This is a genomic window from Pseudomonas sp. NPDC088368 (genome assembly GCF_044753445.1).
In the GTDB taxonomy this organism is placed as follows: Bacteria; Pseudomonadota; Gammaproteobacteria; order Pseudomonadales; family Pseudomonadaceae; genus Aquipseudomonas; species Aquipseudomonas bambusae.
On record NZ_JBIVNG010000006.1, the window covers coordinates 437,011 to 484,342 of the forward strand.

Sequence of the window (47,332 nt, forward strand, 5' to 3'; positions counted from 1 at the left end):
GATTCCGCGTCTGGCGCTCGTTTCGTGACGCCGATGAACCCTCTGTGGGAGCGAATTTATTCGCGAAGATCGTTCAGGTGATGAAGATGTGTCGCCTGCACTGGCCTGTCGCGCATGAATTGACCGCCACAGGGGCTCGGTATCAACCCTCGACCTTTACTGCCCGCCCGGTCTTGATCGATTCCAGCGCGCAGTTCGCCAAATGCAGTGCCTTCAACCCGTCCCTTGCGTTGGTCGGCAGCGGTTCGTTGGCGCGGACGGCAGCGATGAACTGGTTCAGTTCGATGCGGTAGGAATCGGCGTAGCGTTCGAGGAAGAAGTTTTCCAGCGGTTCGCGTACTTCGGTCTGGCTGGCGCTGTAGGTGCGCACGGTGGTGGGGCGGTGGTTGTCGTTGAGGACCATGCCTTTCGAGCCAAACACTTCCAGCCGTTGATCGTACCCGTAGACCGCTTCGCGGCAGCAGTTGATGTGGCATTGTTTGCCGGACGCGGTGCGCAGCAGGACCATCACGCTGTCGTAGTCGTCCAGTTGGGCGAGGGCGGGTTCGACCAGGCGGCTGGCGATGGCAAACACCTCGACCGGTTCTTCACCGAGCAACGTGCGCGCAGTGTCGAAGTCGTGGATGGTCATGTCGCGGAAAATGCCGCCGGAGTGCTTGAGATTGTCCAGCGACGCCAGGCCTGGGTCGCGGCTGGTGATCACCACCTGACGCACCTCACCGATGTCGCCCTGGGCAATGGCTTTGCGCATCTGCAGGGTGTCGGGGTCGAAGCGGCGGTTGAAGCCGAGCATGACCTTGCCGTTCTGGCGCTCGACGTCTTCCACGGCTTTGGCGGCCTTGGCGTAGTCCAGGTCGATGGGCTTCTCGCACAGTACCGGTTTGCCTGCTTTCACCGCCCGCAGCATGTAGTCAATGTGGGTGTCAGTGTGGGTGCCGATCACCACGGCATCGACGTCGTCCCGCTCGATGGCCTCGGCGCAATCGTAGGCCGCCGCGCAGCCCAGTTTGGCCGCCAGCTTGTCGACGCCTTCGCGCCAGGGGTCGGCGATCACCGACAGTTGCACATCGGGGTTGGCCGCGACATTGGCGGCGTGGATGTTGGCGATGCGGCCTGCGCCGAGGACTGCGATGCGTAGCATGGGGTGGATCTCCTTGGATTGTTGTTGTCGGGACGATCGGGTGAATTCAGTGGGTCAGGTTGAACGGCGTGACGATCTGCACCGGCGAGGCGGGGATCGGGTCGACCTTCCACAACCGGTGAAATTGCAGGATGTGCTGGAACGCGTGGCGGGCGTCGATTTGCAGGTTGTGGTCGATGATCGCTGCGATTTTTTCTTCGGCGAGCAACTGTCGGTTTTCCTGATCGAGGTCGTGGCCGATGAACACGGTCAAGGGCCGGTTCTGCTCGGCGAACGCATCGACAATGGCGCGGTTCCCGCCGCCGACGCTGTACACGGCCTTGATCGACGGGTTCGCCTGCAACGCCTGGCTGACCCGCGCCAGCGTGGGTTCATAGACCCCGAAACCGCCGGTGATGTCGACCACCCGCAAGTGCGGCGCGCGGCTGCGCAGCCAGGTGCGGAAGCCCATCTCACGCTCTTCTTCTCCTCGGAACAGCTCGCTGCTGATGACCACCGCGACGTCCTGCGCCGCATCGTCCAGCCAGCGCGACATCAGGTACGCCGCGGTTTGCCCGGCGGTGCGGTTGTCCATGCCGATGTAGCCGATGCGCTCGCTTTGCGGCAGGTCGGACACCAGCGTCACCACGGGAATGCCAGCCGCCGTCACCTGGTTCACGGCGTCGTTGATCTGGGGTTCGTCGGCGGCCTTGAGAATCACGCCCTGACTGCCTTTGCTGATGCAGCGCAGGATCACGTCGGTCATCAACGCCGTGTCGATCTCTTGGTACAGGTGAAAACGGGGAAAGATGCGAAAGGGCGCGAGGCTGCCCAATTGCGCATGAATGGCCTCTTGCACCGCGTCGCTGAAGCGCTTGGGGGTGTGCAAGATAATGTCGATGTGAAAGGTGCGGCCAACGGCGGGGCCTGACTTTTCCTGGGCTTCGAGTTCTTCGAGGGCCTGCTGGATGCGGCGATTGGTCTGGTAATGCACGCTGCCGCGCTCATGCAACACGCGGTCGACCGTGGCTTTGCTGACCCCCGCCTGAGCGGCGATCTGCTTGATGGAGAAACGTCTGGCGCGGTCGAGCATGGAATCTCCTGAGCCTCTGCTGAGGTCTTGTTGAGGTCGATTCGGGCCTGTGTGAGGTGAACGCAATGCTAGTCTCAGTTCCATTCGTTGTACAGATGGAATTTAAATTCTATTATGGCAACGATTCATCCGCAGCCAAAAACAACAAATGCAGGAGAGAAGCGCATGTCAGCATTGGATCTGTCCACATCGTTCACGGGCCGCTATTTCGTCGTCACCGGCAGCACGCAAGGGCTAGGCGCCGCCGTGGCCCGCACCCTGGCGGACCGGGGCGCCGCCGGCCTGATCATCTGTGGGCGCAGCCGGGACAAAGGCGAGCAGCAGGTTCGTCAATTGGCTGAGCTGGATTGCCAGGCGTTCTTCGTCGAAGCCGACATGGAGAACGTCGAGGATTGCCGTCGGGTGGTGGCCGCCGCCAAAGAACACTTCGGCACCGTGCACGGGCTGGTCAATTGCGCGGGCATGTCGGACCGGGGCAGCATCATCGACACCTCGCCCGAGCTGTTCGACCGCATCTTCGCGGTCAACGTCAAGGCGCCGTTTTTTCTCATGCAGGAATGCATCAAGCTGATGATCGCCAATCAGGTTGAAGGCTCGATTGTCAGCATTCTCAGCGTCTCCGGCCACGGCGGGCAGTCGTTCCTCACCGCGTATGCCGCGTCCAAAGGCGCCTTGGCGATCCTCACCAAGAACGTCGCGTTCAGCACCTTGCGCAACCGCATTCGGGTCAACGGCCTGAACATCGGCTGGATGGACACCCCTCACGAAGACCAGATTCAGCGGCAGTACCACGGCGCTGAAGACGGCTGGCTGGAGCGCGCTGAAGCGCAGTCGCCGTTTGGCCGGTTGCTGAAACCGCAGGAGGTGGCGAACAGCGTGGCGTACCTACTTTCCGATCAGTCCGGCATGACCACCGGCTCGGTGATTGACATGGAGCAGGGCATCATCGGCTGTGGCGACGGCTCGACCCCGCGCCCCGATGCGCCACTGACCCTGGACGGGGTCAGCGGAGCCGGGCAATGAACCTCTTCGCCCAGCCAACGGACATCGACGTTCGCGCGTTTGCCGTGCTGTGCGAGCAGTCGGTGCGTGTCGCCGATTACCCCCATGCCCAAGAGGTCGTGAGCCGAGTGGTGATCTACCGGGCCGACACCCTGCGCGACGCCGAGCAGCGGGACCGTCGGGCCTTGATGAGTGAGTTGCATCATCTGTTTCGCGACGGGCCGGGGGTGATGGTGGTGCGGGGTGCTTACACGGACATGGCGGTCATTGATCGGCACAGCGAAGTGTTTCGGCAGATCATCGCTGACGAGTCCGCCAGCGTGGTGCGCGCCGACCACTTCGCCAAAGCCGGGGCCAATCAGCGGATCTGGAATTCCCTGCAAAAGGCCGCCGAGCATTCGGCGGATTCGTTCATCGACTATTACGCCAACCCGCTGCTGGGGCTGATATCGGAGGCGTGGCTGGGGCCGTATTTTCAGGCGACGGCGCAGGTCAATGTGGTGACGCCCGGCGGTCAGGCGCAACAGCCCCATCGCGATTACCACCTGGGTTTCCAGAGTGACGAGGTGGTGTCGCGCTTCCCGCTGCCGCTGCACCGGTTGTCGCAGAACCTCACGCTGCAAGGGGCAGTGGCCCACACCGACATGCCCCTGGAATCCGGGCCGACGCTGTTGCTGCCGTTCTCGCAGCAGTACGAATTGGGTTACCTGGCGTGGCGCGATCAGGGCTTCATCGATTACTTCGCGCAACACGCCATTCAGTTGCCGTTGAACAAGGGCGACCTGCTGTTCTTCAACCCGGCGCTGTTCCACTCGGCGGGGACCAACCGCACGACGGACCAGTACCGCATGGCGAACCTGCTGCAAATTTCGTCGGCGTTTGGCAAACCGATGGAAACCGTCAACCGCGACAAGATGATCCTGGCGCTGTACCCGTCGCTGTTGAAGCGGGTGGAGCAGGGGGAACTGGACGAGGCGGGCATGCAGGCGGTGATCGCGATGAGCGCGGACGGGTATTCCTTCCCCACCAACCTCGACACCGACCCACCGCTGGATGGCATGGCGCCGCAGACCGGGCAGCAGTTGCTGGAACTGGCGTTGCGGGAGCGGTGGGAGGTGGCGCGGTTTGTGGAGGCGGTGGGGGTGATGCGGGAGAAGCGGTTGGCGTGATGTGCCATTTCCCGATTGATTCTGGCTGAAGATCGTCCTTGAAACCGGGGACGATTCAGGTATGTCGCGTTTACCGGTTTTGCTGCCAGTGCCTGGCAGATCGCAGGCAAGGTGGAACGCCACCCCGGCACTCCCACGCCTGCGGCAGAAGCGGATACGCGGTGGGTTTAACGCGTTTGATTCTGGCCGTAGGCCGTAGGAGTTGGCTTGCCTACGATCGGCTGCGAATCAGTCGCAAAATCAGACGCGCCGGTCGTATCTGACCCACCGCGTCCTGTCACCCACTAAATATTCTCCGGCGTCACGATCTGCAACGGCACCAGCACCCGATGGCGTTGCGGGTCGATGGTGTCGGCCTTGGGTAATTGCACCATCACCTCGATCAGCGCTTGGGCGATGAGCCTGGGTTGGGAATCGATCACCAGCGTCACCAGCCCCTTGCGCATCGCCGGGCGCGATTCGACCGTGGGTTCTTGCAGAATCACGCACAGCTCGGGCCGATCAGGCGTCGCCGCCAAGGCACTGATCACGCCCTCAACGCCACCGCCCGCCACGTACAGCCCTCGCAAATCCGGATGGCGCGCCAACAGTTCCAGCGTGGCCTCTTCCGTGATCGCGCCGTTGTCGAGGGTGATGATCGACGGCAACACGCGAAACTGCGGGGCTTTTTCTTCGAAGAAACTGCGCACCCCGGCTTCCCGCTGTTCATGCCCGAGAAACCGGTGCCCGCCGACCATCACCGCCACCGAACCGCCTTCTTTCGGTGAACCATGGGCGATCAACCAGCCCGCGGTGCGGCCAACTTCAAGGTTGTCGGTGCCGACGTAGGCGCCGGGTGTGATCGTCGGCAGATCGGTGAGCAGCGACACCACGTGCACGCCTTGCTGACGGACCTGTTCGATGGCGTCGATGATCAATGGGTGGTCGAAACTGACCAACGCCAGGCAGTCACACAGCGCCGCCAATCGATGAATCTGCCCGACGATGGATAACGGCGCGCGGTCATGGATCAGCTCGATGTGGCAAACGATATTGGCGACTTGAGAGTCCCGCGCCTGTTCGACGATGGCATCGCTCAAGGTCTTGTAGAAAGTCTGCGAGGTGCCCAGCAGCAGAATGCCGAAGTGATACGCCGGCTTCTTTTCGTTGATCCGCTGGCCGATCAATCGCGCTGCAAAATAGCCCACGGCTTCGGCGGCCTCCTGGACCTTTTGCGCGGTCTCCGGGTTCACCGGTGCGCGGGCATTCAACACGCGGTCAACCGTCGCGACACTCAAGTTGGCGTAGTGGGCAACAGTGGCAATGGTCGGGCGTTTTTTATTATTCATACAGCCTCGAAAAGAAGGCTTGATAGAAAACTATCAAGCGCTAACAGGGCTGGATGATAGCTTGAGAGAGAATACTTTCAAGCGCTTGTCGCGGCCTTTTGGATCTCTATAGTTTGAATCAGCCACGTCACTGAACGGCACGCTATTTCACACTTCGGAGAACAATAACAATGTCGCAGATTCCCTTCGATCCTGAACGCGGGAAGGATTACAGCATCACCGGCGAACAGGCGCGGCGGGCGGAAGAAGCCGGTCTGGTTTCGGCCGTCTGGTACCAATGCCCGGTGCCGCGCAAACGCATGAAAGAACTGATGCAGCGCCATGATCATCGCGCCCTCCGCGACACGGCGATCTGGCTCGGGGCGCTGGTCCTCAGCGGCTGGGGCGGGTATGTGTTCTGGGGCAGCGCGGCCTGCGTGCCGTTCTTCCTGGTCTACGGGCTGCTCTACGGCACCGCTGCTAACTCCCGCTGGCATGAGGCTGGCCATGGCACAGCGTTCAAGACCCGCTGGATGAACGACGTGGTCTATCAGATCGCCTGCTTCATGGTCATGTACGAGCCACAAGTCTGGCGCTGGAGCCACGCCCGCCACCACACCGACACCATCATCGTCGGTCGCGACCCCGAGATCGTCGAGCCCCGTCCGCCGCGCCTGAACATGATCGTGCTCAAGCTGCTCTCGCTGCCCCACGTCTACAGCGCGTTCAAGTCGCTGTTCCTCCATGCGAGCGGGCAGATGAGCGCGGAAGAAAAAGTGTTCGTGCCCGAGTCCGAATTTCCCAAGGTCTACCGCACGGCGCGCGTCTGGCTGGTGTTGCACGGGATCGTCATCGCCTCGGCGCTGTACCTCAACTCCTGGCTGCCGCTGATGTTTGTGCTGTTGCCAACGATGTACGGCGGCTGGCTGAGTTATGTGTTCGGCCTGACCCAGCACGTGGGCCTGGCGGAAGATGAACTCGACCACCGCAAGAATTGCCGCACCATTTATATGAACCCTGTGTTCCGGTTCTTTTATTCGGACATGAATTACCACCTGGAACACCACATGTTTCCGATGGTACCTTATCACGCCCTGGCGCAACTTCATGAAGAAATAAAAGACGATTGCCCGCCGCCGTATAACAGCCTGTTCGAGGCGTACCGGGAAATCATTCCGACGTTGCTGAAACAGCGCAAAGACCCTTCCTTTTATATAAGACGCCCGGTTCGCGAGCCTGCGCCCGAGACGGCAACGACGTCGCAAAACCCGGAATCGGCGTTCAGCTGACCATCACCCCCTTTTCACAAGAACAAGAGAGGACTGCCATGAGCAATCAATGGGTAGAGGTTTGTCACGTCGATGACATCGATGAAGAGGACGTGATCCGTTTCGATCATCAGCAGAAAACCTACGCGGTGTACCGCTCCCACAACAGCCAATACTTCGCCACCGACGGGCTGTGCACCCACGAGAAGATTCACCTGGCCGACGGTCTGGTCATGGACTTCATCATCGAATGCCCCAAGCACAACGGGCGTTTCGATTACCGCAACGGCAAGGCACTGAACGCCCCGGCCTGCGTCAATCTCAAAACCTACCCGGTCAAGGTCGAAGCCGGGAAAGTCTTGCTCGACCTCTTGGAGCAGGGCGAAGCATGAAGGCGTCCGAGACGCTGGTGATCGTCGGCGCCGGTCACGCGGGTGGGCGGGCGGCGCTGACCCTTCGGGAAGCGGGATTTACGGGGCGTATCGTGCTGATCGGCGATGAGCCGCATTTGCCCTACGAGCGTCCGCCGCTGTCGAAAGCGCTGCTCAAGGGTGAGTCGGACCTGGCCGCGTGCAGCCTGTTCAGTGAGGCGAGTTTCATCGCGTCGGGGATCGAGCATCTGAGTGGGGTGAAAGCGACGCACATCGACCCGGCTCGGCATGAGGTGGTGTTGGCCAGTGGGGTGTCGGTGGGTTACAGCAAGCTGCTGCTGGCCATCGGCGGCACGTCCCGCAGCCTCGACCTGGGCGGTCGCGCGTTCGATAACCTGCATTACCTGCGCACGTACGACGAAGCGGTCGAACTGGAAAAACGCCTCGCGCCCGGCACCCGGCTGGTCGTGGTGGGCGGCGGGTTCATCGGCCTTGAAGTGGCGGCCAGCGCTCGCGAGCGCGGCTGTGACGTGACGGTGCTGGAGGCCGGGACACGACTGGCGGCTCGCGCACTGCCGGAACGGACCTCCGACGCGTTGTTGGCGTTGCACCGACACAAGGGCGTGACCGTGCACCTCGGCGCGCGGATCGCACGCTTCATCGGAGAACACCACGTGGAAGCGGTGCACCTCGCCGATGGGACGCGTGTCCCGTGCGACCGATTGTTGGTGGGCATAGGACTGCAACCCAATCTTGAACTGGCGCGTCAGTCCGGTCTGGAAACAGGAAGCGGCATTCGGGTAGATCGCTATCTGCGCACCAGCGCCCCGGATGTGTACGCGGCGGGGGATGCCTGTGAGTTTCCCGGCATCGACGGCGGGTTTCAGCGTCAGGAAACCTGGCGCAATGCCGAGGCCCAAGGCCGCATCGCCGCGTTGAACATGCTGGGTCAGGAGCATCCGTTCACTGGCGTGCCGGGGTTCTGGTCCGATCACTATGCGTTTGGCTTGCAGACCGTGGGCGTGCTGGCCTCAGACGCACGGATCGTCGAACGAGAGGGGGGCGATGGCGGGTTTTTGCTGCTGTATCTGGATTCCCAATCCAGGCTGACGGGCGCCAGTGGTTGGGGGCTCGGCAACAGCATCGCCAAGGACATCAAACTGTGTGAGCGGCTGATCGAAAGCGGCGCCGTGTTACCCGTCGACGCACTGGCGGATGCCGGGGTGTCACTGAAAGGATTGCTGCGGGGTGCCCATGCCTGAGCTGTCATTGACGCGTGAGTTCGTGGTCTTCCAGTCAATGTGGGCCATGCAGAACGAACAGGGCGTGCTGCCGTCGCCCCTTGAGCAGCAACTGACGAAGATCGCCGAAGCAGGTTTCGACGGCATCACCGATCACTTCTACGAACCGGGGGCGGCGCGGGAACTGGCAACGTTGGCGCGTAGCCTCGGGCTGCAGATCGAGGGCCAGTTGTTTCCGCAAACCGTCGACGGGTTGCAGCCTGCGTTGGACATCGCCAGCCAGTACGGTTGTCATCACCTGACGATTCAGGCCGACGTTCGCCCGCGCACGCTGAAGGAGGCGGTCACGCTGATCGAAGGCTGGCAGCGTCTGGCGGAACAGGTGGATTTTCCCGTGCTGATCGAAACCCACCGCTACCGCGTGACCAACGACCTGCATTTCACCCTCGACCTGCTTCGGGAATTGCCGGAGATGAAGCTGTTGGCCGACTTGTCCCATTACGTGGTGGGGCGCGAGATTCCGCTGCCACCGAGTGACGAGGATCAGCGTCAGATCGAGGCCATCCTGCGGCGCAGCTGGGGCTTTCATGACCGGGTCGCCAGTTGTGAGCAGGTGCAGGTGCCGATCAGTTTTCCCCAGCACCGGGCTTGGGTGGCGCTGTTCAGCGAATGGTGGCGGTTCGGGATTCAAGCGTGGCTTGCACGGCCGGGAGCGCAGGGAAGCCTGTCGTTTACCTGCGAACTGGGCCCGCCGCCCTATGGGATCACCGACCGGTTGGACGGGATATCACGGACCGGTGGCAAGAGTCGTTGCAGATGAAGGATCTGGCTCGGCGCCTCTGGCAGGATTGCACACCAATCTGACGTTCTGGCACGCCCTGTGCTGTCCTGATCGATACCGGGTTGTTGAACAATCCCGCTCGCTCAGGAATGCACGCTGTGTCCATCGCCAAAGAAAACGGGTTGTCCCTCGCCGATCAGGTCGCGCACGAACTGCGTGAGGACATCATCAACGGTCGTTTGCTGTCCGGCATGCCGCTGGTGGAGACCGAACTGGTCCGCCATTACAGCGCCTCGCGCAATACCGTGCGCGAAGCCTTGCACCTGCTGGGGCGGGAAGGGTTGACCACCTACATACGGCACAAGGGCGTGATCGTCCGTCGCCTGACCGTGGACGACGTGCGCGACCTCTTCAGCGTGCGCCGCACCCTGGAATCCCGCGCCATTCTGGCCGGCCGCCCGCTGGCCCATCCCCAGGCCGATCACATGGCCAACGCCATCGACGCCGCCGAGCTGGCCTGCGGGCGCGAAGACTGGCGGGCGTTCGGCACCCACAGCCTGCGTTTTCATCAGCAGGTCGTCTGCCTGCTGGGCAGCCCGTCGTTCAACGAATTCTTCACCAACATCGTCGCCCAGATGCGCCTGGTGTTTTCCGCCGCGCTCGACGAAGCGAGCTTTCAGGCGCCTTGGCTGGCGCGCGACCGCCACCTCTATCAGCTGCTGCTCGACGACCGACGCCTTGAAGCCAACGAGGCGATGGACAGCTACCTCAACGATTCCGAACACCAGGCGCTGACGCTGCTGGCCAGCGCTGCACACCCTTGAATCAAGCCACCTTTAAACCAGGAGAGCCTCATGTATAAAGACTACCCAGCCGCGTATCAGGTCAGCAAAGGCTCGGCCTTGCAGGTCGACACGGCGTTTTACGAGCGCATTCCACAAGCGCAGGACCAGCGCACCCTGGTCGAGCAGTTTGAGGTGCCCATCCGCACCGGGCGGGCGTGGAAAGTGAAAGCGGGGCAGGTGTTCCGCGTCACCGCACCGGTCGGCCCGCAGGTGGGCGATTTCAACGTGTGGAACGCCAACGACCCCCGCGAACGCCTCTGGGCCGCCCGCACCCGCCAACTGCAAGGCGCCCACGTCACCACCCATGATCGCCTGTGGTCGAACCTGCCATTCCTGCGCCCGCTGGTGACCATCACTGACGACAGCCTGGCGGCTTACGGCATCGACGAACACGGCGGCCGCCTGCACGATTTGCTCGGCACCCGCTGCGACCCCTACGTCAACAAGATGCTCACCGGCGAAGATTTTCACCACCACTGCCATTCCAACCTGACCCGCGCCGTGCTGCCTCACGGCCTGACCGAATTCGACGTCCACGATGTGCTGAACATCTTCCAATGCACGGGCCTGAACCACGACGACATGTACTTCATGAAAGCCTGCCCGGCGCAGAAGGGGGACTACCTGGAATTCTTCGCCGAAATCGACCTGCTCTGCGCCTTGTCCACCTGCCCCGGCGGCGACCTGTCCTTGCCGATGTGGGGGCCAGACGCTCAAGACCCGCTCAGCGTCTGCCGTCCGTTGGGCGTGGAGATCTACGACCTGACGCCCGAGCTGCTGCACGGTTGGGAACAACCCAAACGCGCCGAGTACAACGGGTTGCACGGGTTGGCGATTGCCAAGGCAGCGTGGGAAAAATAGCTACGGCTGAGTGCTCTGGATGGGGTCTTCGGACAGCAGACGCTGAGCCTGCTGTTCGATGAATTCAAGTCCGTGAAAAGCGGGGCCAGCGACATCACTTTGTCGTGCCCGCAGATTATTTTTCATCCGCCCATTTTTTTACAAAACGCCCAATAGCCTCAGAAAATTTTACAGGCCGCCGGGGCGGATCGAACGGGATGACCTCAAGCATCCCGCAACAAGTCGTGGGCGTTGAGCAGGCTCCAGGCGATTTCAGGGCGTTTTTCCAGGCCGCGGCGGATGGCGGCGGGGATGGCGGCTCGGGTCTTGCGGCAAAGGCCGGGGAGCTCGGCGATGTCGATGACGATGCCACGCATGCTGCGCACTTCGTTGAAACCGGGGGCGACGTCGAGGCGGATGCCGAGTTGCTCGAACAGGCGCTGCTGCATGTGCTCCAGGTCGGTGAGGCTGGCGATGTTTTCCAGCCGTTCGAGCAGGCGCTTTTCCTCGGGCTTGGTCAGGCGGAGGATGCGTTGGTCTGCCCCGGCTGTCTCCAGCAGGCGTTCGCGGTCGCAGATGCAGGCGCCAGGCGGGCAGGGTGAGCGAATCGGCAGTGTGGGGGTCATGGGTGCCGATCATAGCGAGGGGGATCGGGGATTTATAGGGCTTCGATGGACGGCCTGGTGATCGAGTCGCCGGACGGTCTTGCTGTGTGATCGGCGTCTCGTTACGCAGCCGTTGGTGCAGAAAAAACGAACGCTGGCGTGTCTCGGTCCTCGAACGTTCACACCCCTCGCGGTCATTCTGGAGAGACGACGATGATCAGTTCGCGCAAGACCTTGATGCCTTTGTTGTTTGTCGCGGCCGCCGTTGCCTCGGGCGGTGTGGTGGCGCAGTCCGTCGTTTCATCACCGGTCATGCTCGCGGCGTCCGGTATTGGCGGTGGGGGCGCGGGTGGCGGTTCGGCAGGGGGCGGGGCCGCAGGAGGTGGCGCTGCGGGTGCCGCAACCGGTGGCGCGACCGGAACGGGAGCGGCAGGCACCAATGGCAGTAACAGCGGGAATACCAACGCCACCGGGACAAACGGCACCAACAGCAGTAACACCAATGCGACGGGCACCAACGGCAGTAACAGCGGTAATACCAACGCCACCGGAACAAACGGCACCACCAGCGGAAATACCAATGCCACCGGTACCAATGGCACTAACGTAAACGGAACGGACGCCGCCCACACCAATGGCAGTAACAGCAGCAACACCAACGCCACCGGCACCAACGGCAGCACAAGCAATAACACCACCGCGCCGAACACCTCGACCTCGACCTCGACCACCAACGGCGTCAATAACGGGACCGGGCAAACTGGCGTGAACAACGGTGGCGTCAACAACGGCAACGTGGGCACGACCAATCCGGCATTGAGACCGGGCAACGGCGTGGGTGGCTCGTCGTCGGCGCCGTCCTCCAGCGGCAACAGTGATTCCCTGCAACAGGAACGTCAAAAGAGCGGCGAGCGGATGATCATGGAGCGCAAGGGGCAGATTCAGGAAGCCAATTGAGGCAGCGTGTCAGGCGATTCAGCGTTCCTTGATTGATCGCCTTCGCTGCCGTCGTAACCTCCGGCGACTCCCACAGGACTTGTTGCGAGTCCGAGACCTGCGATCGACGCCTCTACTGTTGATCGTGCCCACCGGGATCAAGGATGGCGCGAAATCCCGTGGGAGACGCCGGAGGTTACGACGGCAGCGAAAGCGGCCCACCGGATTCACCCACCCCTCGGCCACGCACAAACCGTCCATTCACAGCACGTCCGTTCAATACCCGCACATCCCCCCACGACACTATGGCTTCAAGACCTGCCATCCCTCATAGAGGACATGGCGGTATTCATGAATCCGTTGGTGTGCGATGAGCTATTCGACTTTCAACGACCGCGCGCTGGACTTGGGGCTGTTGTTCCTGCGGGGCAGCGGTGCGCTGTTTTTATTGTTTGTCCACGGTCTGCCCAAGCTGCTGGATTACAAGGCGCAACTCACGCTGATCGAAGACCCTTTCCACTTGGGCGGCGTCTTGACCCTGAGCCTGGCGATTTTCGCCGAAGTGCTGTGCCCGCTGCTGATCCTCGCCGGCGTGTTGACCCGGCTGGCCTGCCTGCCGATTCTGTTTCTGCTGCTGGTGGCGCTGGTCGTGGTGCACAGCGACTGGAGCGTCGAGCAAGGCCAGTTCGGCTGGCTGCTGATTATCATTTTCACCAGCGTATTGATTGCCGGTCCCGGTCGTCTGGCGCTCAATCTTCGCCTGCCGGGAGCGCTTCGCTATGCCTGAAACCGTTCTGTCCGCCGATATCCCCGCGCCGTCGACGTTGTCACCCGACGAAATTGTCACCCTGGTGGTCAAGCACCGCGTCAAGCACGGGATGGAAACGCAATACGAAGCCTGGCTGCGCCGCACGGTCACCATTGCCAGCACCTACCCGGGGCACCTCGGGGTGGACGTCGTTCGCGGCAAGTCCGACGGTTTGCACACCTTCACCTGCGTGCTGCGCTTCTCCTGCACCGAGGTCATGCAGAGCTGGCTCAGCTCCACCCAGCGCCGCGACCTGGTCGCTGAGGTGGCGCACATGCTGGCCGACGGCGACACCACCGAGGTCAATCGCCACAGCGAATTCTGGTTCGTCCCGGCCAGCGAGTTGCCACCGCCGCCACGCTGGAAACAGGCAGTGGTGACCTTCTGCGTGATTTGCCCGCTGACCCTGCTGATCCCGCTGCTGTGGGGCCCGGTCTTCCGCGCGTTCCCGTTGCTCGCCAACTACGTGATCAGCACGGCGCTGGTGACGATCACCATCGTGTTGCTGGTGGTGTACCTGCTGATGCCTCAAGCGACAAAGCTGGCCGCGCCATGGCTGAACGCCAAACCCGAGCCACTGCCCGGTGCCGACCATGAAGGATGAAACTACCAACAGCGACCGCCGCCGCTTCGTCGCCACCGGCTCGCTGCTCAGTGCGGCGGCGGCCGTTTTCTCCTCATTTCCCGTCACTGGCCTTGCGGTCGGTGCATCCCACTCTTCTGCCCCCGGAGGCGCGATGAACGTCGATCTGATTCTCTATAACGGCAACTTTCACACGGTGGATCAGGAAAAACCCAAGGCCAGCGCCGTGGCCATTGGCGGCGGGAAATTCGTCGCCGTGGGCACCGATGCCGAGATCATGTCCCTGCGCAACAGCGGAACGCAGGTCATCGACATGCACCAGCGCACGGTGATTCCGGGCCTCAACGACTCGCACTTGCACCTGATCCGTGGCGGCCTGAACTACAACCTCGAACTGCGCTGGGAGGGCGTGCCTTCGCTGGCCGACGCGCTGCGCATGCTGAAGGACCAGGCCGACCGCACGCCGACCCCGCAATGGGTGCGCGTGGTGGGCGGCTGGAACGAATTCCAGTTCGCCGAGAAACGCATGCCGACGCTGGAAGAACTCAATCAGGCCGCGCCGGACACCCCGGTGTTTGTCCTGCACCTCTACGACCGCGCGCTGCTCAACCGCGCCGCCCTGCGAGTGGCCGGTTACACCCGCGACACGCCGAACCCGCCGGGCGGCGAAATCGTGCGGGACAGCAAGGGCGACCCGACCGGCATGCTGGTGGCCAGGCCCAACGCGATGATTCTGTATTCCACCCTCGCCAAAGGGCCGAAACTGCCGTTGGAATACCAGGTCAACTCGACCCGTCAGTTCATGCGCGAGCTGAACCGTCTGGGCCTGACCAGCGCCATCGACGCCGGGGGCGGTTTCCAGAATTACCCGGACGATTACGCCGTCATCACCCAGCTCGCAGAAGCGAAACAGCTGACCGTGCGCATCGCCTACAACCTGTTCACCCAGAAGCCGAAAGAAGAGCTCAACGACTTCAAGCACTGGACCAGCACCGTCACGCTGCACCAGGGTGACGACTTCCTGCGCCACAACGGCGCCGGGGAAATGCTGACGTTCTCCGCCGCCGACTTCGAAGACTTCCTCGAACCACGCCCGGATTTGCCGCCCGGCATGGAGCAAGACCTTGAGCCAGTGGTGCGCCATCTGGTCGAGCACCGCTGGCCGTTCCGCCTGCACGCCACCTATGACGAATCGATCTCGCGGATGCTCGACGTGTTCGAGAAGGTCAACCGCGAGATCCCGTTCAACGGCATTCCGTGGTTCTTCGACCACTGCGAAACCATCACGCCGCAGAACATCGAGCGGGTGAAGGCGCTGGGCGGTGGCATCGCGATTCAGGACCGCATGGCGTTCCAGGGTGAATACTTCGTCGACCGTTACGGCAAGCAGGCCGCCGAGGCCACGCCGCCGATCAAACGCATGCTGGCCGAAGGCGTGCCGGTAGGGGCGGGCACCGACGCCACCCGCGTGTCGAGCTACAACCCCTGGACCTCGCTGTACTGGATGGTCAGCGGGCGCACCGTTGGCGGTCTGGAACTGTACCCGGAAGGCCTGTCCCGCGAGACCGCGCTGGAGCTGTTCACCCGTGGCAGCGCCTGGTTCTCGTCCGAGCAAGGCAAGAAGGGCCAGATCAAGGTGGGCCAGCTCGCGGACGTGGTGGCCTTGTCGCAGAACTTCTTCAGCGTGCCGGAAGAGTCGATCAAGTGGATCGAATCGGTGCTGACCATCGTCGACGGCAAGGTGGTGTACGCCACCGAAGAATTCGACGACCTGGCCCCGCCGAGCGTGCCGGTGCTGCCGGACTGGTCTCCCGTGGCCAAGGTGCCAGGCCACTGGCGTCAGGGCGCGCCGATGGCCGCTGCTGTTCACCAGTGCAGCGGGCCGTGCGGGGTGCATGCCCACAGCCACGACAAGGCGCGAATGTCGAAAGTCCCGGTCAGTGACTTCCAGGGCTTCTGGGGCGCGTTCGGCTGTTCGTGCTTTGCGTTCTGACCGTCGATTGAAAAGAGCCTGAAACCCCTCGCCGTGCTGGATGGGCGAGGGCTGGGGTCAGCGCCGTTCGCTGACCCCCAATAAACGAAACGCCACACCTCAGTCACTCACTCAATGGAGTCAATCATGACCGCTCCCTACAAACGTCTGGACATCAACGATGCCGTGGTCCTGCTGGTCGATCACCAAACGGGCCTGATCTCGCTGGTGCAGGACTTCTCGCCGAACGAGTTCAAGAACAACGTGCTGGCCCTGGCCGACTGCGCCAAGTTCTTCAAACTGCCGACCATCCTGACCACCAGCTTCGAATCCGGCCCGAACGGTCCGTTGGTGCCCGAGCTGAAGGAAATGTTCCCGGACGCGCCGTACATCGCACGCCCTGGTCAGATCAACGCCTGGGACAACGAAGATTTCGTCAAAGCGATCAAGGCGACCGGCCGCAAGCAACTGATCATCGCCGGTGTCGTGACCGACGTCTGCGTGGCGTTCCCGACCCTGTGCGCGCTGGAAGAAGGTTTTGACGTGTTCGTGGTGACCGACGCTTCCGGCACGTTTAACGAAGTGGTTCAGCAAGCCGCCTGGGCGCGTATGTCCGCTGCCGGTGCGCAACTGGTCAACTGGTTCGCCGTGGCCTGCGAGCTGCAACGCGACTGGCGCAACGACATGGAAGGCCTGGCCAACCTGCTGTCCCAGCGCATTCCGAATTACCGCAACCTGATCAACAGCTACACGACGTTCAACAAGTAAGCGGAGGTCCCTGTCGCTGGCGGTGGTGACCTCACGAGGGCCACCGCCTGTAGCAGCGCCACCCCTCCGGTGGGAGTTGGCTTGCCTACGATCTGCCGCGCAGCGGCAGCAAACCCTGGCACCTCCATCAACCTGACACAATCGCGGTGTCTGATTTCACTGCCGCTTCGGTCGGGCGCGACCCCGGGCCGATCGCGAGCAAGCAACGCTCCCACGGCCTCCGGCCAGAATCAAAAGCGCTCGCCCTGCACCTAGGTCCTCATTGTGACGCTCGCCTCCATTGCGGCTCGACTCACGTTCCCGAACGCACGATCATCGTGCGGTATCTACCCATTCTTGGTGCATTAAGTAGCAGTCCCATACTGCCCCTTTGACACTCAGTTCCGCGCGTTTCCCATAACGTTCATACAGTTAGCGTCGCTCTGCACCCGCTGGCACCGCTTTTGCTTTTATGCATCCGTGGATCATTGGATACAATAATTCAAAGAGGTCACTTCATGCGCCCCGTGCCGCGTTACACCGAACGTCAACCCGTGACCGCCGAAGAGGAGGCGTACGCCTTTCTGCTCGACGCCATCTGCAAGGGCACTTACCGCATGGGTGAACGGCTGATCGCCGAAGACATTGCGGGGGAGATCGGCATGAGCCGGATGCCGGTGCGCGAAGCGTTCAGGCGTCTGGCGGCCGAGGGACTGGTCACGTTGCGGCCCAACCGCGGTGCCGTCGTCAGCGGCCTGAACATCGACGAAATGCGCGAAGTCTTCGAAATGCGCAGCGCGCTGGAGGGCCTGGCGATCCGCGTGGCGGTGCCCAAAATCACCGAGCGCCACCTCACCCATCTGGAGCGCCTGCTCGACGACATGGACGACTACCGCGACGACAGTTCGGAGTGGGTCAGCCGTCACCGCGCATTTCACGAATACCTGTGCAGCCTCAGCGAGCGCTCGCGGCTGATGCGGCAGATTTCCGCGCTGTACACGGTCATCGAGCCGCACATGCGGGTCTGGCTGGAGCACGGCGAAAAGCCCCTCAGCGCGCGCGATGAACACGCAGTGATTCTCGATGCCGTGCGCGCTGGCGACGCCAATCACGCCGAGCGGGTCCTGCGCGACCACATCGAAGGCACGGTGCCTAGCCTGATTGCCTTTCTGGAGCAACAAAAACACCCCTAGTTTTCCCCAAAGAACCAGAGCGGGCAGTCAGCCCGCCGCTGTAACGCCGTACCGCTGTGACGTTCAGAACTGCCCTTACTTTCTTACCGAAACCGGAGCTTCCGTCATGCACACACCCGCCACATTGGCCGCCGCCATTTCCCTGAGTCTCTGCGCATCGCAGGTGTTCGCCGCGCCGACCGTGCCCGACCGTTTGCAGAAGGTCGACAAGGTCACCTATTGCTCGGGCATGGACTCACCGCCGCTGGTGTCGTTCGACGCCGCGCAGAAGCCGGTGGGCCTGACCATCGACCTCGGTGTCGAGATCGCCAAGCGGCTGGGAGGCAAGAAGGTGGAGTGGCGGGTGATTCCGTTCTCCGGGCTGGTGCCCGCGTTGCTGGCGCAGCAGTGCGACATGATCGTCGATCAGTTGTTCGACAAACCCGAACGTCGCGAAGTGATCAACATCGTCAACTACATGTATTCCAGCCAGTCGGTGGTGGTGCCCAAAGGCAACCCCAAGGGCATCAAGTCGCTGGATGACTTGTCCGGGCACAAGGTCGCGGTGCTCAACGGCTCGACGATCAAGATCCTGCTCGACGCACAGAACGAAACCCTGACCAGAGCCGGCAAGCCGCCGCTGAAACTGGTGGTCTACAACACCGACACCGACGCGTTCCAGGCGCTGCGCATCAACCAGGTCGACGCGTACGGCACCACCGTGGAAACCGCCGGCTACTACGCCAACATGGCGCCGGACCTGTTCCAGGAAGGCGTGCCCGCGTTCAGCCGCATCCTCACCGGGTTGGGCATCCGCAAGGACGACGCGCAACTGACCACCGCTGTGCAGCAGGTGATCAGCGACATGCGCAGCGACGGCAGCTACACCCAGTTGCTCGCCAAATGGCATGTCGAAAGCGACAAGCTCGACTGAGTCAGCGCCGAACGGGATAGACCGATGAATTTCAATTGGGATGTGTTCTGGCAATACCTCCTGCAACCCAGTGGTGTCTACGTCACCGGGTTGTGGCTGACCTGCCTGATCAGTGTGCTGGCGATGCTGCTGGGTTGCACGCTGGGCCTGATCGCAGCGTTGATGCGCCTGTCGAAGAACCCGCTGTTGAACCTGCCGGTGCGTTTTTACGTGTGGCTGATGCGCGGCACGCCGCTGTTGGTGCAAATCGTCTTTCTCTACACCGCGCTGGCGGCGGGCGGGATTTTCCGCTTCGAAGACATCGACCTTGGCTGGTTCATCGTGCCGGGCAACATTCAGGCGGCGATCATCGCGCTGGGGCTGAACGAAGGCGCGTACATGGCCGAGATCATTCGTGCCGGGATCGGCGCGGTGGACAGAGGTCAGTACGAAGCCGGGCGTTCGCTGGGCATGACGTTCGGCAAGCTGATGCGCCGCATCGTATTGCCCCAGGCGTTTCGGGTCATCGTTCCGCCGCTCGGCAACGAGTTCAACGTGATGCTGAAAAACACCACGCTGGTCAGCGTCATCGGTGTGCAGGAACTGCTGCTGAGCACGCAAATGGTGACCTCCGCGACGTTCCGCGTGTTCGAGCTGTACCTGGTGGTGGCGATCTACTTCCTGATGCTGACCACACTGTGGGGCTTCTTCCAGCGCTGGCTGGAACAGCGCTTCGGCCAGTCGGACCAACAGCCACCTGCGGCGAAACGCATGTTCGGTCGCAGCGCAATGAAATTGCTGAGGGGGCGTTGAGATGGCGCATCAAAGTGACGAACTGATCATCGAGGCGCTGGACATTCACAAGTCCTTCGGCGACCTGGAAATTCTCAAGGGCATCTCACTGCAAGTGCGGCGAGGCGAAGTGGTGGTGCTGATTGGCGCTTCGGGGTCAGGCAAGACCACCTTCATTCGCTGCATCAATTTGCTGGAAGACATTCAGTCCGGACGCATCCGGGTCAACGGCCAGGCCATGGGCTATCGCGAGCGGGCCGACGGCAGTCTGGTGCGTGAGTCCGAGCGGCACATCGCCCGCCAGCGTCGCGACATCGGCATGGTGTTCCAGCGCTTCAACCTGTTCGCCCACATGACCGCGTTGGAGAACATCATCGAGGCGCCGATCCACGTGCTCGGCGTCCCAAAAGCGGCTGCGTTGAATCAGGGAAGAGAGCTGCTGGCACGGGTCGGTCTGGCGGACAAGGCCGCCCACTATCCCTCAATGCTGTCCGGCGGGCAGCAACAGCGGGTGGCGATCGCCCGCGCGCTGGCGATGAAACCCAAAGCCATGCTGTTCGACGAGCCCACCAGCGCCCTTGACCCGGAAACCGTCGGCGAGGTGCTTCAGGTGATGAAAGAGCTCGCCGAAGACGGCATGACCATGGTCGTGGTGACTCATGAAATGGGCTTTGCCCGAGAGGTCGCCGACCGCGTGGTGGTGCTGGACCAGGGCGAACTGATCGAACAGGGCCCCCCGGAACAGATTTTCAGCCGTCCGAATCACCCCCGTACCCAGGCGTTTCTCAGCCGCGTCCTCTGAGGCCCAGCCGGTCTGGTCCACGAATCCCGCATTGACAGAGCCTTCGACATGTTGAATTTTTCTGCCCACGACTATCCGTATCCGTCTCAACGCCAGAGCGTTTTTGCCCGCCGAGGCATGATCGCCGCGTCGCAACCGCTGGCCGCTCAGGCGGGGATGGAAATGCTGCAAAAAGGCGGCAACGCCATCGATGCCGCGATTGCCACGGCCGCGGCCCTGACCGTCGTCGAACCCACCGGCTGCGGCATCGGCGGTGACGCGTTTGCGTTGGTCTGGACCCAAGGCCAGCTGCACGGTCTGAACGCCAACGGTCACGCCCCGGCGGCATTGAGCATCGAGGCCGTGAAAGCGGCCGGCCACACCGAGATGCCCTTGTACGGCTGGACGCCCGTCACCGTGCCCGGCTGCCCCTCGGCCTGGGCTGAACTGTCTCGACGGTTTGGCAAATTGCCGTTCGTTGATCTGCTGCAACCGGCCATCAGCCTGGCCCGGGACGGTTTTCCGCTGTCACCCGTGGTCGCCCATCAATGGCAAAAAGCGTTCGACGAATTCAGTCCCCATCGGGACGCGGTGCTGGAAAACTGGTTCGACACCTTTCTGATCGACGGCCGGGTGCCGAACGCCGGAGAACTGTTTCGCAACCCGGCTCAGGCGCGCACCCTCGAAGAACTGGCCAACACCCAATGCGAGAGCCTGTATCGCGGCGCGCTGGCGCAGCGCATCGACGCTCATTCCCGGGCAACGGGCGGCTATTTGCGCGCTGAAGACCTTGCCGCGTTTCGCCCGCAGTGGGTCGATCCGATCAGCGTCAATTATCGGGGCTACGACGTCTGGGAAATCCCGCCTAGCGGCCAGGGCCTCGTGGCGCTGATGACGCTGAAGATCCTCGAAGGCTTCAATTTCGACCATCGCGACAGCCAGCAGACCTGGCACCGTCAGCTGGAAGCCATGAAGCTGGCCTACAGCGACGGCCTGCACCACATCACCGACCCGCTGCACATGCGCGTCGCGGTCGAGGATCTGCTCAGCGACCGTTACAGCGATGCACGCCGGGCGTTGATCGCCGAACACGCCCAGGCGCCCACACCGGGCGATCCCCACGCCAGCGGCACGGTCTACCTGGCCACCGCCGACGCCGAGGGCAACATGGTGTCGTTCATCCAGAGCAACTACCACGGCTTCGGCTCCGGCGTGGTGCTGCCCGACAGCGGGCTGGCGTTGCAGAACCGGGGGCAAGAATTCAGCCTCGATCCCGCGCACGCCAATTGTCTGGTCCCTGGCAAGAAAACCTTTCACACGATCATTCCGGGGTTTATCACCAAGGGCGGCCAGGCGGTGGGGCCGTTTGGCGTGATGGGCGGCTACATGCAGCCTCAAGGGCATGTGCAGATGGTCATGAACCTGGTGGATTTCGGCCTCAACCCCCAAGCGGCCCTCGACGCACCGCGCTGGCAGTGGCTGGGCGGGATGAAAGTCGGCATCGAACAAGGCGCGTCAAAAGCGTTGGCAGCGGGACTGGCGCGACAGGGCCACGACATCAGCATCGCCTACGACTCCACGGAATTCGGTCGCGGGCAGATCATCGTGCGTGATCCGGACACAGGCGTGTTATGCGGCGGCACCGAGCCCAGGGCCGACTCCACCATCGTGGCGTGGTAAACCAGACGATCTGCTGATTTTAATTTTCCGAAAAGTCCTGTAATACAATACGATTGCTTTCAAGGGGCCGGATCATGAGGATCGGCCCCGGATTCAATCGTGGTCTTCCCGCAAACGGAAGGCCGCCACCGTGGCATTCACAGGTCTTCAGGAATACAGCATGAAAGTACTACGTCAGGCGTCGTCCTTGCGGCATCAAGTGCAGGATGCACTGCGCAATGAAATCATCTCGGGGCGGTTCAAGCCTGGGGATCGTCTGGTGGAACAACAGCTGTACACCGCGCTGGACGTCAGCCGCACCTCGTTGCGTGAAGCATTGCGGCAACTGGAGGCGGAAGGGCTGGTGGAACAAGTGCCCCATCGCGGCGCCTACGTGGCGTCGGTGGATGCCAAGGACGCCGTACAGATCTACGACGTACGTGGCGCGCTGGAAGTCCTCGCCGTGCGCAACTTCGTGCGTTACGCCACCGACGAAGACGTCGGCGAACTGAGCGAAGTCTTCGACGAATTCGCTGAACAGTCCCGCACCACCAGCGTCGACGGCACGGCGTTGCTGGACATCAAACGCCGCTTCTACCACGTCCTCCTCGAAATCGAACAAAGTCGCGTCGTCGGCGGCATGCTCGAACAACTCAACAACCGCGTCAGCCTCCTGCGCGCACTGTCTTTGGGCCGCGAAGGCCGCATGCCCCACACCCTCGCCGAACTCAAGGAAATCGTCCGCAACATCCAACTGCGCGACGAAGAAGGCGCCTGCGCCGCCGCACTGCTCCACGTCGAAAACGCCTCCAAAAACGTGCTTGAACTGCTGGCGGCGACAGGGGTGCACGCGGTGCAATAACTTGCCAACACCCGGACCTCCGGGCTGCCCTTTTCTCACGAACCCTGCGGCGTGCGCGGTTTAGGTGTTCACTGAAAATCTACTGTGGGAGCGAATTTATTCGCGAAAGAGGGTTCTGGCGATGGAGATGTGTCGCCTGTACCGCCTTCGCGAATGAATTCGCTCCCACAGTTTAAGACCCGTGCACAGAATGAAGCCTTGCACATGCCCTCACATCGCGAAGAGCTTTAGCTCCAGCCAGATGCCGTTGCTCTTCAAGCACGATGGATCAGACGCCGCAGAACGCGACTTGGGTGCAGGCCGAACGCAGGCGGCGCGGAGTGGGTCGAGCGGCATGGATGCCGCGAGAGCCGCGCTGGGCCATGGATGGCCCTTCGCGGCGGGCCCACGGAGCGTCGCCGGAGTGAGGGAACCTGAGGAACGAGGGCCAAACCAGGAGCAAAGCGTTTTTGGTTACTTTTGGGGCGCTCTTGCCAAAAGTGACCCGCCGTAAGGGCGGAACCCTAAGCAGCCGTTACCGCAGCAATGAATATTCCCGCAACCGGCAGGCCGAAGCATCTCTGCCCCTAGCAGCAAACCTACCGCAACGCCGAATACGCAGTAGGCGTCATAAACTGCACCTCAACCCGCTCCACAATAATCTTATGCGCTTCCGTCGCATTGCGCTTCTCCACCCACTCCGGATCCGCCTGAAACGCATTCCACTTCGTCTCACGCTCCGCCAGGCTCTCCCACTGCAACAAATACGTCAGCGACTGATTCGTCGGCCCCGACAGATTCGTCCAGAACCCGACCTGCTTGATCCCGTACTTATCGAAAAAACCCAACGTAATGCTGGTAAACCGGTCATGCAACGCAGGCAAACGGCCGGGAGCACAGTGATAAGTGCGCAATTCAACGATCATTCTTCTTCTCCTGTTAAGTGCTGCTGACAAAGATTGAAAGCAGGTGCCGCTGGTAAGAAACTGTAAATTAGCCTATTGACCGATTGTATGACAGTCCTATAGTTTTATCTCACCTGCTGGCCAATGTCATGCAGAACATTGCAGACACCGCCGCGACCCGAATTGACAAGAACATAAAAATCAAAGGGCACGAACATGACGCAACCCCAACGTATCGGCTTTATCGGACTGGGCATGATGGGCACGCCCATGACCGCCTGCCTGGCCAAAGCCGGCTTTCAACTGTTCCTCGCAGACGCCGATGCCGGTCGCCTGCGTGACGTGCAGGCGACCCTCAGCGCCAGCGCGCTGACCCCCGAAAACGCCAAGTCCCTCGACATCCTCATCACCATGCTGCCGAACTCGACCATTGTCGAGAACGTGTTGCTCGGCGAAGGCGGGTGGGCGGCGTCGCTGGCGCCACAGGCCGTGGTGATCGACATGAGCTCTTCGGAGCCTGCCCGTTCCCGTGATCTTGGCCAGACACTCAAGACCCTCAACCTTCAATACCTCGATGCCCCCGTTTCGGGCGGCGTGAAACGTGCCGTGGACGGCAGCCTGGCGATTCTGGTTGGCGGTGATGCCGAGGTGATGCAGCAGTGCCGCCCGGTGCTTGACGCCATGGGCAAGAACATTCTGCACATCGGCGACGCCGGATCGGGACACGCTGCCAAGGCACTCAACAATTTCGTCTCGGCTGCGGGCCTGATGGCAACGGTCGAGGCGCTGCACGTTGCCAAACGCTTCGGCATCGACCCCGGCGTCATGGTCGATGTGCTCAATGCGTCCAGCGGCGGCAGCAACACCTCGCTGAACAAGGCCAAGCAATTCATGCTCAGCGGCACCTTCGGTTCGGGCTTCTCCATGCAGTTGATGAACAAGGACCTGAAGATCGCCAAGGGCCTGTCGGATGCGCTGGAGTATCCGATGATTTTCGGCCAGAGCGCGATCAAGGTCTGGAACGATGTGGCGCAGGATGCCACGCCGACCACCGACCACACCGAGATGTACCGCATGTTGGCCAAAGAAGGCGAGTGAAGGAGTCCGATTCCATGTCACATGCCGCCAAGTTTTACATCGATGGGCACTGGGTCGAACCCGCGTCGCCCTCATGGTTCGACGTCATCGACCCGGCCACCGAAACCGTGGTCGAGCGGCTGGCGCTGGGCGATGCCTCCGACGTTGACCGGGCCGTGGTTGCTGCTCGCAAGGCATTGCCTGCCTACGCCCAGACCTCCGTCGCCGAGCGCATCGCGTTGCTGAAACGCATCGTGTCGATCTATGAGCGTCGTCAGGAAGAATTCGCCCAGGCCATGCGCATCGAGATGGGTTCGCCCATCACGTTTTCCCGCAAGTTCCAGGTGCCACGCGGTTGGCTGCACCTGAATCAACTTATCGAGGTGCTGCAACGCTTTCAGTTCGAAGAGGCTCAGGGCAGCACGCTGATCCGTCACGAACCGGTGGGCGTGTGTGGTCTGATCACGCCGTGGAACTGGCCGATCAACCAGATCGTGGTCAAGGTCGGTCCGGCCCTCGCGGCAGGCTGCACCATGGTGCTCAAGCCCAGTGAATACTCGCCGTTGAGCAGCCTGCTGTTCGCCGAAGTGCTGGACGAGGCGGGCGTGCCACCGGGGGTGTTCAACCTGGTCAACGGTGACGGGCCGGGTGTCGGCGCGGCGCTGTCGGCCCACCCGGACATCGACATGCTGTCGTTCACTGGTTCGACCCGTGCCGGGGTGCTGGTGGCCAAATCCGCTGCTGACACCGTGAAGCGTGTAGCGCAGGAATTGGGCGGTAAATCGGCCAATATTCTGCTCGACGACGTCAATCTGCAGGATGCCGTGACTCGCGGTGTCGCCGCGTGTTTCACCAACAGCGGCCAGTCCTGTTCGATCCCGACGCGCATGCTGATTCCGCGCAGCCTGATGGACGACGCGATCCAGATCGCCAAAACCGCCGCTGAAAGCTACAACGTCGGCGCCACGACGGACGAAAGCACGCAACTCGGCCCGCTGGTCAATCGCGCGCAATTCCGTCGGGTGCAGACGTTGATTCAAAGCGGCATCGACGAGGGCGCGCAGCTGGTGACCGGCGGCGTTGGCCTGCCGAGCGGTATCGAAAAAGGCTACTACGCCAGGCCCACGGTGTTCGCCCACGTGGCATCGGACATGACCATCGCCCAGGAAGAAATCTTCGGGCCGGTGCTGTCGATGATCCCTTACGACAGCGAGGCCGAAGCGATTGCCATCGCCAACGGCACGCACTATGGGTTGGCAGCGTACGTGCAATCCGGCGATCAGGACCGCGCCCGCCGCGTTGCCCGTCAATTGCAGGCCGGCAGCGTGCACCTGAATTACCCGCCTGCCGATTTCGCCGCGGCGTTTGGCGGGGTGAAGCGCTCCGGCAATGGCCGCGAGTGGGGCGAGTACGGCTTGCGCGAGTACCTGGAAGTCAAATCATTGGTGGGCTACGGCAGCTGAGTCGCTTCGGCGATTCAGGCCCAAGGCTCAAAAAAATTTGCCCGTTGCAACTGTATGACAATCAGTCGATCGTACGAATAAGGTGATCACAACATGAGTGACAACGAACGCTTCAACCAAGGTTTCAACAATCGCAAAGAAGTGCTGGGCGACCGCCACGTCGAAAAGTCGTGGGCCGCCGCCGACGACTTCAACCGGCCGATGCAGAAGATGGTCACGGAAGTCTGCTGGGGCGAGATCTGGGGCGACCCGACGCTCTCGTTCAAGACCCGCAGCATCATCAACATCGCCATGCTCACCGCCATGAGCCAGCACCATGAACTGGGCATTCACGTACGCGGCGCGCTGCGCAATGGCGTGACCCAGGACGAGATTCGCGCCGTGCTGATGCAGGCGGCGGTGTACTGCGGCGCGCCGTTAGGCCTGGCGGCCTTCCGCGTGGCGTCCGAAGCGATCAAGGCCTACGAGGCTGAAACCGCTGCCAGCTGAATGCTCCAACCTCCACCTCAATGCATGCGTCTCACAATAACTATAAGGAAACGCCATGAGCACATACGCCCCAGCCAGCTCGGCGGCTGAAACCGAACAGTCGATCGAGAAGAAGAGAAGGAACGCCATCAAGGGCGCGTTTTTCTCCGAATACATCGACATGTTCGACATTTACTTGCCGGTGGTGGTGTTGTCCCCGGTGCTGTTCTTCTTCCAACCCGCGCAACTGTCGCCCGGCATGGCCGCGATTCTGGCCTCGCTGGTGTTCATCACCACGTTGCTGGGCCGTCCGATTGGCGCCTTGCTGTTCGGCATGATCGCCGACAAGACCGGTCGCCGCATGGCCTCGATCTACTCGGTGTCCGGCTTCGGCGTGGTCACGTTGCTGATCGCCCTGCTGCCCGGCTACGAGACCATCGGCATCGCCTCGTATTGGCTGCTGGTGCTGTTGCGTTTCGTCGACGGGATTTTCCTCGGTGGCGGCTACACCGGTGCGATGCCCTTGGCCATCGAATATTCGAAGAAGCACCAGCGTGGCTTCGTCGGCGGCTTGATCATCGCCGGTTTCCCGCTGGCCTACGTCAGCATCAACCTGGTGGCGATGCTGATGTTCATGTTGTTCCCCCTCGACGGCCCCGGTTCTCCGTACGTGGTATGGGGCTGGCGGATTCCGTTCGTGATTGGCGCGGTACTGGCCGGTGTGCTGGCGCTGTACTACGTGTATGCCGTGTCGGAATCGGAAATCTGGGAAAGCGAAACCGGCAACAAACCCCGCGAGAAGCTGCCGCTCACTGACCTGATCCGAGGAAAAAGCGGCCGCAACCTGTTGCAAGTGCTGCTGATGATGACCGGCTTCTGGCTGACCCAAAACATCATCACCATCTTCCTGCCGACCGGGTTGCTGCGGAACACCTTGCACCTCTCGGGGCTTGAGGTGACCGGTACGCTGCTGATCGCCTATTCGATCCTGTTTTTCAGCTACATCGCCTCGGGGATGATCGGTCAGAAAATCGGCCGCCGGCGCTTCTTCGTCGTGCTGGGCCCGATCATCGCCACCGTCGGCGCCGCGATCATGTACGTGCTGGCCAACGTCCCGGGCCTGAGCCTGCCGGTGATCATCACCCTGGTCTGCGTGTTGTCGGTGCTGGTGACCGCGCCGTGGGGCGTGATCGTGACCTACATCAACGAGCGTTTCGTGACCGACGTGCGCGCTACCGGCTTCGGTGTCGGCTTCAGCCTGTCGGTGATCATCCCGTCGTTCTACGCCTTTTACATGGCGTGGCTGGGCGAATTCATGCCGTTCACCGTGACCCCGGCCGTGTTGCTGGTGATCGGCGGCGTGATCGCCACTATCGGTGCCTACATGGGGCCGGAAACCAAAGACGTGGATTTCTAGGATTCACAGCCCCCGTGGCTGAGGAGAGCAGTCGTGAAGAGCAAAACTGTGGGTTTCATTGGCTTGGGCAACATGGGCGGGCGCATGACGCGCTGCCTGGTGAACGCCGGGTTGAACGTGCTCGGCTACGACACTGACGCCGAGCGGGTCAAGGCAGCCGGAGCGCAGGTGGCGAAGTCCATCGCCGACGTGGCGTCCGAAGCAGGCGTGGTGCTGCTGTCGTTGCCTGACAGCAAAGTGGTGGAGGCGGTCGTCGAAGGGCCAAACGGTCTGTTGGCGCACTGCCGCGAAGGGCAGGTTGTCGTTGATCTGAGCACGGCGGCTGCGAGTTCGACCATTCGCCTGCATGGCCTGTTTGCCGAGCGCGGCGTGCAGTACGTCGATGCCGGGATTTCCGGCGGCGCGGCGGCGGCGGAAAAGGGCGCGCTGACCCTGATGGTCGGGGGCGATGCCGCGACGGTGGACGCCCTGGCCTGGGTGTTCGAACCCATCGCCAGCAAGGTGTTTCTGATGGGCGAGAGCGGCGCCGGGCACACCACCAAACTGCTGAACAACTTCCTCAACGCGGTCAGCCTTGCGGCCACCGCCGAGGTGATGGTGGCGGGCAAGAAAGCGGGCCTCGATCTGCATCGTCTGCTGGACGTGTTGAACAGCAGCAGCGGGGTGAACTTCGCCACGCAGAACCGTTTCCCGCACATCGTCGACGGCAATTATCTGGAAGGCGGCCTGACCGGCAAATTGATGAGCAAGGACGTGGTGCTGTACCTCGACCGCGTTCGTGAACTGGGCGTCGCGTCCCTCAATGCGTCGGGGCCGCTGGCCAGTTTCGGCCTGCAAACGGCGCTGGGTTACGGCGACCTGATCAGCAACCGAGTGGTGGACGCCATCGGCGACATGTCCGGTGGGGTACGTCTGCACGAATCGGCCAAAGGCAAGAGAGGAGAGAAGGCATGAAGGTTTTTCACGGCGCCGTCGAAGGCGCGATTTCAGAACAACGTGGCGCGACGTTCACTGGCGTGGTCTGGGCCGACCCGGTGATGCCGACCACCGATGGCGTGACCATCAACAACGTGTCGTTCAACCCCGGTGCCCGCACGTTCTGGCATCACCATGAGGTCGGACAGGTGCTGTACGTGACGTCGGGCAGTGGCTGGATTTGTCTGGAAGGCAGCGACCCACAGCCGATCCGTCAGGGCGACACGGTGTGGATCGGCCCGAACGAACGGCATTGGCACGGCGCCAATACCAAGAACTTCATGGTCCACACCGCCACCTCCATCGGCAAGACCGTGTGGCAGGAAGCGGTGGCAGATGAGGATTATTTGCGGTCTGCGGATTGATCCCAAAGGGCGGTAATTCCCTGTGGGAGCGAATTCATTCGCGATGCAATGTTTCAGGCGCCGCATGTGTATCGATCATGCGGCCCCATCGCGAATGAATTCGCTCCTACAGGTCCTGTAACGCTCCCCACTGTTCACGAGGAACACCATGAGCCTCACCGAAAAACAACAACAGGCCAAAACCGCATTTACGCGACATGGCGCATGGAATGAAGGCTGGGACAGTCTGTTGCGTCTGGACCCCGGTTTTGTCGAGGCGTATGCGAATTTTGCGTCGGTGCCGTGGCAGAACAATCACCTGCCGAACAAGGTCAAGTGCTTCATCGCGCTGGTCGCCAGTGCCAACGCCACGCACCTGTTTCAGCCCGGCATTCAGGAACACATTCACGCGGCGCTCCAGCACGGCGCCACCCGCGAGGAACTGACCGAAGTGTTGGAGCTGATCAGCACCGTCGGCATTCACGCGTCCAACGTCGGCGTTCCGGTGTTGCTGGAAGTGCTGGAAGAAGAGGGCATGCGCAATGGTCCTGAACCCCTCGACGCCCGGCGCGAGGCGCTCAAGGCCAGCTTCATCAAGAACCGAGGCTACTGGCACCCGTCCTGGGAAGGGCTGCTGGAGCTGGACCCCGAGATGTTCGAGACCTACGTCGAATTTTCGTCGGTGCCGTGGCGCACCGGCGTGCTGGAACCCAAGGTCAAGGAATTGATGTATTGCGCGTTCGACGCTGCGGCCACGCACCTCTATGTGCCGGGCCTCAAGCTGCACATGCGCAATGCCCTGCGTTACGGCGCGACCAAGGAAGAGATCATGGAAATGCTGGAGATCGTCAGCGTGATCGGCATCCACGGCGCGCAAATGGCCGCGCCGATCCTGGAACAGGCACTCAACGCGAGGGCTCGCGACGCCCGATGACGCCGCTACGCCCAAGATTCCTATAACAATAACGATGAGGAACACACATGAACGCAGCAGCCAGCATTGGCGCGCGCCTGGACCGGTTATCGCTGTCGGGTTTTCACTACCGTCTGCTCGGCCTGATCGCCGCCGGGATGTTTTTCGACTCCTTTGACATTTACATCGCCGGGTCGGTACTCGCCGCGTTGATCAACAGCCATGAATCCACACTGGCACTGAACGCGACATTCGTCTCGGTGACCTTCATCGGCATGATGTCTGGCGCGTGGCTGTCCGGCGTGTTGGGCGACCGCTACGGACGACGCTTCACCTACCAGTTCAACCTCGGGATCTACGGCTTCGCGTCGATTGCCGCCGCGCTGTCCCCCAACATGTACTGGCTGATCTTCTTCCGCTTGGTGATGGGCGTCGGCATGGGCGCCGAGATCGTGGTCGGCTATGGCACGTTGAGCGAATTCATCCCCGCCGCCTGGCGCGGGCGCTTCGGCACCATCCTCAACCTGATCATCAACACCTCGCTGTTTCTCGCGGCCTTCCTCGGCTGGCTGATCATCCCGCGCTTCGGCTGGCGCTGGATGTTTGCCATTGCGGGCGTGGGCGCGCTGATCGTCTGGTTCCTTCGGAAGAACATGCCGGAATCGCCACGCTGGTTGGCGTCCCAAGGGCGTCAGGAAGAGGCCGAGAAGATCGTGGCGAACATCGAAAGCCGCTGCGGCGTCGAGCCTGGCAGTGCCGTGCCGGTGACGATCACGGCGCGCGACGACACACCGCCTGCCCGGATTCGCGACCTGTTTTCCCGCCGCCTGCTGACCCGCACCATCACCGGCATCACCGTGCTGGTGGCGTTGTTCACCGTTAACTACGCTTTCGTCAGCTGGATTCCGACCTTTCTGGTGCAGCAGGGCCATAGCGTCTCCAACTCCCTGGGGCTGACCACCCTGATGTTCGCTGGAGGACCGTTGGGGTCGTTGATTGCCTTCGCCTTGGCGGAACGATTAGGACGCAAATGGGGCATCGTGCTGTTCTCGCTGGTGGGCATCGGTTTTGGCGTGAGCTACCCCTTCGCCGAGACCGAAACCGCGATCATCGCCGCCGGCTTCGCGATCACCGCGTGCATCTACGTGCTGTCGTCGTTGAGCGTGGCGAGTTATGTGCCTGAGCTGTTCCCGACCGAATTGCGCCTGCGCGGTGCCGGGTTGTGCAACGCCATCGGGCGCGGCGTGAACATCCTCGTGCCCTATGCCATCGCGTCGGTGTTCGCGGGTTTCGGCATCGTCGGCGTGATCTCGCTGATCGTCGGCACGCTGCTGTTGCAAGCCATCATCGTCGGCTCGATCGGCCCGGAAACCAAGAACCGATCGCTGGAAGACATCGCCGTGGCGCCGCTATCGGTGGTGGCGGCGGGGCAAGAAAAGCCTCACGAAATCAAGACCTGAAGACCGACCCTATCTGGAGTTTTTCCCATGAACACACCCTCGACCGTCAGACCGAACTGGACCGACCCCGAAGTGATCGTGGTGCGTTATGGCACCCGGCAGACCACCAAAAGCGAGTGCTATTACAATTTCCGCGCCTACCGGGAACCGGACGCGGAAATCACCATGGATTATTTTTTCTGGATCTTTCGCAACGCCGAGCAAACCATCGTCATCGACACCGGTTTCAGCCCGGAGGCCGCAACCGCACGCAAACGCCAACCGGTGGTGGCGCCTGCCGATGCGCTGGCCCGCCTGGGCATCGACCCTAAAGAGGTCAAGTTGCTGGTGTTGACCCACGCCCACTACGACCACGCCGGGAACTTGGGTCTGTACCCTAACGCGAAGATCGTCATGTCGCGCAAGGAGTTCGACTTCTGGGGCACCGACATGGGCAAGCGCCCGCAATACGGTCACCACATCGACCCGTTGGATATCGAACGCATTCAGGCGCTGCACCGTGAAGGCCGCATTACTTTGCTCGACGAAAAACAGAACACGCTCATCCCCGGCATCGAGCTGTACGAACTCGGCGGCCACACGCCAGGGCAGATGGCGGTGGTGGTGGAAATGCCCGAAGGCCCGGTGATCCTCGCATCGGATGCCATTCACTATTACGACGAACTGGAGCAGGACCGGCCCTTCGCCGTGCTCGACAGCCTGGCCGACATGTATCAGGGCTACGAGCGCATTCGCGAATGGCTGCAACGCCCCGGCGCGGTGGTGATTCCCGGCCATGACCCGGACGTGATGAACCGCTTCGCGCCGGTCGATCCGAGCGATCCGTCGTTCGCGGTGCGCATCGACGCCCACGGAGCCGGGGTATGAAAGGGCGCACGGCACTGGTGACCGGGTCGTCCGATGGCCTGGGGCTGGCGATGGGCACCGGGCTGGCCGCAGCGGGTTACCACGTTGTGCTGCACGGTTTGGCCATGCCCGATGAGGTACGCGGCACCTGCGAAGAACTGATACGCACTCACGATGTGCAAGTGCGTTACGTGCGCGCTGACCTGTCCACACCTGAAGGCGTCGAAGCGCTGATCGCAGCGGCGGGGCCGATCGATGTGCTGGTCAACAACGCGGTGATCCGGCATTTCGCGCCGCTCGAAGACTTCCCGCTGGCGAGGTGGGATCAGGCAATGGCGGTAAACGTCACGGCGGCCTTTCTGGCGATTCAGCGGGTGTTGCCGGGCATGCGTGAACGGCAATGGGGGCGCATCTTTAACCTGTCGTCCGCCTATGGCTCGCGGGCCATCGCCAACCGCATCGATTACGTGACCACCAAGACCGCGCTGCTGGGCCTGACCCGCGCCGTGGCGGTGGAAACCCTGGGGCAGGGCATCACGTGCAACGCCGTGTGCCCCGGCTCGGTGATGACGCCGAACATCGACAGCCGACTGACCGCGCTGATGGCCGAAAAACAGCTCGACCGCCAGACCGCTACCGTAGAGTTTCTGCAGGGCAAACAGGCCACAGGGCGCTTTGTCGAGGCCAGCCACGTGGCGGATTTGATCGTCTACCTGTGCAGCGAATCGGCAGGGTCGATCACCGGCGCGACATTGCCGGTGGATGACGGGTGGATGGCGGGGTGAGCGATGCTGAACATGACCCTTGGAAAACGGAACTGCCCATGACTCAAAGCCTCAGCCTAGAACTCGCTCATTTCATCGAACGCACCACCTGGTCGGACATTCCCGCCCACGTGCGTCACGAAGCCCATCGCGCATTGGTGAATTATTTCGCGGTGTCGCTGGCCGGTTGCAGCGACCCGGACGTGGCGAAAGCGGCGACGCTGTTCGCGCGCTTCAACGCAGGCGGCGCGGCCCACATCATCGGTCGTGCGGAAGTCATGGACATGCTCAACGCGGCGTCGCTGAATGCCATGAGCGCCAATGTCTTCGACTACGACGACACGCACATTCCGACGATCCTGCACCCGACGGCACCGGTGGCCGCCGCGTTGTTCGCGCTGGCGGAAACGCAGCCTGTGAGCGGCGAACAGCTATTGCTGGCGTTCGTGTTGGGCGTGGAAGTCGAGTGCCGGATCGCCATGGCGATTTCCCCCGAACACTACCGGCGCGGCTGGCACATCACTTCGACCTGCGGGGTGTTCGGTGCGGCGGCGGCCATCGGCAAGGTGCTCGGCCTCGACGCCGGGCAATTGGTCGGCGCATTTGGCAATGCCAGCGCACAAGCCAGCGGGCTGGTGGAAACCCTCGGCAGCGCGGCGAAGAGCATGGGCGTCGGCAATGCCGCGCGCAATGGCCTGCTCTCGGCATTGCTGGCACAGGACGGGTTCGTCGGGCCAGACCAGCCACTGGAAGGTGAGCGCGGTTTCTTGAAGGTGTTCGGTGAACAGCCGCGTTTCGACGAAGTCAGCGTTGGGCTGGGCGAGCGCTGGGCCTTGATGGCGAACACTTACAAACCCTATCCCTGCGGGGTGGTGCTTAACCCGGTGATTCAGGCGTGCCTCGAACTGGCGCGGGATCGCACGTGGGGGCTGGACGACATTCAGCGCATCGAACTCACCGGGCATCCGTTATTGCGTCAACGCACCGATCGGCCTGACATTCGCTTCGGCCGGCAATCCCAAGTCAGCGCGCAACACGCCGTGGCGGTCAGCCTCGCGACGGGCATGGCCGGCCTGGCGGAATTCAGTGACGCAGCGGTGAGTGATCAACGGCTGCGGGGGTTGTATGAACGTGTGCATTTCGTCGATGACGCTGACTACTCGGTGGAATCTGCGCAAGTGCGGATCACGTTCAATTCTGGTTCGGTCCTCACGCGAACCGTCGACGTTTCCCTCGGCAGCCTCGACGCGCCCCTCAGCGATCATTTTCTCGAAGACAAACTCCGCGACCTCTCCGATTACGGCCGGTCCGGATGCGAACCGCAACCGCTGATCGATGCGCTCTGGGCGCTGGAACAGGCAACCGACGCTGGCGCGCTGATGCGCCTGGCCAGTCTCTGACAGACAGGAAAACACTTATGAGCAATCAATTGCTGGGCTTCATCGGCGTAGGCGTCATGGGACGGCCCATGGCGCGGCGGCTGCTGGAACAGGGCCGTTCGCTGGTGATTTACGACAAGGATCAGGGCGCGCTGGATGAACTGGGGGCCTTGGGCGCGAAGGTCGCGGGCAGTGTGCGGGAGGTGGCGGACAGCGCCGAAATCATTTTCACCAGCCTGCCAAGCCCGGTGATTTTCAAGGCCGTGGCTTTGGGCGCTGACGGGATTATCGAAGGGACTTCCGTGCGCATTCTGGTGGACCTGTCTACCGTCGGTTCCCGTGCGGAACAGGAAGTCGCCGAAGGGCTCGCCGCGAAGGGCATCGATACCGTGGACGCGCCCGTGAGTGGCGGCGCTGCCGGGGCGAAGAAAGGCACACTGGCGCTGATGGTCGCGGGCAAACCGGCAGCGGTGGAGCGCGTGCGCCCGCTGTTCGATGCCTTCGGCAAAGTGTTCATCGTTGGCGAGCAACCGGGGCAGGGCCAACTGCTCAAGCTGCTCAACAACATGCTCTCGACCACCGCGTTCGCGATCACCAGCGAGGCCTTCGTCGCGGGCGTGAAAGGCGGCCTGGACCCTGAGGTCATGATGGCGGTGATCAACGCGGGCAGCGGCAAGAACGGCGCGACGATGGACAAATTTCCCAAGCACGTCTTGCCGGGCACCTTCGATTTTGGCTTCCCGATTTCCAGCGTCTGCAAAGACGTCGGGTTGGCTGTTGAAGAATGCCAGGCGCTGGGCGTGCCGATGTGGCTGGGGAACGCGGCGCGGCAACTGTGGAACGTCGCCGCGCAACAGGACGGCGGACACCGAGACCTGACCGATCTGGTGCGCACCGTGGAAGGCTGGTCGAACCGCTAGTCCAGCGTTCGTCCCTTGGTTTCCGGCAACAGCAGCGCGCTGATCAGCACCACGCAGTAAGCGCCGCCAGCGAACATGCCGATGGCCAGCCCCAACGAGGTCTTGGCGCTGAGGTAGCCCACCAGGGTTGGAAACAGCGCGCCGATGCCACGCCCGAAGTTATAGGTGAAGGCCTGGCCATTGGCGCGCAAGGCGGACGGGAACAGTTCGGTGAGCATGGCCCCCAGCCCGCCGAAAATGCCGGAAGCCGCCAGACCGAGGGGGAAGCCCAGAAACAGGATCTGATTGTTGGTCAGATGCATCTGCGTGTAGGCGTAAATGGTGATCCCGGAAAGGATCGAAAACAGGATCAGGTTGCCGCGCCGACCCAGCCGGTCGCCGAGGTAGGCCCCACACAGATAGCCACAAAACGAACCGCTGATGATCACCAGTAAATAGCCGCCGGTCCCGATTACTGAAAGGCCGCGCTCGACTTTGAGGAACGTTGGCAGCCAGGTGGTGATTGCGTAATACCCGCCCTGAATCCCGGTGCACAGCAAGGCTGCGAGCAACGTCGTGCCCACCAGCCCCGGCGAGAAAATGGCCCAGAACGAACGCCGCGCTTCGCCTTCGGCCTGACGTTTTCGGGTATCGAGGAACACTTGCGGTTCCTTGACGTTTTTACGGATGAACAGCACCAGCAACGCGGGCAGCACCCCCACCCAGAACAGGCTGCGCCACGCCCATTCTTCGGGCAGCAGCGAGAACGCCAGCGTGTAGGCCAGCGCCGCGATGCCCCAGCCGACCGCCCAACCGCTCTGCACGGTGCCCACCGCTTTGGCGCGGATGTCGGAGCGAACGATTTCTCCCATCAATACCGACCCCACCGCCCATTCGCCACCGAAACCGAGGCCTTGAAGCGCTCGCAGCACGAACAGTTGCTCGAAGCTCTGGCTAAACCCTATGGCCACGGTACACAGCGAAAACCACAGGATCGTCACTTGCAAAATGCGCACGCGGCCATACCGGTCGGCGAGGATGCCGGCAAGCCAGCCACCGACCGCCGAAGACAAGAGGGTCACGGTGCCGAGCATGCCGGCCTGGCCTTTGTCGATATCCCACAGGTGCATCAACGTCGAGATGACGAAGGTGAACACCATGAAATCCAGCGCATCCAGGGTCCAGCCGCCAAATGCAGCGAGGAACGTGCGGCGCCCATTCGTGTCGAGCTCTCGGTACCATTTCATTGTTGTTTTTATCCTGAAATCGGTGGTTGTCATGCCAAGCCGTTGCGCCAGCAGCGGGCACAGGGCTCAGTGGTCAGGGGTGATGTCACTCGGGAAGCCGTAGAGTCGAGCAGGGTTGTCGACCAGGACTCGACGGCGATGCGCGTCGTCCGGCAGCCATTCGGCGAGCAAATTGCGCATCAGCCCGGTGTCGACCATGGGATCAATCGCGACATGGGGCCAGTCGCTGCCCCAAAACATGCGTTCCGGTGCCGTCTTGAACAGCTCGCGGGCCCAAGGGGTGACGTCGGGGTAGCCATCGGGCCGGTCGCTGATGCGATAGGCCCCTGACAGCTTGGTCCACCAGCCCTGATCGCCGATCATCTGCTGCAACGCTTTGAAACCGGGTGCCGAAAGACCGTCGGCCACGGGCATGTGACCCATGTGATCGATCACCACCGGGCAGGGAAGCGTTTTCATGCGGGGCATCAGGTCAGGCAGATCACGCACGTCCATCAGAAACTGCATGTGCCACCCCAGTGGCGCAATCCGTGCGGCCAGTCGCTCCATGCTGTCGAAGCCGACGCCGCCCCCAAACAGCACGTTCAGACGTACACCGCGCACACCCAGGCGGTGCATGCGCAGCAGTTCGGCGTCCTCGATTTCCGCATCGACGACCGCCACGCCTCGCAAGCGCTCGGGATGGCGCTCAAGCACGTCGAGCATGTAGCGGTTGTCGGTGCCGTAGACGCTGATTTGAACCAGCACGCCGCGACTCATGCCCATGCGGTCGAGCATCGCCAGGTACTCCGCTTCCGGCGCGGGGGGCGGGGTGTAGCTGCGACCTGCCGCGAACGGAAACTCGCTGGAGGCGCTGACCACATGGGCGTGGGTGTCGCAGGCGCCGGGAGGCACGCTGAAGGTGCTGACTTGCGAGGTTTCAAACGGCGCAAGGCACAGCGCCGTGGATTGGGCAGGCGCGCGATGATCAGACATGAGACGGGTCCTCGGACTGTTTATCGACTGCATCATTGATAATCTGCAATGGGTTTCCCCATGATGGGCGTGGGCATCTTGACGCAAACCTCTATCGGAGTTTCAGATGATTCAACTGCTGGCGTTGCACGGTATTCAGGGTTCGCGGCAAGGCTGGCTGGGGGTGGCGCGCAGCCTCGACGGCGCCTGCGAAGTCGTCGCGCCCAACCTGCGTGGACGTGGCGAAGCGTTTCGCGGTACCCATGCCGACGACTACCGGTTGCAGGGTTTCGTCGACGATGCGCGTGCGGCCGCCGATCAACTGGGCGAAGCCGGACCTTTTATCCTCGCGGGCTGGAGCATGGGCGCCTCGGTGGCGCTGGAGTACTTGAGCGACCCCCGTGCACGACGCCCCCGGGCGCTGATTCTGATTTCCGCCACCCCTTGCCTGGCACGGGTCAACTGGTTTCGCAGTGACGGCCCCGCGCTGCTCGATGAGATTGCCGAGCGCGAACGTCGGCTCTCCATCAAAGGGGGCGCCGACCACGACGCGGTGGCCTGGACCTGGCAATCGATCCGGCACACCGACCAACGCTCGATGCTGCCCGGTATCGACCTGCCGACCCTGATCATTCACGGCAGTGACGATCAGGATTGCCCGCTGGAGCATGCCCATGAACTGGCACATGGCATGCCCGGCGCCCGGCTGACGGCGATCGAGGGCGGCGGTCATAGCCTGTTGACGCAACATACTGAACAGGTGAGCGAGCATATCCAGTCCTTTCTCCGTGTCTTGGGGTAGGCGCCGTGGACGCGCTCACGGCGTGCGCTGTGCCGCCGATGTCGATTGCATGGCGATGACGTCAGGCTCGTCCTTGAGTGACATGCGTTCGATTTTGCCGACGATCACCAGGTAACAGAACATCGCCAGCAAGGCGTTTGCCGCCACGAAAATCAACGCCCATTCGAACGAACCGGTGGCCTGCAAAATGAAACCGATCACAATCGGCGTGGTGATGCCGGCGGTGTTGCCGAAGCCGTTGAACATCCCGCCACACAACCCGGCGATCTGCTTGGGCGCGGTGTCGGCGACCACGGCCCAGCCCACGGCGCCGAAACCCTTGCCGAAATACGCGATAGCCATCACCGCCACCACCAGCCATTCGGCGTCGATGTAGTTACAGGCGATCATGCTGGTGGACATCAGCATGCCCAGCACCAGTGGCGCTTTGCGCGAGACCGTGAGGGAATAGTTCCGGCGCAGCATGGCGTCGGAAATGATCCCGCCCAGCACGCCCCCGAGAAATCCGCAGACGGCGGGAATCGAAGCGATCAGCCCGGCCTTGAGAATCGACATCCCGCGCTCCTGCACCAGGTACACCGGGAACCAGGTCAGGAAGAAATACGAGAGCGTATTGATGCAGTATTGGCCGATGAATACGCCCAGCATCATGCGATTGGTCAGCAGTTGCTTGAAGTGGGTCCAGCGGGGGCGGGTGAACTCGTTCTTGACGCCGATCTGGTCCATCTCGATCAGGCCGCCGCCGCTGGCAATGTGCTGCAGTTCGGCTTCATTCACGTCGGGGTGCTGGCGAGGCGCATGAATGGTCTTCAACCAGATCGCCGCCATCAGCATGCCCAGGCCGCCCATCACCACGAACACGTAATGCCAGCCGTAGTGGAAGGTAATCCAGCCCATCAGCGGAGCGAACAGCACGGTCGCAAAATACTGTGCGGAAGTGAAGATCCCGGCCGCCGTGCCGCGCTCTGCGGTCGGAAACCACGCCGCCGCGATTCGGCTGTTGCCGGGGAACGACGGCGACTCCGCGAGCCCGACGATGAAGCGCAGGATGAACAGCGCCACGACGATGGCGCCCACGCTGAGAAAGCCGACGAAGCCTTGCATCAAGGTAAACACCGACCACAGAAAGATGCTCCAGGCGTACACCCGTTTGGAGCCAAAGCGATCCAGCAGCCAGCCACCGGGAATCTGCCCGATGACGTAGGCCCAGGCGAATGCCGAGAAGATAAAGCCCATCTGCACCGGGGTCAGGCCCAGGTCCTTTTGCAACGTGGACCCGACAATCGACAGTGTGGCGCGGTCGGCGTAGTTCAGCGTGGTGACGATAAACAGCATCAACAGAATCAGGTACCTGATTCGGGTAGGGCGAGCGGTCATGACGACGGTCCTTTTTTATTGTTAGAGCCCGTGCGTCGCTGCCTCTGACCGAGGCAGCGGCGTACATCCGTGGAAAACCGTGGCGATCAGTCGCTGGCAGGCACCCGCGCGATCATCTGCGGCGGGCGCAGGAATTCGAAATCGCAGCCTTTGTCGGCCTGGGTGGTCTGCTCGAAGAACAGCTTGCGATAGCCGCGTTCGGCACCTTGCGGCACCGGGCGTACCCACTCGGCCTTGCGCCGTTCAAGCTCCTCCGCGGACACCTTCATTTCGATGCAGCGGTCGGCCACGCTCAGGCGAATCCGGTCGCCATTGCGCACCAGGGCCAACGGGCCACCGAGCGCCGCCTCGGGGGTGACGTGCAGGACGATGGTCCCGGCAGCGGTGCCGCTCATGCGGCCGTCCGAGATACGCACCATGTCCTTGACCCCGGCCCGGGCGAGTTTCTTCGGGATCGGCAAATAGCCCGCTTCCGGCATGCCCGGCGCGCCAATCGGGCCAATGTTCTTGAGCACCAGAATGTCGTCCGCGTTGACGTCCAGATCGGGATCGTCGATGCGGGCCGTCATGTCTTCGGAATTCTCGAAGACCACCGCGCGGCCTTCGTGCTCCATCAGCACCGGGTCGGCAGCAGATTGTTTGATGATGGCACCGTTGGGCGCCAGATTGCCCTTGAGAAAGGCGATGCCACCGGCCGGGTAAATCGGATTGGCGAACGTGCGCACCACGTCCTGCTTGAACGACGGCACGGCGTCGAGCTCTTCGCCCAACGTGCGCCCGGTCACGGTCAGCGTGTCCAGGTGCAGCTGCGAGCGCAGTTCACGCAGCACCGTCTGCAGGCCGCCCGCGCGGTGCAGGTCTTCCATGTAGTGCTGGCCCGAAGGCTTGAGGTCGACCAACACCGGGGTTTCGCGACTCATGCGGTCGAAGGCTTCAAGGTCAATCTCGAACCCCATGCGCCCGGCGATGGCGGTGAGGTGAATGATGCCGTTGGTCGAGCCGCCGATGGCGAGCAGCACGCGCAGGGCGTTTTCGAAGGCTTTCTCGGTCAGGATTTTGTCCGGCGTCAGATCGGTCTGGGCCATGATCACCGCCTGGCGCCCGCTGAGTTCGGCGATGCGGATACGGTCGGACGTCACCGCCGGTGGCGAGGCGCCCCCCGGCATCACGATGCCCAGGGCTTCGCCGATGCAGGCCATGGTGCTGGCGGTGCCCATCACCGAGCAGGTGCCCACGCTGGCCACCAGTTTGTCGTTGACCTCGGTGATTTCCTGCTCGTCGATCTGATCGCCGCGGTACTGACCCCAGAATCGGCGGCAGTCCGTGCAGGCGCCAACCCGTTCACCCCGGTGGCCGCCGGTGAGCATTGCCCCCGTCACCAATTGCACCATCGGCACATTCGCCGAGGCCGCGCCCATCAGTTGCGCAGGCACTGTCTTGTCGCACCCGCCGATGAGCACCACGGCATCCATGGGCTGGGCTCGGATCATCTCTTCGGTGTCCATGGACATCAGGTTACGCAGGTACATGCTGGTCGGTTGCGAGAAGCTTTCGGCGATGGAAATGGTCGGGAAGTCGATGGGCAGGCCGCCCGCCATCATCACCCCGCGTTTCACCGCTTCGATCAATTGCGGCGCATTGCCGTGGCAGGGGTTATAGCCGCTGCCGGTGTTGGCGATGCCCACGATGGTGCGGTTCAGCGCGTCGTCGGTGTACCCGGCGCCCTTGATGAAGGCTTTGCGCAGGAACAGCGCGAACCCGGTGTCGCCGTAATTGGTCAGGCCCTTACGGATGCCCAGCGGTTTGATAACGGGGTTGTGATCAGGCATGGTCACCTCTGTCGATTTTATTATTGGGGATATTATTGATAATCCGTGAAGGCGATGAAATCATGAATGGGCCGGGCGATGCAAGCGCCGCGATGTTTGGACGTCATGCTCATTCGAAGCTGCGGCGGACGAGGGTTTGTGGCAGTCTGGCGCAGTCAATCCACTCAAACCGAGCGCAATCCCCCGTTATGCATTCTATGGAATTCGATGACCCACAAAGCGGCCTGGAACGGGCCGTCCAGACGCTTGAAGAAGAAATCGTGCTGGGTTTCCTGCACCCGCGTGAGCGCCTGGTGGAGGATGAGTTGCTGGCGCGTTTCAATCTCAAGCGGCATGTGGTGCGGCAGGTGCTGGTCGAGCTTGAGCGCATGGGGCTCGTGGAGCGTAAACGCAATGTCGGCGCGCTGGTACGGGCATACACCATCAAAGAAGTCGAAGACCTGTACGCCGTTCGCGAGCTGCTTGAATGCCAGTGCGTGCAGTTGATCCGCTTCCCGGTGCCGGAAGAGAAAATGCAGGCGCTGGAGGCGACCCAACGTGAACACGACGCTCAGGTAACCGCTGGCAATTTACGGTTGGTGTTCCGCGCCAACATGAGCTTCCATCGGCAGCTGTTTGCGCTGTCCGATAATCCCGTATTGGTCGCTGCCATCCAGGACCATGCGCAACGGGCGCACTCTATTCGCTCATCCTCGCTGGTGCTGCCTGAGCAGCTTGAGCGAGCCCGTCGCGAGCATTGGCAGATCATCGAAGCCCTTAAGGCAGGCGACTCGCATTGCCTGGTCGAGTTGTGCCGGGCGCACCTGGCACCGTCGCGGGATGCGTACGTCGAGGCCTACCATCGACGTGCGGGGCTCGTCACGCAGACCGAACCCAAACACCTGAGCGCCTGATCGCCGGACTCGGTGAATGGAACGTCGTTGTTGAGTCACTGTTTATGGAACCGGGCGGGCGCGGGTGCCACCTAGGGTAATCGCTCTCAGGACCCGCCCCCCATGCCACCTGCCTCGACCCCACTTTTGGGGCCCACTTTCGTTCGCCATGTCCGTTTCGGTTCGCTGGCCCTCGCCATGCTCTGCGCCGGTTGCCAGACCCTCGACCATGAGGTGCTCGGTTATCCGTTGCCGCCTTCGGTCGAGCGCACTCCGCGACTGGTGGCCGGGCTCAATCGTTCGCCGGACGTCAGCGTCCGTCCGCGCCCTCGCGTCATGGCGGCGGCGTATGACGGCAGTGATATTTGGGGACGGCTGGGGCAGGGGTTCAGCCTGGTGGACGACACGGGGGAGAACCCGCGCATCGTCCGCCAGCGTGACTGGCTGTTGAGCAATCCCGGTTTCTTGCGCAACGCCAGCCTGCGCGCCAGCCCCTATCTGCATTTCATCGCCGAAAGCCTGGACCAGCGGGGCATGCCTGCGGAGCTGGCGCTGCTGCCCATTGTCGAGAGCGCCTACAACCCCAAAGCCAACTCGATCAAGGACGCGGCAGGGTTGTGGCAGTTCATGGCGGCCACCGGGCGCGACTTCAATTTGCGACAGACTGCCTGGTATGACGGTCGACGCGATGTCGTGGCGTCGAGCAAGGCGGCCATGGATTACCTCACGCGCCTGCACGATCAGTTCAACGGTGACTGGCTGCTGGCGATGGCGGCGTACAACGCGGGCGAGGGCACCGTCAGCCGGGCGGTCGAGGCCAACCAGCAACATGGCCTGCCCACCGATTACTGGCACCTGAACCTGCCGAAAGAAACCCAGGATTACGTGCCACGGCTGCTGGCACTGTCGATGCTGGTGCGGGAACCGGAGGTGTACGGCGTGCAGCTCAGCCCCGTGGCCAATGCGCCGTATTTCACTGCTATCGAACTGACCCGTCCCGTAGACCTCAGCCAGTTGGCGGCCAGCGCCGGGGTGGACGAGGCGGTGCTGCTCGGCCTGAATCCGGCATACCTGCGCAAAAAAACCGTCGATGGTCCCACCCATCTGCTCGTGCCCAAGGACCAGGCGCAGCAACTGTCCGCCAGCCTCGCGAAAATGGGCCCGTATGGGTCACAGGCGTCAAGTGAAGCGCTTGCGGCGACCACCTCGCCGGTATCGCCGTCCGTCCGGTTGGCGCCCTGAGGGCGGAACTCGCTCCACCGATCGCCGTGACCCGCTTCGGTGCACCGCTGCAAAAAAAGCGTGTTGGTAACCGTACGGATACAAACCTTCCTGAGGCAGGCATTTAGCGCTTCAAGCCTGCTGTGGTGTCGCCGGGCCATATATTCGTTCATCTAAATCGTGGCATACGCCGTGAACTTTTTCGCACCCTTGTACCCTTGCTGATACAGAGCGATTTATCGTGTTTCAGAAATATCTTGAAACATCGCATGAGTATTTGTTTCGCGAATGCCTCGTTATCACAGGTCGCCGCTCGTCATCGCGTAGGGGGTCCTTAGTTATGTCGCAGTCGACACGAACAAGAAACAAAGGCCGCGTTGCGGTGCTCAGGTGGCGGAAATCGGCCACGTCGCGTCCACGCAAACCCCCGGAATACAGGGGCGTTCAGGCGGAGTTGCTGAATGGATAAAGCACCGTTCGGAAATCCGAATGGCCTTAGTTGGATTTCCGAATGTTTGAACGGTATAGAAAAGAGTGCGTGGCCTTTATTAAGTTGTCGCCACTGAGTCATTTAAAGTGTCGCGCTAACGTTAAAGCTGAACGAGGGGAGTTGAGGTAAAGAAGGAGTCACTTTGTATTCAGAAAGTGAGTGTTAAGGAAGGTGTAAGTGAGCGTGACTTTAAATGCAAACATGACGATGTTACTTGGAGAACTAATAGCCGCTTGAACTAAGTCCGCTGACGAGGGGTGATGGTTTTCTGACGAATACAAGGAAACCGGGGGCTGGGCGCACTGAAATGTAGCATAACCCATTGATTGTTAATATATTGTGATAGTCGATGAGAATTATTTTGCGCTATCGATGCCCTGTTAAAACATTGCCTTGAGCGAGGCAAGTCTTAAATTTAAATACGCGTTTGAAAGGGGCTGTGCATGTATTAGTTGCGCGGAAGAGTGCAGTCATATTGATATCACTGGGGAACCTTGTGAACCTGTTCTCATCAAGCGCGGGAACTAAAATTAATTATTGCTGCCTTTGTAATGCGTGGTACTAATAACTCGCTTGCACCCAATTTGAGAGGTATCGATGAAGGACGAAATCGATGTAAGCGGCTGGGCATCTTTAGGGGCAAATACAACGCTGGATGTTCATCAGATAGCGTTGAATACAGCGAGTCTGAGCATGGACCTGCTGCTGTGCGGCGAGACCGGAACCGGCAAGGACACGTTGGCCAAGGCCATTCATGAGCTATCGGGTCGGACCGGTGCCTTCGTCGGCATGAACTGCGCGGCAATCCCGGAATCGCTCGCCGAGAGCCAGTTGTTCGGTGTGGTCAACGGCGCGTACACCGGCGTCAGCCGAGCACGTCAGGGGTACATCGAAGCAGCCTGCGGCGGCACGTTGTACCTGGACGAAATCGACAGCATGCCCCTGAGCCTTCAAGCCAAGTTACTGCGCATTCTCGAAACCCGCGGGATCGAACGCCTGGGCTCCACCGCATTCATCCCCGTGGACTTGCGGGTCATCGCTTCGGCGCAACGGCCGCTGGATGAACTCGTGGAACAAGGGCTGTTTCGCCGCGACCTGTTCTTTCGCCTCAATGTGCTGACGATCCAGATGCCAGCCTTGCGCAACCGTCGCGAACAGATCCTGCCGTTGTTCGACCAGTTCACCCAGTCCATCGCCCGCGATTTCAACCGCTCGGTTCCTTCACTGGACACCGGTCTGGTGCAGGTGCTGTTGAGCCACGCGTGGCCCGGCAACATTCGCGAACTCAAGTCGGTGGCCAAGCGCTTCGTCCTCGGTTTCCCATTGCTGGGTGCCGACATCGAACCGGATCGTGATCCTGAAACCGGCCTCAAAACCCAGTTGCGGGTGATCGAAAAGATGCTCATCGAGGACGCGTTGAAGCGCCACAAACACAGCCTCGATGCCGTGATTCAGGAGCTGGAGATTCCCCGGCGTACCCTGTATCACCGCATGAAAGAACTGGGCCTTAGCTGCCTCGCGGTATCCGATCCGCTGTTTTCGTAACACCTGACGCCTGTTGTCCCACGAATCGCTCGGCCCGCCCGCAGCGACGGGCGCTTGCAGGCGCGTGAACTGCCAGAGGTTGGGGATGAGTGTTTACGATTTTTTTGAAGATGAGCCCGCCGATGACCATCAGGTGCCGAACCTGACAGTCATCGCCCAGAGTATTTCGCAACTGGGCATTGATGTGCTGCTGTCGGGGGAAACCGGCACCGGCAAAGACACCGTGGCGGAGCGCATCCACGGGTTGTCGGGGCGCAAGGGGCGTCTGGTGGCGATGAACTGCGCGGCCATTCCGGAGACGCTGGCCGAGAGCGAATTGTTCGGCGTGGTCAGCGGCGCCTACACCGGGGCGGACCGTTCCCGCGTCGGGTACATCGAAGCGGCGCAGGGCGGGACGTTGTACCTGGATGAAATCGACAGCATGCCGTTGAGTCTTCAGGCCAAGCTGTTGCGCGTGCTGGAAACACGTGAGCTTGAACGGCTGGGGTCGACCACGTCGATTGCGCTGGATGTGTGCGTGATCGCCTCGGCGCAGCACGCGCTGGATGAGTTGGTGGACCAAGGGCGGTTTCGCCGGGACCTGTATTTTCGGCTCAACGTGCTGACGCTGAAACTGCCGCCATTGCGGGCGCAGCGTGAGCGGATCATTCCGCTGTTTCGGCGCTTCGCGCTGTCGTCCGCCCGTGAGTCGGGACGGGTGATGCCGGAGGTGAGTACGGTGTTGCGGCATGTGTTGTTGAACCATGACTGGCCGGGAAACATTCGTGAGCTGAAGTCGGCCGCCAAGCGGTTTGTGCTGGGGTTTCCGTTGTTGGGCGAGGAGCCTGGGGAAGAGGGCGAGTCGTCGACAGGGTTGAAATCGCAGATGCGGGTGATCGAGAAGGTGTTGATCCAGGCAGCGTTGAAGCGGCACAACAACAGTATTGATGCGGTGAGCCAGGAACTGAACATTCCCCGGCGGACGCTTTATCACCGGATGAAGGAGTTGGATGTTTGAGGGTGTTTTTTCGAGGTGTGTGAATATCCATTTCCTCGGGTTTTGCCTAACCGCAGAAGCGTTTCGCCTTCGGCGAGTTACTTTTGAAAAGCACCAAAAGTAACCAAAAGTGCCTGCTCCTGGTTGGGTTCCTCCTTCGTCGGAATACCCTCACTCCGGCGACGCTCCGTGGGCCCGCGCCGAACGGACATCCATGTCCTTGCGGCGCTCTCGCGGCATCCATGCCGCTCGACCCACTCCGC

The 47,332-nt window shown here is 61.9% G+C and carries 43 protein-coding genes and 2 pseudogenes; 36 read left to right on the forward strand and 9 right to left on the reverse strand.

From position 1 onward, the window contains the following. Positions 1-142: 142 nt before the first annotated feature. The gene (iolG, locus tag ACIQAL_RS16030; RefSeq protein WP_401147031.1) at positions 143-1,141 is read right to left on the reverse strand and encodes an inositol 2-dehydrogenase; all 999 of its coding nucleotides are present in this window, start codon (positions 1,139-1,141) and stop codon (positions 143-145) included. Between the two features lie 46 nt (positions 1,142-1,187). Next, positions 1,188-2,213: a LacI family DNA-binding transcriptional regulator gene (locus ACIQAL_RS16035; protein WP_401147034.1), complete on the reverse strand. Its 1,026-nt coding sequence runs from the start codon at positions 2,211-2,213 to the stop codon at positions 1,188-1,190. A gap of 165 nt (positions 2,214-2,378) precedes the next feature. Here ACIQAL_RS16035 and ACIQAL_RS16040 point away from each other — a divergent pair, with 165 nt between their 5' ends. Continuing rightward, a complete protein-coding gene (locus ACIQAL_RS16040) occupies positions 2,379-3,236 on the forward strand; it encodes an SDR family oxidoreductase (protein WP_401147036.1) in 858 nt (285 codons plus the stop codon). Continuing rightward, complete coding sequence (locus ACIQAL_RS16045) at positions 3,233-4,384, forward strand: phytanoyl-CoA dioxygenase family protein (RefSeq protein WP_401147038.1); 1,152 nt, start codon at positions 3,233-3,235, stop codon at positions 4,382-4,384. Before ACIQAL_RS16040 ends, ACIQAL_RS16045 begins: the two co-directional genes overlap by 4 nt. Positions 4,385-4,668: 284 nt before the next feature. Here ACIQAL_RS16045 and ACIQAL_RS16050 read toward each other — a convergent pair whose 3' ends face one another. Further along, complete coding sequence (locus ACIQAL_RS16050; RefSeq protein WP_401147040.1) at positions 4,669-5,712, reverse strand: LacI family DNA-binding transcriptional regulator; 1,044 nt, start codon at positions 5,710-5,712, stop codon at positions 4,669-4,671. A gap of 170 nt (positions 5,713-5,882) precedes the next feature. Here ACIQAL_RS16050 and ACIQAL_RS16055 point away from each other — a divergent pair, with 170 nt between their 5' ends. The 6 genes and pseudogenes from ACIQAL_RS16055 to ACIQAL_RS16080 all read left to right on the forward strand — a co-directional run bounded on the left by ACIQAL_RS16055 (position 5,883) and on the right by ACIQAL_RS16080 (position 11,058). Further along, on the forward strand, positions 5,883-6,980 hold the full coding sequence (locus ACIQAL_RS16055) for a fatty acid desaturase family protein (protein ID WP_401147042.1): 1,098 nt from the start codon (positions 5,883-5,885) through the stop codon (positions 6,978-6,980). A 38-nt stretch (positions 6,981-7,018) separates the two neighbouring features. Next, entirely contained in the window at positions 7,019-7,351 is a 333-nt protein-coding gene (locus ACIQAL_RS16060; protein ID WP_401147045.1) for a MocE family 2Fe-2S type ferredoxin, read from the forward strand. Then, positions 7,348-8,592: an NAD(P)/FAD-dependent oxidoreductase gene (locus ACIQAL_RS16065; RefSeq protein WP_401147047.1), complete on the forward strand. Its 1,245-nt coding sequence runs from the start codon at positions 7,348-7,350 to the stop codon at positions 8,590-8,592. Before ACIQAL_RS16060 ends, ACIQAL_RS16065 begins: the two co-directional genes overlap by 4 nt. After that, positions 8,585-9,435: pseudogene (locus tag ACIQAL_RS16070) on the forward strand (sugar phosphate isomerase/epimerase family protein). Before ACIQAL_RS16065 ends, ACIQAL_RS16070 begins: the two are co-directional and overlap by 8 nt. A gap of 66 nt (positions 9,436-9,501) precedes the next feature. Beyond that, on the forward strand, positions 9,502-10,176 hold the full coding sequence (locus ACIQAL_RS16075) for a GntR family transcriptional regulator (RefSeq protein WP_401147050.1): 675 nt from the start codon (positions 9,502-9,504) through the stop codon (positions 10,174-10,176). A 30-nt stretch (positions 10,177-10,206) separates the two neighbouring features. Further along, the gene (locus ACIQAL_RS16080) at positions 10,207-11,058 is read left to right on the forward strand and encodes an urea carboxylase-associated family protein (RefSeq protein ID WP_401147052.1); all 852 of its coding nucleotides are present in this window, start codon (positions 10,207-10,209) and stop codon (positions 11,056-11,058) included. Positions 11,059-11,261: 203 nt separating this feature from the next. Here ACIQAL_RS16080 and ACIQAL_RS16085 read toward each other — a convergent pair whose 3' ends face one another. Continuing rightward, positions 11,262-11,663 carry a hypothetical protein gene (locus ACIQAL_RS16085; RefSeq protein WP_401147055.1) on the reverse strand — a complete coding sequence of 134 codons (402 nt, stop codon included), beginning with the start codon at positions 11,661-11,663 and terminating at the stop codon, positions 11,262-11,264. Between the two features lie 192 nt (positions 11,664-11,855). Here ACIQAL_RS16085 and ACIQAL_RS16090 point away from each other — a divergent pair, with 192 nt between their 5' ends. The 11 genes from ACIQAL_RS16090 to ACIQAL_RS16140 all read left to right on the forward strand — a co-directional run bounded on the left by ACIQAL_RS16090 (position 11,856) and on the right by ACIQAL_RS16140 (position 22,867). Continuing rightward, entirely contained in the window at positions 11,856-12,599 is a 744-nt protein-coding gene (locus ACIQAL_RS16090; RefSeq protein ID WP_401147057.1) for a hypothetical protein, read from the forward strand. Between the two features lie 349 nt (positions 12,600-12,948). After that, complete coding sequence (locus ACIQAL_RS16095; RefSeq protein WP_401147060.1) at positions 12,949-13,365, forward strand: DoxX family protein; 417 nt, start codon at positions 12,949-12,951, stop codon at positions 13,363-13,365. Beyond that, the gene (locus ACIQAL_RS16100) at positions 13,358-13,990 is read left to right on the forward strand and encodes an antibiotic biosynthesis monooxygenase (RefSeq protein ID WP_341957542.1); all 633 of its coding nucleotides are present in this window, start codon (positions 13,358-13,360) and stop codon (positions 13,988-13,990) included. The genes ACIQAL_RS16095 and ACIQAL_RS16100 overlap by 8 nt, the downstream gene beginning before the upstream one ends. A gap of 133 nt (positions 13,991-14,123) precedes the next feature. After that, entirely contained in the window at positions 14,124-15,962 is a 1,839-nt protein-coding gene (locus ACIQAL_RS16105; protein WP_401147161.1) for an amidohydrolase, read from the forward strand. A gap of 126 nt (positions 15,963-16,088) precedes the next feature. After that, positions 16,089-16,709, forward strand: coding sequence for an isochorismate family cysteine hydrolase YcaC (ycaC, locus tag ACIQAL_RS16110; RefSeq protein WP_166598759.1), 621 nt, complete (start codon positions 16,089-16,091; stop codon positions 16,707-16,709). 497 nt (positions 16,710-17,206) lie between these two features. Further along, the gene (locus ACIQAL_RS16115) at positions 17,207-17,881 is read left to right on the forward strand and encodes a GntR family transcriptional regulator (RefSeq protein ID WP_401147064.1); all 675 of its coding nucleotides are present in this window, start codon (positions 17,207-17,209) and stop codon (positions 17,879-17,881) included. A 106-nt stretch (positions 17,882-17,987) separates the two neighbouring features. Continuing rightward, on the forward strand, positions 17,988-18,794 hold the full coding sequence (locus ACIQAL_RS16120; RefSeq protein ID WP_401147067.1) for an ABC transporter substrate-binding protein: 807 nt from the start codon (positions 17,988-17,990) through the stop codon (positions 18,792-18,794). A 24-nt stretch (positions 18,795-18,818) separates the two neighbouring features. Further along, positions 18,819-19,586 carry an amino acid ABC transporter permease gene (locus tag ACIQAL_RS16125; protein WP_401147070.1) on the forward strand — a complete coding sequence of 256 codons (768 nt, stop codon included), beginning with the start codon at positions 18,819-18,821 and terminating at the stop codon, positions 19,584-19,586. 1 nt (position 19,587) lies between these two features. Continuing rightward, a complete protein-coding gene (locus ACIQAL_RS16130; protein ID WP_341957552.1) occupies positions 19,588-20,367 on the forward strand; it encodes an amino acid ABC transporter ATP-binding protein in 780 nt (259 codons plus the stop codon). Between the two features lie 48 nt (positions 20,368-20,415). After that, a complete protein-coding gene (locus ACIQAL_RS16135) occupies positions 20,416-22,026 on the forward strand; it encodes a gamma-glutamyltransferase family protein (protein WP_401147073.1) in 1,611 nt (536 codons plus the stop codon). Between the two features lie 160 nt (positions 22,027-22,186). After that, positions 22,187-22,867 (forward strand): GntR family transcriptional regulator, encoded by a 681-nt coding sequence (locus ACIQAL_RS16140; RefSeq protein ID WP_401147076.1) that lies wholly within the window; start codon positions 22,187-22,189, stop codon positions 22,865-22,867. A 578-nt stretch (positions 22,868-23,445) separates the two neighbouring features. Here ACIQAL_RS16140 and ACIQAL_RS16145 read toward each other — a convergent pair. Next, complete coding sequence (locus ACIQAL_RS16145) at positions 23,446-23,772, reverse strand: NIPSNAP family protein (protein ID WP_401147079.1); 327 nt, start codon at positions 23,770-23,772, stop codon at positions 23,446-23,448. Between the two features lie 195 nt (positions 23,773-23,967). Between ACIQAL_RS16145 and ACIQAL_RS16150 the strand changes: the two genes are divergently transcribed. The 12 genes from ACIQAL_RS16150 (at position 23,968) to ACIQAL_RS16205 (ending at position 35,777) form a co-directional block, all read left to right on the forward strand. Beyond that, a complete protein-coding gene (locus ACIQAL_RS16150) occupies positions 23,968-24,849 on the forward strand; it encodes an NAD(P)-dependent oxidoreductase (protein ID WP_401147080.1) in 882 nt (293 codons plus the stop codon). A gap of 14 nt (positions 24,850-24,863) precedes the next feature. Next, positions 24,864-26,291 (forward strand): aldehyde dehydrogenase family protein, encoded by a 1,428-nt coding sequence (locus ACIQAL_RS16155; RefSeq protein WP_401147083.1) that lies wholly within the window; start codon positions 24,864-24,866, stop codon positions 26,289-26,291. 93 nt (positions 26,292-26,384) lie between these two features. Then, entirely contained in the window at positions 26,385-26,780 is a 396-nt protein-coding gene (locus ACIQAL_RS16160; protein WP_401147085.1) for a carboxymuconolactone decarboxylase family protein, read from the forward strand. 55 nt (positions 26,781-26,835) lie between these two features. Beyond that, complete coding sequence (locus tag ACIQAL_RS16165) at positions 26,836-28,176, forward strand: MFS transporter (protein ID WP_401147088.1); 1,341 nt, start codon at positions 26,836-26,838, stop codon at positions 28,174-28,176. A 33-nt stretch (positions 28,177-28,209) separates the two neighbouring features. Further along, a complete protein-coding gene (locus ACIQAL_RS16170) occupies positions 28,210-29,130 on the forward strand; it encodes an NAD(P)-dependent oxidoreductase (protein WP_401147090.1) in 921 nt (306 codons plus the stop codon). Further along, positions 29,127-29,516, forward strand: a complete 390-nt coding sequence (locus ACIQAL_RS16175) for a cupin domain-containing protein (protein ID WP_401147092.1) — start codon at positions 29,127-29,129, stop codon at positions 29,514-29,516. The genes ACIQAL_RS16170 and ACIQAL_RS16175 overlap by 4 nt, the downstream gene beginning before the upstream one ends. A 148-nt stretch (positions 29,517-29,664) precedes the next feature. Further along, positions 29,665-30,429, forward strand: coding sequence for a carboxymuconolactone decarboxylase family protein (locus ACIQAL_RS16180; protein ID WP_401147095.1), 765 nt, complete (start codon positions 29,665-29,667; stop codon positions 30,427-30,429). A gap of 47 nt (positions 30,430-30,476) precedes the next feature. Next, the gene (locus ACIQAL_RS16185) at positions 30,477-31,868 is read left to right on the forward strand and encodes an MFS transporter (RefSeq protein WP_401147097.1); all 1,392 of its coding nucleotides are present in this window, start codon (positions 30,477-30,479) and stop codon (positions 31,866-31,868) included. 27 nt (positions 31,869-31,895) lie between these two features. Beyond that, complete coding sequence (locus tag ACIQAL_RS16190; protein ID WP_401147100.1) at positions 31,896-32,735, forward strand: N-acyl homoserine lactonase family protein; 840 nt, start codon at positions 31,896-31,898, stop codon at positions 32,733-32,735. Continuing rightward, complete coding sequence (locus ACIQAL_RS16195; protein ID WP_401147103.1) at positions 32,732-33,499, forward strand: SDR family oxidoreductase; 768 nt, start codon at positions 32,732-32,734, stop codon at positions 33,497-33,499. Before ACIQAL_RS16190 ends, ACIQAL_RS16195 begins: the two co-directional genes overlap by 4 nt. A 38-nt stretch (positions 33,500-33,537) precedes the next feature. Continuing rightward, entirely contained in the window at positions 33,538-34,878 is a 1,341-nt protein-coding gene (locus tag ACIQAL_RS16200; protein ID WP_401147105.1) for an MmgE/PrpD family protein, read from the forward strand. Between the two features lie 17 nt (positions 34,879-34,895). Next, positions 34,896-35,777, forward strand: coding sequence for an NAD(P)-dependent oxidoreductase (locus ACIQAL_RS16205; RefSeq protein ID WP_401147107.1), 882 nt, complete (start codon positions 34,896-34,898; stop codon positions 35,775-35,777). On the opposite strand, the gene ACIQAL_RS16210 is transcribed toward ACIQAL_RS16205, so the two are convergent. Continuing rightward, positions 35,774-37,003: an MFS transporter gene (locus ACIQAL_RS16210; protein WP_401147110.1), complete on the reverse strand. Its 1,230-nt coding sequence runs from the start codon at positions 37,001-37,003 to the stop codon at positions 35,774-35,776. The genes ACIQAL_RS16205 and ACIQAL_RS16210 overlap by 4 nt on opposite strands. Before the next feature lie 66 nt (positions 37,004-37,069). Next, positions 37,070-37,978 (reverse strand): amidohydrolase family protein, encoded by a 909-nt coding sequence (locus ACIQAL_RS16215; RefSeq protein ID WP_401147113.1) that lies wholly within the window; start codon positions 37,976-37,978, stop codon positions 37,070-37,072. A gap of 106 nt (positions 37,979-38,084) precedes the next feature. Between ACIQAL_RS16215 and ACIQAL_RS16220 the strand changes: the two genes are divergently transcribed. After that, positions 38,085-38,759 carry an alpha/beta fold hydrolase gene (locus ACIQAL_RS16220; protein ID WP_401147115.1) on the forward strand — a complete coding sequence of 225 codons (675 nt, stop codon included), beginning with the start codon at positions 38,085-38,087 and terminating at the stop codon, positions 38,757-38,759. Positions 38,760-38,774: 15 nt separating this feature from the next. On the opposite strand, the gene ACIQAL_RS16225 is transcribed toward ACIQAL_RS16220, so the two are convergent. Then, on the reverse strand, positions 38,775-40,136 hold the full coding sequence (locus ACIQAL_RS16225; protein ID WP_401147118.1) for an MFS transporter: 1,362 nt from the start codon (positions 40,134-40,136) through the stop codon (positions 38,775-38,777). A gap of 86 nt (positions 40,137-40,222) precedes the next feature. Further along, positions 40,223-41,965 carry an IlvD/Edd family dehydratase gene (locus tag ACIQAL_RS16230; protein WP_401147121.1) on the reverse strand — a complete coding sequence of 581 codons (1,743 nt, stop codon included), beginning with the start codon at positions 41,963-41,965 and terminating at the stop codon, positions 40,223-40,225. A 188-nt stretch (positions 41,966-42,153) separates the two neighbouring features. Between ACIQAL_RS16230 and ACIQAL_RS16235 the strand changes: the two genes are divergently transcribed. The 4 genes and pseudogenes from ACIQAL_RS16235 to ACIQAL_RS16250 all read left to right on the forward strand — a co-directional run bounded on the left by ACIQAL_RS16235 (position 42,154) and on the right by ACIQAL_RS16250 (position 47,090). Beyond that, entirely contained in the window at positions 42,154-42,858 is a 705-nt protein-coding gene (locus tag ACIQAL_RS16235; RefSeq protein WP_401147123.1) for a GntR family transcriptional regulator, read from the forward strand. Positions 42,859-42,960: 102 nt separating this feature from the next. Continuing rightward, positions 42,961-44,058, forward strand: a pseudogene (locus ACIQAL_RS16240) (transglycosylase SLT domain-containing protein); the annotation flags it as partial. A 1,087-nt stretch (positions 44,059-45,145) separates the two neighbouring features. Beyond that, positions 45,146-46,093 (forward strand): sigma 54-interacting transcriptional regulator, encoded by a 948-nt coding sequence (locus ACIQAL_RS16245; protein WP_401147126.1) that lies wholly within the window; start codon positions 45,146-45,148, stop codon positions 46,091-46,093. 85 nt (positions 46,094-46,178) lie between these two features. Next, a complete protein-coding gene (locus ACIQAL_RS16250) occupies positions 46,179-47,090 on the forward strand; it encodes a sigma 54-interacting transcriptional regulator (protein WP_401147127.1) in 912 nt (303 codons plus the stop codon). The last annotated feature ends 242 nt before the right edge of the window (positions 47,091-47,332 follow it).

Excerpts from the sequence above, each read along its gene's own strand:
- iolG (WP_401147031.1), bottom strand. The coding sequence starts at position 1,141 with ATGCTACGCATCGCAGTCCTCGGCGCAGGCCGCATCGCCAACATCCAC.
- ACIQAL_RS16035 (WP_401147034.1), bottom strand. The coding sequence starts at position 2,213 with ATGCTCGACCGCGCCAGACGTTTCTCCATCAAGCAGATCGCCGCTCAG.
- ACIQAL_RS16040 (WP_401147036.1), top strand. The coding sequence starts at position 2,379 with ATGTCAGCATTGGATCTGTCCACATCGTTCACGGGCCGCTATTTCGTC.
- ACIQAL_RS16045 (WP_401147038.1), top strand. The coding sequence starts at position 3,233 with ATGAACCTCTTCGCCCAGCCAACGGACATCGACGTTCGCGCGTTTGCC.
- ACIQAL_RS16050 (WP_401147040.1), bottom strand. The coding sequence starts at position 5,712 with ATGAATAATAAAAAACGCCCGACCATTGCCACTGTTGCCCACTACGCC.
- ACIQAL_RS16055 (WP_401147042.1), top strand. The coding sequence starts at position 5,883 with ATGTCGCAGATTCCCTTCGATCCTGAACGCGGGAAGGATTACAGCATC.
- ACIQAL_RS16060 (WP_401147045.1), top strand. The coding sequence starts at position 7,019 with ATGAGCAATCAATGGGTAGAGGTTTGTCACGTCGATGACATCGATGAA.
- ACIQAL_RS16065 (WP_401147047.1), top strand. The coding sequence starts at position 7,348 with ATGAAGGCGTCCGAGACGCTGGTGATCGTCGGCGCCGGTCACGCGGGT.
- ACIQAL_RS16075 (WP_401147050.1), top strand. The coding sequence starts at position 9,502 with ATGCACGCTGTGTCCATCGCCAAAGAAAACGGGTTGTCCCTCGCCGAT.
- ACIQAL_RS16080 (WP_401147052.1), top strand. The coding sequence starts at position 10,207 with ATGTATAAAGACTACCCAGCCGCGTATCAGGTCAGCAAAGGCTCGGCC.
- ACIQAL_RS16085 (WP_401147055.1), bottom strand. The coding sequence starts at position 11,663 with ATGACCCCCACACTGCCGATTCGCTCACCCTGCCCGCCTGGCGCCTGC.
- ACIQAL_RS16090 (WP_401147057.1), top strand. The coding sequence starts at position 11,856 with ATGATCAGTTCGCGCAAGACCTTGATGCCTTTGTTGTTTGTCGCGGCC.
- ACIQAL_RS16095 (WP_401147060.1), top strand. The coding sequence starts at position 12,949 with ATGAGCTATTCGACTTTCAACGACCGCGCGCTGGACTTGGGGCTGTTG.
- ACIQAL_RS16100 (WP_341957542.1), top strand. The coding sequence starts at position 13,358 with ATGCCTGAAACCGTTCTGTCCGCCGATATCCCCGCGCCGTCGACGTTG.
- ACIQAL_RS16105 (WP_401147161.1), top strand. The coding sequence starts at position 14,124 with ATGAACGTCGATCTGATTCTCTATAACGGCAACTTTCACACGGTGGAT.
- ycaC (WP_166598759.1), top strand. The coding sequence starts at position 16,089 with ATGACCGCTCCCTACAAACGTCTGGACATCAACGATGCCGTGGTCCTG.
- ACIQAL_RS16115 (WP_401147064.1), top strand. The coding sequence starts at position 17,207 with ATGCGCCCCGTGCCGCGTTACACCGAACGTCAACCCGTGACCGCCGAA.
- ACIQAL_RS16120 (WP_401147067.1), top strand. The coding sequence starts at position 17,988 with ATGCACACACCCGCCACATTGGCCGCCGCCATTTCCCTGAGTCTCTGC.
- ACIQAL_RS16125 (WP_401147070.1), top strand. The coding sequence starts at position 18,819 with ATGAATTTCAATTGGGATGTGTTCTGGCAATACCTCCTGCAACCCAGT.
- ACIQAL_RS16130 (WP_341957552.1), top strand. The coding sequence starts at position 19,588 with ATGGCGCATCAAAGTGACGAACTGATCATCGAGGCGCTGGACATTCAC.
- ACIQAL_RS16135 (WP_401147073.1), top strand. The coding sequence starts at position 20,416 with ATGTTGAATTTTTCTGCCCACGACTATCCGTATCCGTCTCAACGCCAG.
- ACIQAL_RS16140 (WP_401147076.1), top strand. The coding sequence starts at position 22,187 with ATGAAAGTACTACGTCAGGCGTCGTCCTTGCGGCATCAAGTGCAGGAT.
- ACIQAL_RS16145 (WP_401147079.1), bottom strand. The coding sequence starts at position 23,772 with ATGATCGTTGAATTGCGCACTTATCACTGTGCTCCCGGCCGTTTGCCT.
- ACIQAL_RS16150 (WP_401147080.1), top strand. The coding sequence starts at position 23,968 with ATGACGCAACCCCAACGTATCGGCTTTATCGGACTGGGCATGATGGGC.
- ACIQAL_RS16155 (WP_401147083.1), top strand. The coding sequence starts at position 24,864 with ATGTCACATGCCGCCAAGTTTTACATCGATGGGCACTGGGTCGAACCC.
- ACIQAL_RS16160 (WP_401147085.1), top strand. The coding sequence starts at position 26,385 with ATGAGTGACAACGAACGCTTCAACCAAGGTTTCAACAATCGCAAAGAA.
- ACIQAL_RS16165 (WP_401147088.1), top strand. The coding sequence starts at position 26,836 with ATGAGCACATACGCCCCAGCCAGCTCGGCGGCTGAAACCGAACAGTCG.
- ACIQAL_RS16175 (WP_401147092.1), top strand. The coding sequence starts at position 29,127 with ATGAAGGTTTTTCACGGCGCCGTCGAAGGCGCGATTTCAGAACAACGT.
- ACIQAL_RS16180 (WP_401147095.1), top strand. The coding sequence starts at position 29,665 with ATGAGCCTCACCGAAAAACAACAACAGGCCAAAACCGCATTTACGCGA.
- ACIQAL_RS16185 (WP_401147097.1), top strand. The coding sequence starts at position 30,477 with ATGAACGCAGCAGCCAGCATTGGCGCGCGCCTGGACCGGTTATCGCTG.
- ACIQAL_RS16190 (WP_401147100.1), top strand. The coding sequence starts at position 31,896 with ATGAACACACCCTCGACCGTCAGACCGAACTGGACCGACCCCGAAGTG.
- ACIQAL_RS16195 (WP_401147103.1), top strand. The coding sequence starts at position 32,732 with ATGAAAGGGCGCACGGCACTGGTGACCGGGTCGTCCGATGGCCTGGGG.
- ACIQAL_RS16200 (WP_401147105.1), top strand. The coding sequence starts at position 33,538 with ATGACTCAAAGCCTCAGCCTAGAACTCGCTCATTTCATCGAACGCACC.
- ACIQAL_RS16205 (WP_401147107.1), top strand. The coding sequence starts at position 34,896 with ATGAGCAATCAATTGCTGGGCTTCATCGGCGTAGGCGTCATGGGACGG.
- ACIQAL_RS16210 (WP_401147110.1), bottom strand. The coding sequence starts at position 37,003 with ATGAAATGGTACCGAGAGCTCGACACGAATGGGCGCCGCACGTTCCTC.
- ACIQAL_RS16215 (WP_401147113.1), bottom strand. The coding sequence starts at position 37,978 with ATGTCTGATCATCGCGCGCCTGCCCAATCCACGGCGCTGTGCCTTGCG.
- ACIQAL_RS16220 (WP_401147115.1), top strand. The coding sequence starts at position 38,085 with ATGATTCAACTGCTGGCGTTGCACGGTATTCAGGGTTCGCGGCAAGGC.
- ACIQAL_RS16225 (WP_401147118.1), bottom strand. The coding sequence starts at position 40,136 with ATGACCGCTCGCCCTACCCGAATCAGGTACCTGATTCTGTTGATGCTG.
- ACIQAL_RS16230 (WP_401147121.1), bottom strand. The coding sequence starts at position 41,965 with ATGCCTGATCACAACCCCGTTATCAAACCGCTGGGCATCCGTAAGGGC.
- ACIQAL_RS16235 (WP_401147123.1), top strand. The coding sequence starts at position 42,154 with ATGCATTCTATGGAATTCGATGACCCACAAAGCGGCCTGGAACGGGCC.
- ACIQAL_RS16245 (WP_401147126.1), top strand. The coding sequence starts at position 45,146 with ATGAAGGACGAAATCGATGTAAGCGGCTGGGCATCTTTAGGGGCAAAT.
- ACIQAL_RS16250 (WP_401147127.1), top strand. The coding sequence starts at position 46,179 with ATGAGTGTTTACGATTTTTTTGAAGATGAGCCCGCCGATGACCATCAG.